Origin of the sequence: Aquibacillus sediminis, from assembly GCF_005870085.1 — a bacterium.
GTDB classification, from domain to species: Bacteria; Bacillota; Bacilli; order Bacillales; family Amphibacillaceae; genus Aquibacillus_E; species Aquibacillus_E sediminis.
Genome location: NZ_SZNM01000001.1, coordinates 288358 through 346028, shown reverse-complemented (window position 1 = coordinate 346028; position 57671 = coordinate 288358). Strand labels below are relative to the sequence as shown.

The window sequence follows — 57671 nt, the reverse complement described above, 5'->3', positions numbered from 1 at the left end:
TTGGCTGCGTACGTACCATGCATTCCTGCCATGCCTAGTGATAGTTTATGGTTACCAGGAAAACTGCCTAATCCGAGTAACGTTGTTGTAACAGGTAATTGATAGTGTTCAACAAGTGAGCGTAGTTCCTCAGATGCCTTTCCCATTAGAACACCAGCACCAGCAAGAACAACAGGCTTTTTCGCCTTCGCTAGGGCTTCAGCAAGTTTTTTTAACTGTAATGGATTCGGTTTGGTTGTTGGTTGATATCCTGGCAAATGGAAATCTGTATCAAACGTTCCTTCAACAGGATTAGCTGAGATATCTTTAGGAATATCAACCACAACAGGACCAGGTCTGCCAGTTGACGCAATGTGAAAAGCTTCTTTAACCGTTCGTGGTAGGTCACGAACATCTTGAACCTGATAATTGTGTTTAGTGATCGGCGTGGTAATTCCCATCACATCTGATTCCTGGAAAGCATCCGTTCCGATCACACCTCTTGCAACTTGGCCTGTAAAAATTACTAATGGTAAAGAATCCATCATGGCATCCGCAATACCTGTCACTAAATTGGTTGCACCAGGGCCTGAAGTCGCAATGACAACACCTGGCTTTCCTGAAACTCGTGCATATCCTTCTGCTGCATGGATAGCACCTTGTTCATGGCGGTTCAGTATATGATCAAATGACCCCTTTGCACGATACAATGCATCATAAATTGGTAATACAGCTCCACCTGGATATCCAAAAATTGTTGTTACATTCTCGTTAATCAATGACTCAACAAGGAGATCGGCTCCTGTTTTTGTTTTATTACCGGTTGAGGTATCCGGTTTTGCTTCTGTCTTTACCATTGGTAATCCCTCCTAAATAAGTTCAGTTTGATTAATGTTAAGCTTCTGAATATTTTGATATAAAAGTATAAAAAAAGGCCCTTTCTTCCCAATAAAACTGCAAGATTGCAGAAAAATCGGGGAGAAAAGGCCTTCACTTTTCACGGTACCACCCTGATTCACGATATTCTCGCAAATATCGCCTCATGAAGCTATAATACATTCGTTAGCTTCTTTTGATAACAGGTGCTCAAGTCACACCTGGCCGTGCCTACTAGGAATAATCCGTTCAACCCAGCACTCAGGGACGATGTCAGAATAAGGTGTATTTCCGGGCTTCCAGCAACCCCGGCTCTCTGTAAATACAGGTTCTTATTCCTTTGTTCCCGTCAACGCTTTTATTAATTATGTCTTTCTTACAACATGAATAAATGGATTATCAACATGTTTTCTAATAAAATAAAAATCCTTTGATTGACGACAATCATACAACCATTTTAAGGCAAGGTCAACAGGTAAATTGAAAATTTTCTGATATTTGAAGAAAACGACCATATTAGTTAACGCTTACATCACTGAAAATTCAATGATTTTAGATAAAAAATAAATTTTAAAAGATTTTTTGGATCATTCACATAAATGTCGTTTTTTGTAATAAATCATAAAATATAAGGGGAGATATCCGAATGTTGTATGTTAAAATATTTAGGTCATTACAGATTTATTTTAAGTAAATAATGAAAAATAGGTGTGAAAGAAAAATATGAAACAATTGTGTATTATACCTTGTGGAACGAAAAAAATTTGGGATAAATATGGTGATGTGGGACCAACGCCCGCAAAAGAAGCTTATATAGGAACTTTCCATAATTTATGTGAGCAATATGCAACCCGATTTTGTGATGAATGGGTCATATTATCTGCAAAACACGGTTTTTTGTTGCCTAGTGATATGGTGGAAGAAAATTATGATGTGACATTTAATACGAAAAGTGATCAGATTATATCAATGGAACAACTACAGAAACAAGTTGATCAAAAGAAATTAAACCAATATGATACTGTTGTCGTATTAACTGGTAAAAAATATGTGCCAATTGTTAAAGGGAGTTTTGAAATAGAAAAAAATATTCAATTTCCATTACTACGGTATAGTGGTATAGGATACATGCAGCAAGCGTTGAAAAGGGCGGTTACAACTCAACAACCATTACATTAATATTAAACCATTTTGATCCTCTCCTCACGTCATTAGGCTTTCGTGCATAAGAAATATATGTGAATACAATTTATGTTTTAAGTGAGGAGTGGGTTTAATGTTTTATCATGTGAAAGAATTGCAATATAGAGCAAAACCAGAGAAACCAGATCCAGTTTATGCTAAAAAATTACAAGAAATATTAGGTGGGCAATTTGGTGAAATCTCAGTTGCTTTACAGTATTTATTCCAAGGTTGGAATACACGTGGGGACGGTAAATATAAAGATTTATTAATGGATACGGGGGCAGAAGAATTAGCACATGTTGAAATGCTAGCTACTATGATAGCTAGATTATTAGATGGTGCACCTGTTGGGGATCAAGAAGTTGCCGCACAAGACCCAGTAATCGGATCAATTCTTGGTGGAATGAATCCACAACATGCAATCGTGTCGGGGTTAGGTGCAATGCCTGCAGATAGTGTTGGTGTACCTTGGTCTGCAAGTTATATTAATGCAAGTGGTAATTTACTAGCTGACATGCGGATGAATTTAACCTATGAATCACATGGTAGATTACAAGCAGTTCGTTTATATGAATCAACCACAGATCGCGGTGTAAAAGATATGCTTTCATGGTTGATCGCACGTGATACCATGCACCAAAATCAGTGGCTCGCTGCAATTGCTGAATTAGAAGCAAAAGAAAATGTAGTGGTTCCAAGTACATTCCCACGTGAACTCGAAAAACAAGAGGTTTCTTATACACTATTTAACTATTCAGCCGGAAATGAAAGTGCGAAAGGCAGATGGGCTTATGGCACAAGCATGGACGGCTGTGGTGTGTTTAATTATGTAGATAATCCAATCCCATTTGGTAAAAAGCCTAAGCTAAAGCCTGCCCCTAAATATATACATGACACACCACTAAATGTGTTGCGCACATCCGATATTCACCCCGATCCAGATACAAAATAATAGCGAGACTGAGAAAAGGGCGGTTCTTGAGCCGTCCTTTTCTTAATTAACTAAAGACTGGTAATAGTGCGTTTTGGCAGTTAGTCTTCCACCGATTGAAATTTACTTTAATGTGCTACTGTCCGTTTAATAGGCATAATCCATAAAGTTAAAATAAGTTACATAAAAAAGAGGCAGAGGAAAAATGGTGTTGCGAACGCCTTAGAATCGAAAAAATAGGAAGAGATGTTTAACACTTTTATGTCGGCAAACGTGTGTGATCAAATAATGTTCAATATAATTCACTGTGCTAAATTCAAGAAAAGAGGGGAGTGACAACTCTACTCAATAGTGACGTCGGAGCTGATCGTCGTTATTGTGGCAAAACAACATGTTTATGAAACCGTAAGATGTGCTTGGATGAATGATAGCATTTGATGCACTGTCCGAGCCAGCAATTACTAGCAGCACATCGGTTAAAGTATTTGAGATTTCAAAACTGAAAAATGACTTATAAACTTCTGTGGGGAGGTCTTCACGTAATAGGAAAACATGCCTTTATTCGTATGTAAGTATAGTAAACCGTGTTGATTAGAGAACGGTTTAAAAGATAGATCCAAAACGTCGTTAAGGTGAAAGTGCTGTTGTGGAGTAATTATTTTATCGCTATGGAGTTCAATTGTTTCTACTGTTTCTGAGTATGTTAATCGATTATTGACAATTTCTTTTTTTACAGTGATGAAAGGTTGTGAATAGATGGTATATCACCTCCATGTTTGTTTGTGGATCTACTTCCTATGTAGTATGACATAAGTGTTTTAGTTGTACAACAATCATCTTATTTTAGGCGCAATTCCTGCTTTTATGAATAGAGTAATAGTAGAGGTGATTTCATGAGAGATGTACTGTTAGTTGCAATTGATGGTTCAGATCCTTCGTTTCATGCAATTGATTATGCAGTGAAATTAGCAGAGGCTGCTAATTTTTCTCTTGGATTATTACATGTTCAGCCAAAAGTAAACACTTATTATGCAAATAAAAAAGTTGGTAAAAAGAAATTACATGAATATAAAAAAGAGCGGGCGATAAAAATTTTAGAGCAGGGAAAGCAACGGATTGATAAGGAAGTTCCTGTCACGGTGAGGTGGAGGCTTGGCATCACCTCACAAGAAATTTGTGATGAAGCGAAAACTATTCAGGCAGTAGGTATTGTGATGGGAACGAAAAACATGAAAACCATAAAAGGGAAGATGTTAGGTAGTACGTGTTTGAAGGTTATTCAGTTTGCTCCATGTCCAGTAACTGTTGTTTCATGACAACAATATGCAAAATTACTATTTTCATCGTTATTGCTTTAGTACTAAAATTTGCGTATAATTTCAACTAGCAAAAAAAGCATGATAGCAAAGCCTACAGGGGGAGCCGTTAAAGGCTGAGAGTGGACATTTTGTTCAGACCCTTTGAACCTGTTAGTTAATACTAGCGTAGGGATGGTGGCTTTTTTGATGGCGTAGTATATGCAATGTGAGCGGGTCCTCCATCAGGAGGTTCCCCTTGGCATTGCTTTTTTTGTTGCCAAAATTTAAGGGGAGGGGATTCAATGAATTCAAACACACGTATTTTATTTTTAGTGGAGGTGGCAATATTTTTCAGCTTTCGCCTATGTATTGGACATTATCCCATTTTTGTCTATGGGCACAGGGCGGTTCCGTTTCATTTGCGATGATTCCCGTATTTATTGTTGCATTCAGATGGGGACTTAAAGGTGGACTTCTGTCTGGTTTATTATTTGGAACTTTTCAATTTTTCTTAGGAAGTCCATTTATCGTTCACATTGCTCAAGTGATTTTTGCTTATTTTATAGCATTTGTTGTTTTAGGGTTTGCGGGTGTGTTTGCTGGAAACGTAAAGCAAAACCTTAAACAAGGAAACATTAAGCGATTTGTTTGGTATATTAGCTTAGGGGTGTTATTAGGGTATGCATTGCGATTTGTCGCTCATTTTTATGCAGGTATAGCTTTTTTTGAATCGATGGTAGACGGTATGAGTGTATGGATGTACTCATTAGTCTATAATGCGTCCTATTTAGTACCTGGATTTATCTTAAATGCATTATTAATAGGGCTATTATTTTATAAACAGCCCAGGTTAGTGGTGGCAGCCAAGTAGTTTTAGTAACTTTATTGCGGTTATCTTTTTTTGTTGAAAAGAGATAATCCATTTGTAGCGAATAGTAGCGATTACCTTGTCACTCTTTAACCGCGCTTTTCATAGGCTATAGCACAGTTAGTTATAGCTGAGAAAAGGAGGGCATACAGAGTGGAGTTAGCTCTTTCTCATTGGATATATGGATTTTTCACTTTGTTAATCATTATAACCATGGTGTTTCGTAAAGGCGTTGTACTACCAACATTGTTAGGTACATTTGTGGTTGCCTGGGTGTACCAAGGGAGTGTGATTGACGGGTTTACTGCTATTTTTAATGCGAATTTAGTAGCAGCACAAGAATTATTCAATATCTTCCTTATCATTACATTCATGGTTGCATTGTTACACTCGTTAAAAGATTTAGGCGCAGATCGAAGGATGATTCAACCGATACAGAAAATTATGGTTAATGGCCATATCGCGTTTTTAGTTTTGGTTGTCGTCACGTATTTTATATCTTTATTCTTTTGGCCAACGCCTGCTGTTCCGTTAATTTGTGCTTTACTAGTTCCCGCTGCGATCAGGGCTGGTTTACCAGCAATGGTGGCTGCGATGGCTGTAGCATTAGCGGGCCAAGGAATGGCTTTATCGTCTGATTATATCATTCAAGTGGCACCAGATTTATCGGCAAAAGCGGCAGGTGTCGAAACGTCCGTATTAGTCGATCAAGCTTTAATTCTGTCCGTTATAACTGGTGTTATTGCAATCGGCATTGCGTATCTATTTAATAAAAAATCTTTTCGGTTAAAAAATGATCCAAAAATTGAACAAGAATTAGCAGTTATGCAAGGAAGAGAAGAGGAAACACCTAAACGTACAAATAATAAGAATTTACCATTATGGAGTAAGATCTTTGCTGTCCTTGTCCCTGTTTCCATGTTAACTGTTATGGTATATATGGTTTCTACCAAATTATCAGAGGGACGCATGGGTGGTTTTGAAGGTGGGGATGGTGCTGCCTTCATTGGTGGTGTAGCTGTTATATTATTACTACTATCAACAGTAGTCTTCGGGCGGCACCGTGCGCTTGATTATATAAGCGAGCATATAATTAACGGTTTTGTGTTTGCTTTTAAGGCAATGGGACCAGTTATTCCAATTGCAGGTTTTTTCTTTTTAGGAAGTTCCGATTTTTCTGGTAGTATTCTTTCCATTGGTGATGAAGAAGGCCCTGCATTGTTGTTTGATTTGGTCCAATCGACACAATCAGTTTTACCCCAAAGTGCATTTTTAGCTGCTTTTAGTATCTTGATTATTGGAATCATCACTGGTCTTGATGGTTCAGGTTTTTCAGGATTACCCATCACTGGTTCCTTGTCGAATGCGTTAGCAAATGGAACAATTGAGCCTGAAACATTGGCAGCAATTGGCCAAATGGGAACGATCTGGACTGGTGGAGGAACGATTATTGCATGGTCCTCCTTGGTTGCTGTAGCGGGTTTTTGTGGTGTGCCGGTATTAGACTTAGTTCGAAAAAATTTCGGACCAGTTATCATCGGTCTTGTGATATCGACCTTAATAGCTGTGTTTTTGTTCTAATAAAGCTAAGGAAAGGCTGAGTCACATATAATGACTCAGTTTTTCGTTTAAAGTATATTAACCATGTCGGCGAAGCGCAAAAATAGCTCTTGCGCTTCCCTCTTGGTCTAATTCATATTAGTTGCCAGTTTTAATTACATATTGTACATTTAGAGCAATTTCAGATTAAGGAAGGGGAGGAAAAGGGATGAAAGCATTTGTACATAAAGGAACAGATACATTCTATACGACAGTTGCTGAACCTAAAGTAGCAAAAGGAGAAGTGAAAATTGCATTAAAATCGGCAGGGCTAAACCATCGAGATTTAAAGATCCCAGATAGAAGAGGTAATATCAATACGGAACTTATTTTAGGATCAGATGGTGCAGGAACGATTGAAGTAGTAGGGGAAGGGGTTACAGGTTTCGAGGTTGGTGATGAAGTGATTGTAAATCCAAGTATTGGATGGTATCAGAATAGTGATGCCCCACCAGAAGGGTTTGGGATTGTTGGTATGCCTAATCATGGCACATTTGCTGAAAAAATCGTGATTTCTGCCGAGCAGGTAGAGAAGAAACCAGAGTATATGAGCTGGGAAGAAGCAGGAGTGTTCGCATTATCTGCTTTAACTGGTTACCGTGCTCTATTTACAAAAGGAAAGTTAAAGACTACAGATACTGTCTTTATTCCTGGAGCAGGAGGTGGAGTTGCTACTTTCATGATTCAATTTGCAAAAGCTATTGGAGCGAGAGTGATCGTAACGTCAAGAGATCAAAAGAAACGAGAAAAAGCATTAGAAATTGGAGCAGATGTTGCGATTGATACAGCAAGTGACTGGGACGAACAATTACAACAAGAGACGATCGATTTGGTGATTGAAAGTGTAGGAGCTGCTACGTTTAACCGTTCCTTGTCCGTGTTGAAAAAAGGTGGAAAAATCGTGACATTTGGCTCATCGACAGAAGATAATGTTACGATCAATATCCGACAATTCTTTTACGGCCAGTATCAATTACTTGGTTCAACAATGGGCAGTCGTCAAGAATTTAGAGAAATGTTAGGTTTAATGAAGGATCATGACATTCATTCTGAAATTTCCACTAGTTTTAATCTAGATCGAGCAAAAGAAGCTTTTCACTATTTAGAACATGCCAATCAGTTTGGAAAAGTAGCCATTAAGATTGACTAGTATTTTAATCTGATAAAAAAGGCTTAACAAGATCAATCACTTGTTGTAGTTGTTGACTATCTTTTGTATACATTTGTTTGGCTGTTTTATTTTCTGTATTAAGGGCAAACAGTTCTAAATCTGCTTGCGTTTTTTTCATGGTTGCCAATAGTAGGGCTTTTTCTTGTGGTGAAGGTGTTTGTAATTGATCATCAAAAAGATCAATATTTAATTGTCCGTATCCGTCTACCTGCGCCAAATAGACATTTTCAATACTAACGCCAAGTTTATCAAGCTCCGTCTCTAACCAGTTTTTATTTAAACCAGCAGTTGCTAGCGGCTCATACATTACTTTCCCGTCCATTACTACTGTTTGGGGCTCTTTTATTGGTGCAACCGTTACTCCCATATCCTTTGGGGTTAGCGGTTGTTTTTGTTTTTTGGGTAACACACTAAGATCCCCATCAGCTTCTAATACAGCAAACTCTACATCGGCTACTTGAAATACATTTTTCTTTCGTAACTTTTGCAATAATTCATCCGAACTAAATTGTTCCTTCTTTAAATTGTCTTCCATTACTTTTCCATCTTTAATAAAAACAGTTCCTTTTCCACGTATAAAATCTCGGACAGGTTTGCTTTTAATGGCTAGAAAACTTAAAGCAAGAGGAATGAAAAACCATGTCATTAATCCAAGTAAGCCGTGGGCAACTGGAATGTTATAACCAATTGATAGGTTAGCCGCGATCATTGCAATAACAATTCCAACCATATATTCGAATACACTTAATTGTGCTAATTGTTTTTTTCCAAAAATCTTAGCTACAATAAAAACAATAACGACAAGGCTAATAGAACGAATTAAAATATTTCCCCATTCTGGCATATTAAAACTCCTTACTTGATATAGTTAGGCTACTTCTTTAATTTTGGTTCAGCTGTGTTGTGACGCTTCCCGCAATTAGCGGTTTTGCGTCACGACAGGCTATTAGGCTTAAACAACCCCAAGTTTCTTGAAATGCGCTTTCTTAGAAACCTTTATACTGTTCTTCTTCATGCTCTAGTTGCCCAACACGTTGCTGCAAATCATTCTTAATTTCATCCAATATTGGCAGTGCTTGTTGGAAAATTTCTATGGCTTGTTTATCTTGTGATCGAGCTGTAAGACTAGATATGCTAGATTGAATACTTTTAACACTTGCTAAGCTTTGTTTTACTTGAGAATCAACTGTCATATTATTACTCCTTACCCTTTTGGTTTAAATAATATCGCACCAAGTACACCAAAAATAATTGCGGAACTTATCCCTGAACTCGTAATTTCAAACATTCCCGTTACAACTCCAATTATCCCGTGTTTTTCTGCCTCTTGCATAGCCCCTTGTACTAACGAATTACCAAAACTTGTAATAGGAACGGAAGCACCTGCTCCAGCAAAATCAATTAATTTGTCATAAAGGCCAAATCCGCTTAAAATTGCCCCAGAAATAACAAGGGTAGTAAGGGTGTGACCAGGAGTGAGCTTGAATATGTCCAACATAATTTGTCCAATTACACATATAAGCCCACCAACTAAGAAGGACCAAACAAAGACCATTAGGAAACACCTCCGTTTTCAATTGATACGGCATGTGCGATGCATGGAATACTTTGGTTTTGTTGTGAAGATAACGGTGATAATAATGCCCCCGTGGCAACAACTAGGATGCGATTTATTTCACCTTTTTTCATGCGATTCAAGAAGTGGCCATAGGTTACGACTGCAGAGCATGCTGCACCACTAGCACCAGCTTGAACTGGTTGATCCTCTTTATAAATGGTCAAACCACAGTCCACAAATTGTTTTTCTGTTATAGTGATTTGGTGTTTCTTGAATAAATCGAGGGCAATTTCACGTCCAATATGCGCTAAATCACCAGTTATGATTAAGTCGTAGTAGGATGGATCTACGTTTCGTTCTTTTAAATGTGCTTCGATGGTATCGACGGCAGCTGGCGCCATTGCCCCGCCCATGTTAAACGGATCTGATAACCCCATATCAACAACTTTCCCGATTGTGGCAGAAGTAACTTTAGGACCTTCTCCCTTATCCGTTAATAAAGCGGCACCACCTCCAGTCACCGTCCATTGTGCTGTTGGTGGTTTTTGCCCACCATATTCCGTAGGGTAACGAAACTGTTTTTCAACAGCAGCATTGTGACTAGAAGCTCCTGTAAGTATATATTTTGCTCCACCTGCATTCACAATAAAGGCGCCTAAAGCTAAACCTTCCATAGAAGTTGAACAGGCACCGAATAATCCAAAATAGGGGGTGCCCAGTGTTTTTGCGGTAAAGCTAGTTGGGGTGATTTGATTAATTAAATCACCGGCTAAAAAAAACTGGACTTGTTCTTTTTGAATGCCAGCTTTTTCCATTGCTCGTTGACTTGCTTCTTCCATCAATAATTTATGAGCTTTTTCAAACGAATCTTGCCCAATCCACATATTAGAGTGGAGTAAATCAAAATCGTTTGGGATATTGCCATTTGCTTCGAATGGACCGCCAACAGTCCCTGTAGATACAATCACAGGTTGATTCTCAAATATCCATGTTCTGTGACCTGCTAACATCACAATACCCCCCATTGAATTAGTAATGTCTTAATTAAGGCGATTACAAAGGCAGAAAAGGTACCAAATGCAATGACAGAACCTGCCAATTTAAACATATTGCCTCCAACACCAAGAACAAACCCTTCTGTACGATGCTCGATTGCTGCTGAGATAACAGCATTACCAAACCCTGTAACAGGAACTGCAGTACCTGCTCCTGCAAATTGAGCAAAATGGTCATAGACGCCAAATCCAGTTAGTAACATCGTGATAAAAATCAAGGTTGCAACAGTTGGATTTGCGACATTTTGTTCCGTGAATTTGAAGAAATGCATGTAAAAAGTTGAGATGGCTTGACCGATCGTACATATGGACCCACCGACAATAAAAGCTCTAATGCAATTTTTTACTACAGGACGTTTTACTTCACGATCTTTAGCGAATGATTGATAGTCTTGTTGTGTTGGTGTTAAGTTTTTTTTCTTATTATTTGACATAAAATCGTCCCTCTCTTATTACGCTGGATCATCTAATAATTTTTTAATATTTTTGTACTTTTTTTCCAACTCTTTTTTATCCACTTTGTTGTTTTGTATTTTCTTTTCTAGGTCATCAAGTTCAATAAAAATTTTTTGATCTGATGATATTTTAAAATTTTTATTTGGATATTTTTTCTCTAATGTTTTTTTTATTTCCTTTTCTATATCTTGCTCATTAAATTGTTTAATTTCTTCGACCTCAATTGCTAACAGCAGTTCGTCTTTTGTGTTAACGCCACGAACGCCCTTAATATCTTCCCTATTTAAAACTTCCTCTTTAACTTTGTTAGTAAAAGACTGGTCGATCGGTGTATTACTACTTATTTTTGTGATATCTTGACTAGATTCGCTCGTTAAACGATTATCTTCTTCATTTGTTGCACAACTTACTAAAAACAAAACACTAATAAAGATCAGAAGGACTATTTTTTTCATATGCATCACCCTAAATGTTAACTAGTAGAAGGTTGGCCTAACCAACCTTCTACGCGTCTATTATTGTTGTTTATATTGTGGTTCTTCTTGTTCGATTTGTTGAACGCGTGGTTCAATCGTTTGTACAATGGATTGCGCTTGTTGAGCTGCATTCTGGTACATTTGTTTTGCTTGTTTGTTTTGCGTTTGAAGAGCAAATGTCTCTAAACTAGCTTGAGCACTTTTTAATCCTGCTACGGTTTGTTTTACTTGACTTGCAACAGTCATTAATGGTTCCTCCTTTTTTATGAGGTACACTTATAAATTGACGCAGTAGACGATGAAATATGCTTTCTAAATATTTCCGTTTTTTGATGAAAACTTAAAATGGAAGTATAGTAATAAGAATGGATTAAAGTGAAACGTTTTGGATCGTAAAATCGTCTATTCGATTGGATATGCTTTGGTTAAAGTGGAGGGGTAGGTTTGTTGAAGCGGATTATAATGATATCATTTATCTTATCTATTGGTTTAGCAATTGTCTATATATTACAAGAGAGGACAAATGCAAAATTGTCCGAACCAGTTATAATGAATACTGAACACGGTGACTTTATTCTACACTTGAGGGTGGAAAATACAGAGGAAGGATTTCAAGTATTACGTTCATTGGAATATACTGGATCAGACCCTGTGATGATCGAACACCGTACACCACTTATAGCTGTTTCAATCGATCATACTAGACACGCATATACCGGAAGTCCTGTACGTAGGGTGTTGGAACCTGGTGACATATACCTTTCAGAACAACCGCTAATTTTTACTTTCCGTGATAAAGGAAAATATGTTCTTTATGCGCAGTGTCAATTTAGAATGAATGAAGAAGAAATGAATATAAAGCTAGAAAAAGACCTACAATTTGAATAATTGCACATAATAAAAAGCGCTAACTTGATATTCCTACTTTCTTCATAACAGGTTAGTGCTTTTTTGTCTTCTAACAGTTATTATTGGTTATGGATGTTTAGTTTGATGGTTTTTGTTTCTTTGTTTGATTTAAACCATTGTTCTAATGTTTCGTTTGTTGGACCTTCTAATGCAGGTATATCTATAGAAATGGTTTGATTATCTAACCATTTTGAGTTTTGTATTGGCCACATATAGTCTCGAATGACTAGGTGGTTCGTTGTAGCAACTGGTGTTGACTCCCATTTTTTTAAATCCATGACAGCTATTTTAGATGTTACGATGTCATTGTTGTCTTTTTGAAATGGATTTCGGTTAAAAATAAATAAGAGTTTCTCTTGGTTTGGTGACACATGCATGTTTGCGAATTTAGCAAGATCTGCAATTAAAAATGATCTACCATCCTGTTCCCGATCTAATAATAAATAAGAACACTTGTTTTCGATGCAAGAAAATTCTAATAAATATAAATCATCTTTTTCAGGGACGTTGAGAGGGGTTAATGTCATTTTATCTGCTGCTTGTTGTCTGTTCTCAACTGATGATAAATATTGTTGTAAAATGGGGACACCATCTAAATGAATAGATACTACCTCATTCGGAAGTTTAAATTCTAGAACCGTTTTGACAGGTTTATCGGTCTCGTTTTGCTTTGGTTTTTCTACAATTGAAGGTTTGGGATCAGATTCTTCTGTCTGAACATCATCTTTTTCGATTGTGGGGGCTTGTTCATCATTTGAACATGCAATTAAGGTCAAGGGTAATATTAAAAAGATTATCCATCGCAATTTTATCACTCCAATTTAATACATAAATGCAAGAAAGGCATGTTTACCCCTAGTATACATGATTTGGTTTTAATAGAGGATATCAATTTAACAAAAAGTTTGTACATTATGTAAAATTAGAAATAATACGAGCCTATTGTTAAAATGGATGTGTGTGAGTAAGTAGTAAAAACAGGTTTAATGGAAATTGAACAGAGATAATAGGTGCATAGGTGGAGGTTCCGATGAAAACATTTAAATTAATCTCAATAGACCTTATTAAAACGCTGGAAAAAGAAGTTAGAGTATGTGCATTCCCAATACTTGATGGTTTGATCATTGATCGCGAGGATGAGGATAGTCAATGGGTGTTAGAATGTTTGTTAGATAAAAAGTATTTAACTTATTTTACTAGTTTGAAAGAAGCGAACAATGAATTAGTACTACAAGCAAAAATAACCAAAGAAACAAATCAACCAGCAACTTTTTTGTCTACATTGATTGCAATTAACGAAATGGATCAGCATATAAATGTATTATTTAAAGGAAAGTTAAGTGATCAAGATCTACGAATAGGAAAGAAGAAGCCTACTGTACACTCGATTATTGGTGGTGAGAATCAGTTAGAGAAGGATTAAGTTTGAGCAAAAGTTCGAGTGGATGTAGTCCCACATCGACGTATATGCTTTTGCATAGGGGATTGACATGAGACTAGATAGGCACTGAGATGGAGTAGATTCTTCCTAAACAAGAAAAGTTTATTTTTTAACAAAGCCGTACACCCTTAAAATAGGGTGTACGGCTTTATTCTATCGCTTTTCATCTGTTATTTATGCGTAAAATGCAGTCCCTACAATTATGAGTAGAATGAATAGAACAACAATTAAAGCAAATGAATTTCCATATCCTGTTCCAGCTCCATAGCCATATCCATATCCACCACAATGTGCTCCATAAACAGTACCGCCATATGGTGCTCCATAACCAAAGTGTGACATATACATACTCACCTCCTGAAAGATTACACTTATACTATATGGCTAAACAACCAAATATGTATAGACGTTTACCTAATTCCTTCATATTTGGGCTTGTACAAGGTCTATCCTGCATGGAACTGGTATTATCCTGCTTCAAATATGCGAGATGAAAAACTAAAGAAGAGCAGTGGGGAGGGCCAGCGGTATTTACTTGAGATAGTTACATCAGTGGGGGGGAGTCCCCACTGAGTGAAGTTTCACTTTATCCATCACTAGAATTTTCTTCAAGTGGTTCCGAATCAACAAGTGAACGATTGCCATCCAACATTTTTAGTTGGCCATTTTCTATTCCGACATAAAAGGTATATTCGTACACATTTCTTCTTGTTTTTTGACTAGATTCTTTCATGAGGCTATCCGTTTGTATGGTAACTTGGACTCTTTTTTCTTCTTCAAGATAAGTTGTTTGCATGTCAGACGGTTCATTTTCCATCATATGGACATAGTCCTCTCGGAAACTTTGATAATTTGTTTTCGTTTGCCAGTCACTGCCCAATAACGTATAAGCGGTAATATAATCTCTTATGCTTAAGTTGTCGAAGAAATAACTTACGATGTACGTAGCATCTTCTTTCAATTGCTCAGGGTTATCACTTTGTGCGGTATTCATCAGACTATCATAGTTTAATGTTTTGTTGTCTGCTTGTTCAGACCAGATACGGACATTATCCAATACAGTATGAATCGGAATACTAAAGCCTATGCCTTCCTCGTTGATTCCAGCAGAATTAATGCCAACTATCTTCCCGGTTTCTCGATTAATTAATGGACCACCACTGTTTCCATTAGTGATATTTGCTGAAATTTGATAAACGTTATTGTAGTCATAATCATCGATAGAAAAGGAGCGATCTGTCCCAGAGATAATACCAATGGTTACAGAGTTTTGGAAACCTAATGGACTTCCAACTGCTATAATTTCATCACCTAATTCAGCGTTATAATCCTCATCGACAACAGCAGGTGACTGGTTTGCTAGTTGTGGAACACGAATGACTGCGATATCTTCGTTTTCACCGATTCCAACTAATGCAGCTGTATAAGTCCTCGCGTTAGCAGTTTTAACATAAATTGACGATGCATCTTGCACTACATGGGCATTGGTAATAATATCGCCTTTTTCATTATAAATAAATCCTGAACCAAGATTGTCATTGGATGATTTTGTGGTAGCTTCAATTTGTACGACATTCTTCTGAGCCTCATGAATAATGGACTTTAGATCAAGTGTTTCTTGCTGTTCTGTTACTTGGGTAGCTAGTGTGTTTTTAATATCAATCGTTTGATTAGACCATTTATGATTCATCGCATAAATCGTACTGGCTCCGCTCAATAAGATGATGATCGATAACACAATTGGGAAGGTGCTATGTTTTTTATTCATTATCTCACTCCGTTATGTAAATGGATACATGATTTATTTAAAAGATAATTAGGTGTAAACTTCAGCGCTTACGTCTTTGTTTGTTAGTCGAGAAACCATTTGATTGTTTCTGTGTTCACTTCAAGTTCTTCAAGATCAAGCTCTAGATCGTAATGGGTATAGTCAAATTTCCCTTCTTCATCTGGATATAAAGTGTCTGGGTAAACATAGACTTCATTGGTTAATATTTCGTTTTCATCCTTGTCATAGATGACATATTCAATTGAAATGGAATTGATAGGCACTGTTGCAACACTTTTGATTTCACCTGATACAACGAGTTCTTGATTGTCATCTTCTTCTAGTTCAATTTCAACTAGTTCAACAGCATTGTTCTGATTTTGTTGGCGTTCCTGTTCTGCAGCATTTAAAGCTTGTTCAATTCGTTCTTGTTGTTTCGTTTCGAAAGCTGCTTTTTCTTTTTCAATGGTTGTTTTTAAACTTTGAAGTTTTTCTGAATCAGGTGCATATTTCAAGCCATCATTCACAATTGCTCGTGCATCTGTAAATTGATTAAGTTTTAATTGTTCACTCGCTGTACTAGATATAAATGCTATAATTTGATTTTTTAAATCATTCGCAATACTATTTGCTTCTTCTGTTTGAATGGCTTCCGCTTCCCATAATAAGTCTTTTATTTCATCAATGGTTGGTGATTGCTCTAACTTGGATGTTAACTGAGAAAGTTGTGTTTGTTTTCGTTTCGTCACAATTTTATTAATTAATTGTCGTACTGCTTCTCCATTATAGATTTTCACTTTATTTTCTGCTTCATCAATATGTGTTAAAGCTGATTGGAACTCTTTGTTTTGTATAAGAGACTCAACCTCTTGTAAATCAGCTTCTATTTCGATAGCTCTTTTAACAAAGTTTTTGTTAGTTGTTGCTGCCGGAAACTGAGATTTGTATTGTAACGCTTCTTCAAATACTGTCAATGCTTCTTGATAGTCTCCTTCTAAGGTTAATGCTTCTCCTTGTTTATATAATGATTGTGCCTTTTCTGTATTGTTTTCAAGATGAAAATCATACCAAATAATGGAGCAGAAGATGATTATAAATAATATCGACGGAAGTAACCATAATCGATAGTTATTGTTATTTTTAGAAGGAATACGATCTACTAAATCATCTGGTAATTTACGACCGCACTGGGTACAAAAGATTTCATCCTCCTTCACTTGGCATCCACAATAAGGACAATGTAACATGAATAACTCCTACTTTCTTTCAAAAAGGTAGTGACTTTCTTATTGTCTCTTCCATTACATTAGTTTACTAGATAAATAGGCAAGAATGAGTACATAACATAGTCTATTCTAAATGATTGTTGTTCCCAATATGTAACTAAATTTATAAATAAAGTCCAATTAATAAAAATACTAGAATCTTTATTCAGGTACAACCGTCCATAAGACTCCCGTTCAAAACATCAGATGAGACGGAAATGTTTAAGTGCGAATAAACTTTCACTTTCCCCTCAGATCGGTGTAGGCTAATACTCTGTGAGGGAAGTTTCCCTTTATTATAATATATAATCGGATACTTTTGTTATAACGATTTGAATTATATGATAAAATAAATGGTAGAAGAGTTAAGTGATCACACATTACATAGTTCAACAATAATCCAAAAACTGTTTAAACTAGAAGAGTGGGGAGGGGAGCTAATATGGAAACGATTTTTTCCGTTGTTTTGTTACTCGTTTTAGTTATGTTCATCGGATTTAACATCTTTGATCGAGGGTAATAAGGTTTTGCCTAATGGGTCATACGTGAGTAGTTGTTGTTTAGTATGTTAAAGAAAAGGGCTATTGCTTAGATTGAAGCAATAGCCCTTTTTCATTGTCTGGGAAGTTATAAAACTGTGCCGCTGTGGAGAACTAATTGCAGTGTAAGCCACGTCCGCGAAGCGCTAAATCTGTAGCGCAACTCCCCTCACCTCGGGCCTACAGGACAAGGAAAACTACGACAGCGAAACTTCGCACGAAGAAAAAGCGATTTTCTTTTTCGAGGATGTAGGTCAGTTCGATGTTGTCACAGGACGTGACGTTTTTAGTCGAACATTTTGAATAAGTCAACATCGATTCACTTAGAGGGAAGGCCGACTAAAAGCGGACTTTGCGTCCAGCGTCGGCATACCCCTTTTGCAGTGGCATGTCTTCCTTTATCTCCTGCGGAATGAATGTCCCGTTTAGTCCGCCGCTCCTGAGCGACAACACCAAACCACCTGTGATGCGCAGGCGCAGTTCGTTCGTCGCTAACCGGGCGCCCCGAGCCTTTGTTCTTTTCAATTCCCAATCATAGAATGAGCTGTCAGAAACGACTGGAGCTGATCCATTCCTTTTTTTAATGTTTCCATGTCGTAAGCATAAGAAATTCGTAGATATCCTTGTCCGTAAGATGAAAAAGCATCTCCAGGCACGAGTGCCAACTTTGCTTCACGAACTAATCGCAATGCTAAATCAAAAGATGTTCCTTCTTCAATTGAAAATTTTGGGAAAAAGTAAAAGGCGCCATCAGGTTTAACCACTTCTAATCCCATCTCCTGAAGTCGATCATAAACAAATTCTCTTCTTTCTAGGTAATGTTTTTTCATATATTGTGAATCTTCTTGCCCATTTGTCAAGGCTTCTAATGCAGCATATTGACTTATAGAAGTAGGGCAGGAAACGTTATATTGATGAACCTTAAGTATATGTTTCGCAAGCCATTCATGTGCTAGTAGATACCCAATGCGCCAACCTGTCATAGAATGAGATTTTGAGACACCATTAATTATAATGGTTTTCTCTTTTACTTGTTCAAATGTCCCAATAGATACGTGTTCCTGTTCATAAATCAACTCACTGTAGATTTCGTCAGCGAGAATGAAAATATCGCGGTTTTGTAATTCATTCGCTATTTCTTGTAATTCTTCTTTGGTCAATGTCACACCAGTCGGATTGGAAGGGTATGGTAAAATAATACATTTTGTTTTATCGGTGATGTTCTCTCTAATTAGATCTGCTGTGAACTTAAAGTTATTACCTCTAGTATCCACATGGATGGGAACACCACCAGCAAGCGTGATTAATGGTTGATACCCTGGATAAACAGGGCCAGGTAATAAAACTTCATCACCTGACTGCAAAATGGTTCGTAATGTGATATCGATTGCTTGTGAAGCACCTACCGTTACAATAACCTCTGATTCAGCTTGATATGTTAAATTATATTTTTTGTTTACAAAACTTGCTATTGCTTCTCGTAATGGTAGGATTCCCGCGTTATGTGTGTATGTGGTTCGGTTTTCATCAATTGCCTGTTTGGCAGCTTGTTTAACATGATCGGGTGTGTAGAAGTCTGGTTGTCCAATTGTTAACGACAATACATCGTTATGATCAGAAACCATGTTAAAAAATTTTCGAATACCTGATATTTCAATACTTTTTACGTTGTTATTAATAAGATGTTCCAAATGAATCCTCCGTTCAATAAAATTTAACAAAATGTTCAAACAATTCCGATATATTACCCCTTGTTATGTATTATAATGAAAGCGTATTACTAGTAAAGGAGTGAGCAGAAAATGAGACCTCGTAAGCTATCTTTTGAAGAATTAGTAAACCAAAATAAACAAGAGTTGCTAAGTGATCACCAAGCCATGACTAAAATTGAAGAGCAGTTAGAAAAGAGACACGAACAATTAACTAAAAAAATTAAATATGTAAATTGATCATATCACACCAGAAGCAAATGGAACAAAAAAATTTTCATTTAAAAAGGCTATCCCCGCGATTCCATTCCCTCTTCCTGAAGAGAAGGAGTAATGAAATAAGGGATAGCCTTTTACATGTTTTTTTAATTAAGCAAGTTTTTTAAATAAGATATTGTTCTCAAGATGGATATGATCAAATGTATTTGCCTCTAATTCTGCTAATCGTGCGTATGTGATTCGATAGGAGTTACAAGCATCTGCAGGAGGATTGAAGTCATTTGTTAATTCGTTCATTTGACTTAAGAGATCACCTGTTGCTTGGTGCTCACTCTCCATATCATCATTTAACTCATTGATTGTTTGAAGAAGTTCTGGATTTGGATTTTTTTCGTATTCACGGATTTTTGGAAATACTTCGGTTTCTTCTTCAGCTAAATGTGCTTCCATGTCTGCTTTAAAATGGTCATAAAGCATCTGTAACTCTAGTAGGTGAGGGTGGTTTCCACCATGTACACGAGCAATCTTAACAACAAATTGTTCAAGTGCAGGAAGCTCTTCATGTAAGTAGTTATGATGACGCTCGATAATATGGTCGATTAATTCAGAACTCGTAACAGTATCCCAGTCAGTTCCTACGTTCCCCTTATCTATCCATTCTGAATAAAAGGAATTAAGTTGTTCTAGTACTTGCTCACCATCTAGTTCTGTTTTCTTTTCAAATACTTGATGTAATGGCTTGTCTCCACCACAACAAAAGTCTATTTTAAACTGTTTAAATAAATCAGCTGCCTTTGGAAATGTTTTTACTATTTCAGCTGGAGTGTGTTCCTTTGTAAATGTAGTCATCTTGCATTACCTCCTTCATTTGATGACTTAATCTTACCGTAATTTGATTGAATAATTGGTGAGAAAAATCACAGTTTTACTGTGATTTTTCTCCATAAGTATAATTTGAACTGATAAATCTATTTAGTTATTTAATGAAAAGTGAACCGCCTATTGCTTTTGTATAAGTCAGAAAATTTTGATGAACGAGTATAATGGACTAAAAAAAGGACAAAAATGTAGAAAAAAGTGAAAGGTGAGAGTTGGTTATGGAACCTTTTATGAGTTTTTTCTATTTTAATGGACAGAGTTGGCTAATTAATAAGGCTCAGCTGCCACCTCTAGGTATAACGGAACAACATATTCATTTTTTAATGGGATTCATTGGCGTTTTTATATGCTATTATTTGTTAAGTCCTTTATTAAGATTGCTAGTTGCGCTTAAGTGGGATCGAGTCCTAACGTATATAATAGGAAGCCTTTTTTTTCTAGTTATCATTGCGCTGGTTCAATTAAAGCGGGGAAGTGCAAGTGAATATGGCACAATGGAGATGATAGCAACGATATCGTTAGGGATTATATTTTTCGGAATTGGTTTATTTGTTATTCACATCACAAGGAGTATCCTCACACATTTAAAACAACAAAAAACAAATTCTATGTAAGTTACCTTTTTAAATGAAAGGTTTGAAAGACGGTGAAACATTTCATAGCATAAACTCGTATATCTTATATATAAAGGAGGAGTTTATGTTGGAAATGGTTTTATTATTTTTATTTATTATTTTGACTGTATTTATTCTGGATATTATTACGAGTATATGGGCGTATAGAGATGCTAGAGCTAAAGGGAATAGTAAAGAATATGCAGTAATTGTATTAGTGGGAACATTGTTTTTTCCTGTGATTGGACTAATTGTCTATTTAATCATTCGAAATGATTAATGCTAAATATGAGAAGGAGTAATATTCCTAAAGAGAGACCGAATTTAACGGTCTCTCTTTAGTGGTTTTGATTTTCTATTTGGATAGCGTCTTTGATAAGGTGATCGGTCAATTCTTTGTCCAAGAGACGAAGGAGTAAAATAAGTGGAGTGAGTCCTTTTGTTTCTTGGTTTATTCATTTCAGATAAAGACCAATTTAAATAATTACTTAAAACTTTTTTCGCATGTGATAATGACATTTGTGGTTTAGGATTACGATAATTTTTATCCACGTTTCCTAAATGTTTCATTGTTTTAAAATCTTCTTTTGTAGGAGGTATATGGAAATAGTAATCACTTACTTTTACAAGCAATGTGGAGTGTTGGTGACTAAACTTGGGGTGATCAGAAAAGTGAAGACCAACCTTTGTAGCTCGATTTTCCTTGAGTAATTTTGTGATTGTATGTTTTTTTAAATGATATAATTGTTTTGGTTCAAGTGCTGTTTTGGCATGTCGATTCACAATAAACAGAGCCTGTGCAATGGATTCTAGGCTATCCTGTTGGGTTGTCATCTATTCCCCTCCTTTCAACTATATTTGATATAATCTTACACAATTTTTCTGAAAATGGCAACAGTATGGAATTGTGAGAATAATCCCTTCTGTTAGAAATCTTTAGAATCTACGTGTTCTAATTCAAACATGGTAATCTCAGGTTTGCATAGGAATCGGTACGGAAGTCGGGTGGTGCCAATCCCTCTACTTACATACAAATATAATGGATGCGGTCCAATTTTGTAATTGTGTTCAACATATTTTTGTGCATAAGTTGGAGTGTAAACATGACCAAAGAACGGAATTTGGACTTGACCCCCGTGACTATGACCTGACAATTGTACATCAACCGGATAGTTTTGCACAACGTCAGCATAGTCTGGTTCATGGACCAGTAGTAACGAAAAAAGGTCATTATTTGTTTGTTTTGTTGCTGCACGGACATCAGGTTTACCTAACATGACATCATCTAGACCAATAAGTAAAAAAGAAGCATTGTCCTTTTTTATGGTTGTATGACTGTTTTGTAGTAACGTAAAATCGCTTTTATCCATAACCTCTTTCACAATATCAGTCCCATAACCGCCATGATCATGATTGCCGTAAATCCAGAACTTTCCATAAGGCGCTTGGATCGTAGATAATATGCGAATTAACCTTTTATTCCATTTATATGTATCTGGAGCATCAACAAGATCACCAGTGAAAACGACAAGATCTGGTTTTTGTTCATTTAATTTAATGACAAGTTGTTCGAATTGATCCAAACTATAATGAAAACCAATATGGGTATCACTAAATTGAGCTATTTTGAATGCGTCAAATTCCTTTGGGATTTTTGGTGAAACAATCGTTTCAGTATGTACTGTTAGTAATCTTGGTTCAATTTCCTTGGCATAAAAGTAAGTGCCACCACTTAAACCAAATAAGGCAAGGGTGCTTGTTGCTATATGTTTTAAAAAAGATCTTCTATTCATAAATTTGTTAACCTTTCAATAATATAATAGACAGCAATTCTATTATAACATCTTATCAAGTTTATTTTGGATTCATTTTAAAATTAGTTAAAACTCGACATTGTTGTTAACCTATAACAATTTGGAAAATAAAAAAATACCCTTAACAGTAAGGGCATTTTTTACTCAGTTCTGTACAGGAAAATAATACGAAAGAAACTCTCTCACATAACATAACAGAAAATGGAGATAAAGTGACAGGCAGATCCGGCTAACACAAATATATGCCAAATCGCATGATGAAAGTGAAATTTACGCCAAACATAAAAAACTGCGCCAACTGTATACAATAATCCACCAATAACAAGATAGGTAAGGCCATTTTGTGGCATAGCGTTTGCTAATGGTTCCCAAACAATCGTAATTAGCCACCCCATCAAGATATAAAATAAAGTAGATAAAACAAGAAACCTCTTAACAAAAAAAATTTTGAAAATTATCCCCAAAACTGCAATTCCCCAAACAATAATAAATAATGTCCATCCGATGTCGCCGCGTAATGGAATCAACAAAATCGGTGTATATGTCCCAGCAATAAATAAGTAGATAGCAGAGTGGTCGATTATTTGAAAAAAATCCTTAAGTTTCCCCGCTGGTAAAGCGTGAGAAATAGTCGAAGCAAGGTACATGAATAACATGGTACTTCCGAATATAGTGGCAGAAAGCAAATGCCAAAAGTCACCATTGTACAAAGCAAAAATAAGCAATACGATAAAGGCGACTTTACTAAGGAATATGCCAACACCGTGGGTGATCGCATGAACTAATTCTTCTTTCCTTGTAAATGTATAAGTTGTCATCATCCATTCCCCTCTTTAAATCGAGTTTCTCAAACTTATTATTTGAAGTTTCTTTTGGTTGATGTATGTTTAATTTTTCCTTATTGGGCGTATAAAAGTACAGTTGGACGCTTTTATTGCATAATAATGTAATGGAAAGGGTTGGTGTCATTTTTTGTTTTATGATAAAATATGTGTAGTGCGTGTAAAACGTGAGTGGCTCCTTCAACTGCATGTAAAGGAGTGATACGATGACAAGTGTCGAAGGAAAAAGTTTAACCGAAATAACAGTGGAGGAATTGATCATATCCTCCGAAAAAGTGGCGCATGTCCAGTTGGGAAACCCATTAGAACATGCCTTGTTAGTTTTAGTGAAATCTGGTTATGCAGCTGTCCCTGTTCTCGACGCAACCTATAAATTTAAAGGAATAATAGGAAAAAATGCTATTTTAGACCGAGTACTAGGACTTGAACGATTTGAAATGGAAAGGCTATCAGACATAAAAGTGGATGAAGTAATGAATACTGATATTCCATGTTTAACCAAAGAAGATGATTTTCTTACCTGTCTTAAGACGGTTATTAATCATGCATTTGTCTGTGTTGTTGATCATGATGGTTATTTTGATGGTATTTTGACAAGAAGAGCAATCTTAAAGCAGTTGAATAAATATCTTCACGTGAACAAATATAGTACATTACTATAAGTTAACCCTTAGTCTCCTGCTATTTATTTATCAGGGGCTGAGGTTATTTTTTTATTGATTTGACTATCATTTTACTATATTTTGTTTTAGAATTCTGATAAAGTATAAAAAGAAAATGAAAAGTGGAGGGAATATTAGTGAAGATGATGGATGCACACGAGATTATTTCATTTATCTCTAACAGTAAAAAATCTACCCCAGTTAAGGTCTATATTAAAGGAAGCCAATTGAATGAAATCAAATTTGTTGATTCAATTAAGGCGTTTGTTGATGCTGAAACAGGTGTGTTATTTGGTGAATGGAAAGATATCAGTGAAGCCCTTACTACATATGAAAGTCAAATAGAAGATTATGTAATTGAAAATGATCGAAGAAATTCTGCTATCCCATTATTAGATTTAAAAGGGATCAATGCACGAATCGAACCAGGAGCTGTGATTCGAGATCAAGTATCTATTGGTGATGGTGCGGTCATTATGATGGGGGCAATGATTAATATTGGTTCTGTTATTGGTGAAGGTACTATGATTGATATGAATGCGAGTCTTGGTGGACGAGCAACTGTTGGTAAAAATTGCCATGTTGGTGCAGGTGCTGTACTAGCAGGTGTGATTGAGCCACCTTCTGCTAATCCAGTTGTAATTGAAGATGGAGTTGTAATTGGTGCAAATGCAGTTGTACTTGAAGGAGTACGAGTGGGTGAAGGAGCCGTTATAGCTGCAGGTGCAATCGTAACAAAAGATGTCCCAGCTAATACAGTGGTAGCCGGCACACCTGCTAAAGTAATCAAAGAAATCGACGATCAGACGAAAACTAAAACAGAAATTATGACAGCTTTAAGAAAATTAGATGAGTAGAGTGAAAAAGCAGGGGATTTAATACTCTCCTGCTTTTTCATTTAGCAAATAGATTAACTAAGCAATCTATCGTATTTGAAAGAAAAGGAGAAGTTATCAATGAATGGTGATCAATTAGTAAAGATAAGGCAGCAGTTACACCAGATCCCTGAGTTGGGATTTCGAGAATATAAAACGCAAAGTTACCTATTAGATATAATAAAAAAATTTCCGCAAGAACATTTATCGTTGAAAACGTGGAAAACAGGAATTCTTGTAAGAGTAGAAGGAACGAATCCGTCCAAGACAATTGCGTATCGTGCGGATATTGATGCATTGCCAATCACGGAAGAAACAGGTTACGAATTTAAATCAACCCATATTGGAAACATGCATGCATGTGGTCATGATTTTCACATGACCATTGCGTTAGGTGCATTAGAAAGATTAGCCAATCAACCTGCTAAAGATCATGTTGTGTTTATTTTCCAACCAGCTGAAGAAGGTCCTGGTGGAGCGTTACCCATGATTCAGTCGGATGAATTTCAAGCTTGGAAACCAGATGTTATCTTTGCATTACATATTGCCCCAGAACTTCCAGTTGCTACCGTATCTTCAAAACCAGGATTGTTATTCGCAAATACGAGTGAATTATTTCTCGATTTTAAAGGTAAAGGCGGGCATGCTGCATACCCACATCTAACAAATGATATGGTGGTGGCAGCAAGCAATTTTGTCACCCAATTGCAGCAAATAGTGGCTAGACGGATAGATCCATTGGATAGTGCTGTGATTACGATAGGTAAAATTACTGGTGGAACTGTGCAGAATATTATCGCTGAACATGCCCGGCTTGAGGGGACGATTCGCACATTAAATCCCGATACTATGTTTGATGTGAAAGCAGAGATTGAAAAATTAATAAAAGGTTTTGAAATAAGTCATGACTGTACGATCTCAATCGATTATGGTGCGAATTATTATCAAGTAACAAATCAAGAAGCATATACAGAAAAGTTTAAACAAATAATCGAAAATAGCGACTTTGTTTGGAAGCAAGCAAAGGAAGCGATGACTGGTGAAGATTTTGGTTATATGTTAAAAGAGATACCAGGGTTTATGTTTTGGTTAGGGGTTGATTCAGAATATGGTTTACATCATAGTAAACTTAACCCTAAAGAGGAAGCTTTAACAGTTGGAGTAGAAACTGTAGAGAAGACAATTAGAGAACTGTTAGATTAATCATTACAATTGGTATGCAACGAACGATAAGATTGAAGCGACAATCTTAAGTGTAAATACCTTCTCCAAAAATTTACGAGGCATGCATAGGAGCTTCAGCGGTTGGGAAATCTATAAAAGCAAAAAAAGATTGCTTAGGAGGTACTATCCAAATGGCTCGTATTGGAATTGAAGGCACATTAGCCGATGTAAAAGGAGCATTACAAGCGAAGGGACATGACGTTGTTGACCTAAGACAAGAACAAGATGCACAAAATTGTGATTGCTGCGTTATTTCTGGTCAGGATAAAGATGTTATGGGAATTCAAAATGCAGCAACACAAGCATCTGTGATTAATGCTGATGGTATGACTGCTGATGAAGTTTGTCAACAAGTGGAACAACGTATTCAATAACCAAAAAAACGAAGTCCCTCATACATGAAGGGACTTCGTTTTTTCTGAAAAGAAAAGAAATAGTACTAGTTACCAGCGCATTCCATTTAAGCTCTTCAAGGAGCAGCCATTTAAGTACTTTTCAATGCATCTATTTGGCTTATCATTTTGGTTCTTTCATAATATGAACTTGGTGTGGAAATGGGATCTCTATTCCTTCGTGGTCGAAGGCTTCTTTAATTCGTTTTCGCATATCACGTTCGACAGCCCATTGCTCCATGTTTTTCGTTTTCCCAAGCACTCTTAATATAACTTCTGAGTTTCCGAAGCTCTGTACCCCTAACACATCTGGTCCTTCTTCGAATCGGTCATCTTGTTGGAATTCATCGCAGACAGTTTGCAGAACTCTCATGGCATGATCAATATCATCTCCATAACTTATACCAATATCTACTAAAGCCCGCATGATTCCGCGTGAGTGGTTACTAACTCCTTGAATATCACGATTAGGTACAAAATTAAGTGTTCCATCGAAGCTCCTAATCTTTGTCGTTCGTAAACCAACTTCTTCGACAATACCATCATAACCAGCAGTAGTAACATAATCATCAACTTCAATTTGACGCTCTAACAAGATGAAGAAACCAGTTACAATATCACTAACTAATCCTTGCGCACCAAAGCCGATGGCAAGACCTAATACCCCAGCACCGGCTAACAGAGGTCCTAACGGCAGGCCGACAATCCCAAATAAGGTGACAATGAAGACGAAAATAATCGTATAGGAGTAGACGTTTAATAGTAACTTTTCTAATGTTTTGATACGCCCTTCTGACACATTTTCTCTTCGACTTGCTTTTGTTATAGATGCTTTGATAATTTTTTTTCCTATAGGTTTAACGATTAAGTAAGCAATAATTAGTAAGGCGATTTTTATTACTATTTCAAGTATATCACCAAGGTTTAGATCTAGGTGCAAATTTTCAATGATGTCCATTCAATAACTCCTTTCCAAATTCTATTTTTGATCATACCTTTTTTATGTAATCTATTCAAGTTATACCCTTTAATAAAAAAATAATAACATGTAAGAGAATATCTGACAAGATGAAGAAAGTTATTTAGATAGGAGGACAGCCACCTGTAAAGAAACAGCTACCTTTAATAACAAGAAGTCTAATTTAACATATTTTTATAAAAATTTGCACTTTTGAGTCGAAACGGTGGAAATTCAGTTCAGAACTCGATATATTATTAGTTACGTTAAAAAACATAAACCATCTAGGGAGGGGAAGCTAGTTGGAAACCTTTAAAAAACTTAAGTCTTTTTATTGGCCGTTTAAAAAGTACTTTTTTATGTCGCTATTTTTTGTTTTATTAGTAACGGGTATAACGGTTATTTATCCAATGCTCTTACAAATTACAATTGATCATGTTGTAACAGATGGACAATACCAACTTATACCATACTTATCGATAGGTTTTATTTTGATCATGATCGTGAAAGGGGTTGCAAATTTTTCGCAACAATACCTCGGCGATTTATTCGGTGTGAAGACCGTGTATACATTAAGAGATGGACTGTATAAAAAATTACAAAGACTTTCTTTTACGTATTATGATAATGCTAGAACAGGTGACTTGATGTCTCGCTTGACAATGGATGTCGAGGGATTGAAGTTTTTTTTAGCAGCAGGATTAAAAGAATTAATTAAAATCGTCTTATTAATTCTCATCAGTTTAAGTGTCATGTTTTATTATTCGGTGCCACTAGCTTTGGTTACGATGGCAGCTATGCCCTTTTTAGCAGTTGTTGTTTATCGTTTTGACCGTCGAGTACATCCTGCTTTTCGAAAAGTTCGTAAATCACTGGGTCGCTTAAATACTAGAATCCAAGAAAATGTTAGTGGGATGAACACTGTAAAATCCTTATCAAAAGAAGACTTTGAAATTGATCGATTTACTACTAATAACTCGAATTATCGAGAGGTTAATATTCATACATCAAATATTTGGGCTAAATATTTTCCATTTATGGAATTTATTGGAAATATCTGTATGGTTGCCTTGCTAATCTATGGTGGACACTTAGTGATTACGGAACAACTATCTTTAGGTAAATTGGTTGCCTTTTTTAGTTTGGTTACCTATATCTTAGGACCATTGATGCACCTTGGGTTTATTGTTAACCAATTTTCACAAGCGAAGGCAGCAGGGGAAAGACTACTGGAGATATTAGAAGCAAAGGAAGGTATTGTCGAGCGTCAACAAGCGCTACAACCTGAGAGAGTAGAAGGCCATATTACCTTTGAAAATGTGACCTTTTCATACACGGATGAAGATGACGCTGCTTTGAAAAATATTTCGTTTGATGCACCTCCAGGAAAGGTGGTTGGGTTAATCGGTGCTACTGGTGCAGGGAAAACAAGTATAACACAATTGATCACACGTTTTTATGAACCGGAGTGTGGAGAAATATTAGTGGATGGTATGTCGACAAAGGAACTAGATTTGAAAATGTTACGTAAAAATATTGGCTTTGTATTACAAGAATCCTTTCTATTTTCTACTACGATTAAAGAAAATATTGCCTACGGGAATCCTGGAGCAAGCATGGATGAGATTATCGATGCCGCTAAGCGCGCACAGGCCCATGACTTTATTATGCAAATGCCTAAAGGTTATGACACTATGCTTGGTGAGCGTGGTATGGGACTATCGGGAGGTCAAAAGCAACGAATTGCAATTGCACGAGCGATATTAATTGACCCGAGTGTATTAATATTAGATGACGCAACCTCAGCGGTTGATATGGAAACAGAGTTTAAGATTCAAAAAGCATTGAAAGAAGTCATGAACAATAGAACGACTTTTATTATTGCGCATCGAATTTCGTCTTTAAAACATGCAGATGAAATATTGGTCTTAGAAAATGGGCGAATAGTGGAACGTGGTCAACATGAACAGTTGCTTTATAATGGTGGACCTTATCAGCGTATTTACGATATTCAATACCAAGATAAGCAAGCAATTATGGGTGCTGTGAACTAAAGGAGGGGGAAATAACTGTGGCAAAGCAATTAACAACCAAAAAGAGTCCGCATTTAAATCGGTTTTACTATCCACTGGATCAAGCAGTTGAAAAGCCATTTAATTGGAAGCAAATGTTACGATTACTAACCTATGTAAAACCATATGCCAAAACCTTATTACCTGGTGCAATTATCGCAATGTTAATATCAACATTGATACGCTTAATTGTTCCGATTTTGATTGGTAAAGTAGTGATTGATGTTGCAATAGCTAACAAAGATATTGGTTTATTAACCATGTTAATAATAGGTATCTCCTTACTTTACTTAATAGCCTATGTTGGTAATGTATTTCGAATTAAATGGGTGAATATACTAGGGCAACGAATCATTTATGACCTCCGTCGTTCTTTGTTCTCGCATGTGCAACGACTATCCCATAATTTTTTTGATAAACGTTCAGCTGGATCGATTCTTGTTCGAATTTTAAATGATGTGAATTCGTTACAAGAATTATTTACAAATGGGATTATTAATTTATTGATGGATGTTGTTATGTTGGCGGGAATAATCATAATTTTATTCTCATTAAGTCCACAATTAGCCTTAGCAGTCTTAGTCATATTACCAATCATGTTCTACATCTCTACTAAGTTAAGAAGAAATATTAGAAGGTCATGGCAAGCAGTTCGGATACAAAAATCAAAATTGAATTCTCATTTAAATGAAAGTATGCAAGGAATTAGAATAACGCAATCATTTGCCCAAGAAAAAGAAAACACAGAATTTTTTGATGGGGTAAATACAGATAATTATGAAACAGAACGAGTAGCCATGAAGAAGAGTGCCTATTTTGGTCCGTTTGTGGAGATGAGTAATGCAATTGGTACTGTTATTCTTGTTTCATATGGAGCGCATTTAATTATTGTTGGAGAACCAAATGGGGGTATTTCCGTTGGTACGTTTGTATCGTTTGCATTTTTCTTAGGAATGTTTTGGGAACCTATTTCACGGTTAGGTCAAATTTATAATCAATTATTAGTGGCAATGGCTTCGTCTGAACGCATTTTTGAATTCTTGGATGAACAACCGAACGTGAAGGAAAAAGAAGATGCCGAAGAATTCAAAGATATGAAAGGGCATATTGAGTTTGACCGTGTTCAGTTTTCTTATGACAATGACCGTGTTGCCCTACATGAAATTTCATTGGAGATGAAACAAGGTCAGACAGTTGCTTTGGTAGGTCATACTGGATCAGGGAAATCAACAATTGCTAATTTAATCAGTCGTTTTTATGACCCAACCAAAGGAAAGGTTAAAATTGATGGTTACGATATTAAGGATATGAAAATTGATAGTCTAAGAAAAAATATTAGTGTTGTGCTACAAGACACCTTTATTTTTTCAGGAACGATCATGGAAAATATTCGGTTTGGACGTCCTGAGGCAACCGATCAAGAGGTGATTGAAGCGGCAAAAGTGGTTGGTGCTGATGGATTTATTAGCAGGTTGGCTGATGGTTATCAAACAGAGGTTGAGGAAAGAGGTAACATATTGTCTGCTGGAGAAAGGCAACTTTTATCCTTTGCTCGAGCATTACTTGCGGATCCTAGGATCATTATCCTTGATGAGGCCACTGCTAGTATAGATACAGAGACAGAAGTGAAAATCCAGCGAGCACTGCAACGATTACTCAAAGGAAGAACCGCGATTATGATTGCCCATCGTTTATCAACGATCCGTGAAGCGGACAATATAATTGTGTTAGAAAACGGAAAAATTTTAGAACAAGGAAACCATGATAAATTGATGGAGCAACAAGGGGAGTATTTTGACTTAGTTAAATCACAATTCCAAATGTTAGATGCATTGTAATGAACAAAACCTTTACCGATTGTATTCGGTAAAGGTTTTGTTGTTTATCGACTTCGCATTTGATAGAAACTCCGACGTAATTGATGTTTTCTCGCTCACTCTTATAAAATGAGTGCTAATATAGAGCTTCAGAAATACACTACGCGCATCCTAAGGCGGCTGATGAGCCTCCTTGAAAATAAAGACCAATTTTCTGCGTGCGATGTAACGCTGCCGTAGCCTTCCTTGTCCTCGCCCGTCCACAGCACGAGGGGTCTCACCTAGGCCTTTCATCCCGTAGGACAAGGGAAGCTACAGTGAATTCACATCGCACGCAGAAAAAGTGTTTTCTTTTTTCAAGGAGTCTCCGTGTATTTCCTCCGCTCTTGTTGTGTGCATCGTGCATTTATAGCTTCTTGCTAGATTATACGCAGAAAAAAACTCTTTTCTCGTAGATAACACTGCACTCAGATTCAGCTATTGGTTTAGGCATTTTATCTGACGTTAATCAGAACACCACTAATAGCGTAGGTAGAATACGTAGACTCCTCGAAAATAAAGTTCAATTTTCTTCGTGCGATGTAACGCTGCTGAAGCCTTCCTTGTCCTTATGCGAACAGCACGAGCTGAAGATCCACTTGGTAAAAGTGGGGTTTCTTTACCAAGTTAGCTGAGGCCGTGCCTATTGAAAGCGGAGTATTCTACCGAAGCGATGGTATAATACTTATTTTAATAAATTAGGAAAAGGATAACTGTCATAAAAGTTACGTCGGAGTTTATAGTTTTGGTGACGCAACAACAAATTACTTATAAAACAAACTCATAAAAAAGCAACATAACTATACTACATTGTCATAATGAGATGTGATAAACTAAAGAAAGCAATATAGATGGAGGAAGAGACATGAAAAGAGATTTTGCGGTAATTGGTTTAGGGCGGTTTGGTGGTAGTATATGTCGTGAGTTAAGTGAAGAAGGAATGAATGTGCTGGCAATTGATTTGTATGAAGAAAAAGTAAATGAATATAAAAATATAGCGACACATGCAGTAATAGCGGACACAACAGATGAAAAAGTATTAAAAGAATTAGGAGTAAGAAATATAGATCATGTGATTGTTGCGATTGGTGATAATATTCAAGCTAGTATTTTAACAACTTTAATGTTAAAAGAAATAGGTGTTAAAAAAATAACAGTAAAGGCACAAAATGATTATCATGAGAAAGTTTTGAACAAAATAGGTGCTGACCAAATAGTACATCCGGAACGAGATATGGGGAAAAGAATCGCTCATAGTATTATTTCAAATAATATCTTAGATCATCTAGAATTATCAGATGAACATAGTATTGTAGAAGTGAAAGCTGGACCGAAAATGAGTGGCAAAACATTGGTTGAATTAGATATACGTGCCAACTTTGGGTGTAACGTGGTAGCAATAAAACAGCACGGTGGAAAGGAAATTAATGTTTCCCCGATGCCGACTGAAATGATTCACCAAAATGATATATTGATCGTAATTGGTGCAGATAAAGATATTTCACGCTTCGAAAAACAATTAGTTGTTGAGGATGATTGATTAAAACACCCCCTACTTTTTTAAGAGATAGGGGGTGTTTTTATTTAAACTTCCATAATAATAGGTAAAATCATAGGTCTTCTTTTCGTTTTATCATATAAAAATGGTGCAATGGTGTCCGTGATTTCGTTTTTAATTTCAGACCATTGTGTTGTTTTTCTTTCCATCACTTTATCTAAGTGAGAAGAAACTAACTTCTGTGCTTCTTTTATAAGGTCTTCTGATTCTCTCATATAGACAAAACCTCGAGATATGATGTCAGGCCCTGAAGCAATCTTAAATTCTTTCATATTAATGCTAACAACGACAATCACTAATCCTTCTTCAGAAAGAATGCGACGATCTCGAAGTACGATGTTTCCAATGTCACCAATTCCGCTACCATCTACATACACAGAGCCAGATGGTATTTTACCAGCAATGGCAGCATTATCTTTACTTAGTGCTAACACATCTCCATTATCCATAATAAAGCAATTACCAGGGTCGATATCACATAATTGGGCTAATTTAGTATGTTCCTTCAGCATACGGTATTCCCCATGTATCGGCATAAAGAATTTAGGTTTAATTAATCGAAGCATTAGTTTCTGTTCTTGTTGTCCACCGTGCCCAGATGTATGAATATCATTTAGCGGTCCGTGTATCACATCAGCACCAGCTCGATAAAGCATATTTATTGTTCTGCTTACACTTACGGTGTTTCCAGGGATTGGTGATGAAGAGAATACAACTGTATCACCAGGGATAATTTGAATCTGTCTATGCGTGCCATTTGCAACTCTCGAAAGAGCAGCCATTGGCTCTCCTTGTGAGCCTGTACATAAAATCGTGACCTCGTGAGCTGGAAGACGATTTAATTGTTGAGCATCAATAAATGTGTCTTTTGGAGCTTGTATATAACCGAGTTCTTGACCAAGGGTAATCGCATTATCCATACTTCGACCAAATACGGCAATTTTACGATCGTGTTTGACCGCAGCTTCTACTACTTGTTGCAAACGATAAATATTTGATGCAAATGTAGCAAAAATTAACCTACCACTAACTCTGTTAAAGATGTCATTAATGCTTTCCCCAACAACTCGTTCTGACATAGTAAAGTCTGGAACCTCACTATTGGTACTATCTGATAATAAGCATAGAACTCCTTCTTTACCTATTTCTGCCATTTTGGCTAGATCCGCTGGCTCCCCAACAGGAGTAAAGTCGAATTTAAAATCTCCTGTATGAACAACATTACCAGGAGGTGTTCTGACAACGATCCCATAGGAATCAGGAATGCTATGTGTGGTTCTGAAAAAAGTTACAGATGTTTTACGAAATTTAATCACATCGTCTTCTTGAAATATATTAAGATTTGCATTTCGCAAAAGTCCATGTTCATCTAATTTGTTTTTAATTAATCCGATCGCAAGTTTTCCAGCATAAATTGGCACATTAATTTCACGAAGAAGATAAGGAATTCCTCCAATATGGTCTTCGTGTCCATGTGTAATGAATAGACCTTTAATTTTGTCTTGATTTTGTATTAAATAGGTATAATCTGGGATCACGTAATCAATGCCTAATAGTTCATCTTCAGGGAACTTTATTCCTGAATCAATGAGGATAATTTCATCTTGAAACTGAACCCCATACATATTTTTTCCGATTTCTCCCATACCACCTAGAGCAAACACTGCTGTTTGATCATTTTTCACAAACTTCATTTGTTAAGCGTTCTCCACTACAAAGTCTTCAGACTGTTTTTCATAATTTAAATGGGCCTCATTTAATAACTGGATGTGTTCGATATTAATATTGCGATCGGAGAGTTGTTCACGTACGTCACGCTCAGATTTTGCTTCAAAATAGAGTGAACAGGTACGTTCCCTTACAGGAACTTCATTAGGAAGTTCTTGGTATAATACTTTATAGATCATAAACAATCTCTCCTTCTTTTTGTATCTTTTTAGTATTTTTTCATAGCATTATCTATCAAATAGTAGTTCATTATCATAGCTCACTTGTAATTCTCTTCTTTAAAAGTAGATGGCACACGTTTTTGACGTAACAAATCTTTCCAACGTTTTTTAAGCTTTTCTCTTAATCGTTTTAACATTATTGCATCCTGCTCCTTTCGATATACTTAAGAAAAGCAATAAAAAACACTTACACTATCAAGATAATACGTTGGATGATAGCATAGGTTCAACTAAGACTAACACCTGCCTTATCTGGCGGCTTGGAGCTAGTCAAGTTTTCATTACCGACCAATCCCTCTAATATATAGTATAGTATTATTTGGAAAAATTTGAAACAGAAATGTTCTAATACTTTACGAATTTTAGCAATCCCCTGTGAAATTACCGTCTTTATGCATTTATATTTTGATAGGTTATGATACATTTTATGCATCAATGAAAGTTATCTCATTTTTTGAAATTTTATGTTGGGGTGATTGACATGATTATAAGAAGCTGTCTGTCATAATAAAAAAAGCTGCCCTTAAAGGACAGCTTTAATATGATTTACTCAATAGGTTTGGAGTTTTCCGGTTCATGAAAAGGGTTATTCGGATCAATGTGATCATAAAACATAATGCCGTTTAGATGGTCAATCTCATGTTGAAAGACAATAGCGGCAAAGCCTCGTAATCTAAGTTTTACATTGTTTCCATCTAAATCAGTCGCTTTCACCGTTATTCGCGCATAGCGTGGAACAAATCCAGGTACTTCGCGATCAACGGATAAACATCCCTCTCCTGTTGATAAGTATGTTTTTTCAACGGAATGGCTAACAATTTTAGGATTGAACAATCCATAACTATACAATTTTTCATCTTGATCCTCAAAATGGACTGCAATCATTCGTTTAGATATTCCAATTTGGGGTGCAGCAACTCCAACGCCTGGTCGCAAGTTATATTTTTTTGCCATTTCATCATCTTGACTATTGATTAAAAATTGTAGCATTTGTTCTAATGTTTCTTTCTCTTGTTCGCTCGGTGGAAGGGGTACCTCTTTAGCGGATTTCGTAAGAATTGGGTTACCTTCTCGTACGATATCATCCATCGTAAGCATAGCTTCACTCCTCGATCATTCATTAAATTATTGAAATAAGTGTAACATAGAACCTCTATCAATTGAATATAGCATAATCGATGTAAGGGCGACATACATATAAATTAGTCGTATACAATAATAATAATTTAGTATACAATTTTAAAGTAATAAACCTTGGATAAAAATGACATCTAGATGAGTGATAGGAGGAAAAGCAATGCAATTGAAAAAAACTATGTTCTTCGTATTGATCGGTATAGGTTTCAGTATTATGGCAGCTTGTAGTGGGGAAAGTACAGCAGAAAAGATGCATCAACACTTAGAAGAAGCAGTTGCATTAGAGGAAAACTTTGCAGAACAACAACAGCCACTTGTTGATTTAGAGGAAGAAGAAATGGAGTTATATGATCAGATGATTAACTTAAGTTTATCAGAATTTGATCAAGTCAAACAGCTATCAGAAGAAGCACTTTCCATTGTGGACGAACGGTTATCGATCGTAAATGAAGAAAAAGATAGTATTGAATCTGCCAAAGAAGAATTTGACAAAATAGAGCCGATGGTTGGGGATATAGAAGACCAAGAACTAAAGGATAAAGCACAAGAATTAGTAGATACAATGAATGAGAGATATGATACCTACATACAATTCAATCAAACATATATCGAATCCATTGATCAAGATAAAGTGTTATATCAAACCCTTCAAGATGAAGATGTAAGTGAAGAAGAATTAAAAGAACAAATTGAGAACGTAAACCAAAGTTATGAGAAAGTGATCGAGGCAAATAATAATTTTAACAATTTAACGGAAACTTATAATGATCTTAAACAGCAATTTTATGAATCTGCTCAAATGAATATTGAATATACAGAATAAGATTAGCTTATATTAAAAAAGAGCCTTCATTCATATGGAAGGCTCTTTTTTATGTTCAAAGAAGTAGTGAGTTTTACAAATTTTGCAAAAATAAAAGTAAGAAAAATGGCTTAATGGATTGTGGTACAGTATGCAGATAAAATTGAAACAGTTAAAATGAATGTAGAAAAAATATGTAAAAGCACCATCCCCTACCATACAGGTAGTTGGAAAAGAAAAAGAGGTTTTTAACAGTTAAAGTGTTTGACCGTAACAACAGAATGCGCTAAACTAATAACTGAATTAAAGTTGTACCACCTATTTTCGACCGTATCTATGTAACAGTTTCAAGCTATTACATATTAGATTAGAATTCAATAGATAAGGGAAGCGTAATACTAGTTAATTTTGGTACAGATTTATTTCAGTTTTTGGGAAAGATACAATTGAGAAATTATAAATGGAAAGGAAGAGGTGAATATTTTGAAACGTTCTTTAGAAAATGCAGAGAATCAATTTACCACGTTTCAAATCCTGGATGAAGATGGCAAGATTGTAAATGAAGATGCTATGCCAGATTTATCTGATGATCAATTAAAGGAATTAATGCACAGAATGGTCTACACTCGAATTTTAGACCAACGTTCTATTGCTCTTAACCGTCAAGGGAGATTAGGTTTCTATGCTCCAACAGCAGGACAGGAAGCTTCCCAATTGGGAACACAATATGCTCTTGAACAAGAAGATTATATTTTACCAGGTTATCGTGATGTACCACAATTAATTTGGCAAGGTCTTCCACTATACAAAGCATTTCTATTCTCTCGCGGACATTATGTTGGAAATCAGATGCCAGAAGGTGTAAATGCACTAAGTCCACAAATCATTATCGGCGCGCAATACATTCAAACTGCTGGTGTTGCACTAGGTATGAAAAAGCGTGGTAAGAAAAATGTTGCAATCACTTATACTGGTGATGGTGGTACTTCACAAGGTGACTTTTATGAAGGTATTAATTTTGCAGGTGCTTATCAAGCTCCAGCAATTTTTGTTGTCCAAAACAACCGCTTTGCGATCTCTGTACCAGTTGAAAAGCAGACTGCTGCTAAAACATTAGCTCAAAAAGCTGTTGCTGCTGGTATTGAAGGTATTCAAGTTGACGGTATGGACGTGCTTGCTGTTTATGCTGCGACGAAAGAAGCTCGCGAACGTGGAGTAAACGGTGAAGGCCCAACTCTAATCGAAACATTAACTTATCGTTATGGACCACACACAATGGCTGGTGATGACCCAACTCGTTATCGTACAGAAGAATTAGATAATGAATGGGAAAAGAAAGATCCTATTGTACGTTTCCGTAAGTTCTTGGAAGCAAAAGGATTATGGTCTGAAGAAGAAGAAAACAAAGTAATTGAACAAGCAAAAGAAGAAATTAAAGCTGCAATTAAAGATGCTGATCAACAACCTAAACAAAAGGTAACTGATCTAATTTCAAATATGTATGAGGAACTTCCAGCTCACTTAGAAGAACAAATGGAAGAATATAAAGCAAAGGAGTCGAAGTAAATCATGGCTCAAATGACAATGATCCAAGCAATTACTGATGCAATGCGCACAGAATTAAAAAATGACGAAAACGTACTAATTTTTGGCGAAGACGTTGGTCAAAACGGCGGGGTTTTCCGAGCAACTGAAGGTCTTCAAAAAGAATTTGGGGAAGATCGTGTGTTTGATACACCACTAGCTGAATCTGGTATTGGTGGTCTTTCCATTGGTCTTGCTTTACAAGGATATCGTCCAGTTCCAGAAATCCAGTTTTTCGGCTTCGTATATGAAGTAATGGATGCGATTAGTGGTCAAATGGCCAGAATGCGTTACCGTACTGGTAATACGAAAACTTCACCAATTACAGTTCGTTCACCATTTGGTGGAGGAGTTCACACGCCAGAATTACACGCGGATTCCTTAGAAGGTTTAATGATTCAACAACCTGGTTTGAAAGTTGTTATTCCTTCAACTCCTTATGAAGCAAAAGGTCTATTAATTTCAGCTATTCGTGATAATGACCCTGTAATCTTCTTAGAACATATGAAATTATATCGTTCTTTCCGTGAAGAAGTTCCAGAAGAAGAATATACTGTTGAAATTGGAAAGGCTGCTGTGAAGCGTGAAGGTACGGACGTTACACTAGTTTCTTATGGTGCGATGGTGCATTCTGCATTAAAAGCAGCTGACGAATTAGAAAAAGATGGTATCTCTGCTGAAGTCATTGACCTTCGTACGGTAATGCCTATCGATTATGAAACAGTTCTTAAATCAGTTGAAAAAACAAACCGTGTCGTTGTCGTTCAAGAAGCGCAACGTCAAGCAGGTGTAGCAAACCATGTTGCAGCTGAAATTCAAGAACGCGCAATCCTACATCTAGAAGCACCAGTTCTACGTGTTGCAGCACCAGATACGGTATATGCATTCACACAAGCAGAAGAAGTTTGGTTACCAAACTATAACGACATTATTGAAAAAGTAAACGCAGTAATTAATTTTTAATTGACCTATGACAGGAGGTAATATATATGGCTTTTAATTTTAAGCTACCAGACATCGGTGAAGGGATTCACGAAGGTGAAATCGTTAAATGGTTTGTAAAACCTGGAGATACAATTCAAGAAGATGACGTAATCTGTGAAGTACAAAACGATAAAGCAGTTGTAGAAATTCCTTCTCCAGTAGAAGGTCCAGTGTTAGAAGTTCATTTTGAAGAAGGTGCTGTTGCTACAGTTGGCGAAACCATCATTACGATTGATGCAGAAGGTTATGATGATGAACCAGCAGATGCCCCAGCTGCAGATGAAGCAAAAGATGAAAAACAAGATTCAGCTCAAGAAACCCCTGCAGCAGAGAAACAAGAAGAAGCTGAAGTTGACAGTAACAAACGTGTTATTGCGATGCCGTCTGTCCGTAAATATGCGCGAGACAATGACGTCAATATTGCTCAAGTTCAAGGAACTGGAAAAAATGGTCGTGTCTTAAAAGAAGATATTGATGCATTCTTAAATGGTGGACAACCAGCAGCTCAAGAGACAACTGAGGAACAACCAGCTGCAGCTGCATCAACACCACAAGCAGTACCAGAAGGTGAATATCCAGAAACTCGCGAAAAAATGAGCAATATCCGTAAGTCTATCGCCAAAGCTATGGTAAACTCTAAGACGAAGGCACCTCACGTTACATTGCATGATGAAATTGATGTAACAGAACTTGTAGCGCATCGTAAGAAGTTCAAAGCTGTAGCGGCTGAAAAAGATATTAAGTTGACTTACCTACCATATGTAGTAAAAGCACTTGTTTCAGCATTAAAAGAATACCCAATCTTAAATGCTTCCATTGATGATGCAACAGACGAGATTGTACAGAAACATTACTACAATATTGGTATTGCTGCTGATACAGATAAAGGTCTTCTAGTACCTGTTGTTAAAAATGCTGATAAGAAATCAATTTTTAGCATTTCAAATGAAATTAATGAGTTAGCAGTAAAAGCAAGAGATGGTAAGTTAGCTCCTAATGAAATGAAAGGTGCATCAAGCACAATTTCAAACATTGGTTCAGCTGGAGGACAATGGTTCACTCCGGTCATTAACTACCCAGAAGCGGCTATCCTAGGGATCGGACGAATTGCCGAGAAGCCAGTCGTACGTGACGGTGAGATTGTTGTAGCGCCAGTATTGGCTCTATCCTTGAGCTTTGACCACCGTATCGTTGATGGTGCAACAGCACAAATGGCAATGAATCAAATCAAGCGTTTATTGAATGATCCACAATTAATTATGATGGAGGCGTAAATTATGGTAGTTGGAGATTTTCCTATTGAATTAGACACACTTGTTGTAGGCGCAGGCCCTGGTGGCTATGTTGCTGCAATTCGTGCGGCTCAAGAAGGTCAAAATGTAACAATCGTTGATAAAGGAGCACTTGGTGGTGTTTGTTTAAACGTTGGTTGTATCCCTTCTAAAGCATTAATCCAAGCTGGTCACCGTTATGAACACGCTCAAGGTGCAGAATCTATGGGGATCACAACAGAAAATGTATCCATTGACTTTTCAAAAGTACAAGAATGGAAAGGAAGTGTAGTTAATAAACTTACTTCCGGTGTGGAAGGCTTGTTAAAAGGGAATAAAGTTGACATCGTAAAAGGTGAAGTTTACTTTGTAGATAAAAACACAGTTCGCGTAATGGATGAGAAGAATTCTCAAACGTATACGTTTAATAACTGTATTATCGCTACTGGATCTAGCCCAATCGAACTACCAACATTTAAATATAGCGATCGTGTACTTGACTCAACAGGTGCATTGAACCTTTCTGAAATTCCTAAGAAGATGGTCGTTATTGGTGGAGGTTATGTAGGTACTGAGTTAGGTACTGCATATGCGAACTTCGGTACAGAAGTTACTATTCTTGAGGGTGCCAAAGATATTATTAGTGGATTCGAAAAACAAATGACTTCTCTTGTAAAACGTAACCTTAAGAAAAAAGGCGTAAACGTTGTAACAGAAGCAATGGCTAAAGGCGTAGAAGAAACAAAAGATGGTGTAACTGTTTCATATGAAGTAAAAGGTAAAGAAGAAAAGATCGATGCTGATTACGTACTAGTAACAGTTGGTCGTCGTCCTAATACAGCAGAAATCGGCCTAGAACAAGTTGGAATTGACATGGATGATAAAGGCTTAATCAAAATTGACAAACAATGCCGTACAAATGTTGATAACATCTATGCAATTGGTGACATTGTAGCTGGACCTCCATTAGCACACAAAGCTTCTTATGAAGGTAAAATTGCTGCAGAAGCAATTAGTGGTGAAAAATCAGAAATTGATTACAACGGAATTCCAGCAGTTGTTTTCTCTGATCCTGAATTAGCTTCAGTTGGCTATACAGAAGATGAAGCAAAAGAAGCAGGATTCGAAGTACAAGCAGCTAAATTCCCATTTGCTGCAAATGGACGTGCACTTTCTCTTGATGCAAGTGATGGATTCCTTAAGCTTGTAACTCGAAAAGATGACGGACTTGTTATCGGTGCACAAGTTGCTGGGCCAAACGCAAGTGACATGATCTCTGAACTTGGATTAGCTATTGAAGCAGGTATGACTGCAGAAGATTTAGCACTTACAATTCATGCGCACCCAACACTTGGAGAAATTACAATGGAAGCTGCAGAAGTAGCAATGGGTAAACCAATCCACATTGTAAAATAAGTAAAATAAAAAAAGATCTATATCTGCCGTGCAGATATAGATCTTTTTTTATTAATTAAGTATTGATTAACTTGAAAACTGTAGTGTTTACGTATTGTAGTCATGAAGTTAAGTTCCAATGTCTAGCTTCTTCTTAATATTGGTTTTATGTGCCTTTTATTTGTATCATCAAACCTGTTCATTGGTCCGCTATTATGTTACTGAAAATTAGTTGCATGTGAGAGACTAGTAATTCATTTCGACCTACAAGGTGAATTTAAAAAGAAAATGTGGGGGGATGAAGAACCCCCACAGTATTGAAGTTTCACTTGATTGAGTTTATCGTTTCTTTCTTAAATTCACTAATTTTTCTTCCTGTTTAAATGATTTGATTAAGGAAAACACAATTAAAATCATAATCATTGTGAATGGAAATGCTGCAATAATCGATGCTGTCTGCAAGGCGTTCAGTCCACCTTGCCATAATAAAATTGCAGCAGCGGCAGATTGTACAATTCCCCAAGTAAATTTTACTTTATTTGGCGGATGAAGTCCTCCACCTGTTGTTTGCATACCTAATACAAATGTAGCGGAATCTGCTGAGGTAATAAAAAAGGTACTAATTAATAATATCCCAATGAACGACATAATGGTTCCTAATGGATAGTTCTCCAGTACAGCGAATAAAGCGACTTCTTCACCAGATTCATTAATATGGTGTATGATGTCGAAGTTCCCATAAAATTCTAGGTTGATTCCAGAACCACCGAATACGGAAAACCATAATGCACCAAATATGGTAGGAACTAATAATACGCCTAGTGTGAATTCACGAATAGTCCGGCCTTTTGATACACGGGCAATGAAAGTTCCAACAAACGGTGCCCATGCAATCCACCATGCCCAATAGAATATTGTCCACCCTTGAATCCAAGTATTTTCTTGATCAAAAGGAGTTAAACGGAAACTCATTTGTGTGATATTGGCGATATAGTTACCTAGTGATGTCGTGAAAAGGTCCATGATGAAGTTGGTTGGACCAGCAAATAGTAGAAATAACATCAATAAGCCAGCTAAAACAAGGTTCGTATTACTTAAATATTTGATCCCTTTGTTCAAACCAGTCATGGCTGACAACATGAATAATACGGTAACAATTGCTATAATCACTAATTGGGTTGTAGCTGTTTTTTCAATTCCTGGAAATAAAAAAGATAAACCCCCACTAATTTGGATGGCACCGAAACCTAAAGACGTTGCCACACCAAAAATAGTAGCAAAGACTACAATAAAATCAATGACTGTACCCCAAAACCCTTTAATTTTATCCCCAAACAAAGGTTCTAAGATAGAGCTTACTAGTCCCGGAGCCCCTTTTCGAAATTTGAAATATGCTAAGGCTAAAGCAATTACTGCGTAAATTCCCCAGGGGTGTAGTCCCCAATGAAAAAAACTATATCTCATAGCCACACGAGCAGCATCATCTGATCCAGGGGCGATAGAAGGATCTGGTGGTACATGAAAGTGCGAAAGGGGTTCTGCTGCCCCCCAAAAAACTAAACCTATTCCCATACCTGCACTAAATAACATCGCAAACCATGTTGCATAAGGATAGTCTGGTTTATCATCTGGTTTACCAAGTTTAATATTTCCGTACTTTGAGAAAATCAAAAAGATAGCAAAGATTAAAAAAGCCGTTGCTGATAGTAAGTAAAACCAACCAAATTTCTCTACGATAAAGCTCTGGGTGTTTGTGGTAACTGTATTTAAATTTGCATTGGGCAACATAGATTTTGGTATTACGCCCCAAATGATAAATAAGATTGCTACAACTAACGAGATATAAAAGACACGTGATATTTTATTCATAGTACAATCCTTTCTCTGTAGTGATAGTAACTGTCCTTAATTTATCCTTCAGGACAAAATTCATACTTGGGAAGAATTTAAAAAATAAGGAAAAAAGCAAGTCATATAGTAAATAATCGTCTATAATAGACGTATATATTAATCATCAGGAGGGTGTCTCAATTGAGAAAGAGAAAAATAATATTTATGTTTTTGGCAATTTTCGTAATACTGATTGGCTGCAATGATCAGGATAACCAGAAAGAAAACAATGAAACACAAACGAATCAAGAAAATCAAGGCTCTGATTCAGACAGTAAAACAACCAATAAAAATCAAGAAAATGAACCAGTAACAGAGGAAGAAGATGTAGACGATGCAAATGAGGAGAATGATGAATCAGATAAAACCGAAAATAACTCGGAACAAGAAGAAATAACAGAGCCACAATATGAGCTAACAGATAGTTGGAGTTTCCAACCACTAAATGAAGATATAAATGATAAAGTAGCATTATTAACCATTGATGATGCACCAGACCAACATGCTGTTGAAATGGCTGAAACGTTAAAAGAATTGGATGCACCCGCGATCTTTTTCGTGAATGGACATTTCTTAGATACAGAAGCAGAGCAAGAAAAGTTAAAGCAAATTTATGAGATGGGATTTGCTATTGGGAATCATACGTATAATCATCAACGACTTTCGGAAGTATCGGAAGAACAACAGAGGGAAGAGATCGTCAGTTTAAATGATTTAATTGAAGAAATTATTGGAGAAAAACCTAAATTTTTCCGTGCTCCTAATGGAGTTAATACGGATTACGTGAAGCAGGTTGTTGCAGACGAAGGAATGTTATTAATGAACTGGACCTATGGTTATGATTATTTTAGCCCGTATATGGATGCAGAAAAACTAGCAACTGCGATGGTGACAGGAGAAGCACCAGAAGTAGATGTTTCCTACTCACTACTAGATCCGGGAGCAAATTTACTAATGCATGATCGTGAATGGACATATCAGGCGTTGCCAGATATTGTTAACGGACTACGAGACAAAGGCTATGAAATGCTCGACCCAGCATTAATAAAAGTACCGGAATAAAACAAAGCGGAGGCACACTACTAAGACAGTAGTAGCCTCCGTTTTTATCGTTGATTGTAAGAAGTTAAGTTGCAGTGTATTTATAACTAATTGGAAAACAAATGTTGAGTTGTTAATGTTTTTTGTAGTTTTATTGCTCATTAAATTATTGCGCAATAGCTATTGTAATTCTGTTTTCTTCTATCCTAATGAAATAAGTGTTATACCATCGCTATGGCAGAATACTTACTAAATGGACTTAAATGGTTTAAATTCTTTTATTACTCGGATTGTTTGCAGTGTTTCATCCTCTAACCCTTGAACAGGTAATCCTGCTTTAACATTTCTTCTGATGTATGCCACATTGTCTTTTGTAATAATCTCCCCTGGGATAAAAATGGGGATACCAGGTGGGTAGACCATAATGGATTCAGCACTAATTCTCCCAATAGCAGTGTCTAAAGCAATTATCTCTGTTTCTGCGTAGAAAGCATCTCTAGGGCTGATAGCCAGCAAAGGAATATCAGGAATGTGTACTTGAATTTCTTGATCAGAAGTTGTAGTGGATACTTCACTTGATAATTGGCGTAATGCATCCACAAGCAGGTTTACCTCCTTTTTACGATCTCCTGGTGTAATTAGACAAAGGATATTATACATATCAGATAGCTCGACCTCGATATTAAAATGTTTTCGTAACCAAACCTCGACATCATAACCAGTCATTCCAAGTTTTTTAACGGAAATGATAAGTTTGGTGGGATCGTAATTATACGTCGCTTCACTGCCTAATAATTCGGAACCAGCACAATATAAATAAGGAATATTATTAATAGCATTTCTTGCTTCTTGTGCTAATTGTAATGTTCTATTAATTAGTTGCTCACCCTTGGTTGCTAGCTGTTTTCTAGCAACATCTAATGATGCTAATAAAAGGTAAGAAGTAGATGTTGTAGTTATCATCGATAATACGCTTTGTACTCGCTCATGTGTGATTAGTCCTTCGCGTAAATTAAGTACAGAACTTTGTGTTAAGGAGCCACCTAATTTATGAACACTTGTAGCAGCAATGTCTGCACCTGCCTGCATCGCAGATAGTGGAAGTTGACAATGGAAATGGATATGAACACCGTGTGCTTCATCGACTAGCACAGGTACATCAAACTGATGCGCGATTTGTACAATTTTTTTTAAATCACCAGCAATCCCAAAATAAGTAGGGTTGATCACTAATACACCTTTTGCATCGGGGTGTGTAGTTAGTGCTTTTTCAACGGCAGATGGCGTAATCCCATGCGATATACCGAGTGTTTCATCTACCTCTGGATGGATAAAGATAGGTGTTGCCCCTGAAAAAATAAGAGCTGTTGTTACAGATTTATGAATATTCCTAGGAACAATAATTTTATCACCTGGACCACAAACGCTTAAAACCATTGTCATAATTGCACCACTAGTACCTTGAACTGAAAAAAAAGTATAGTCGGCACTAAATGCTTGTGCCGCAAGATCTTGAGCCTGTTTAATGATTCCTTGAGGATGATGTAGGTCGTCTAACGGTTCGATATTAATAAGATCTAAGGATAGAGCATTGTCACCAAAGAAAGAACGAAAAGTTGGATCCATACCAACCCCTTTTTTGTGTCCAGGAATATGAAATTGAATCGGATTTTTATTAGTATGGTTAAGTAAACCAGTAAATAGCGGTGTTTCAGTTTGTGACTTCATGGAAACGACACCTCTTAGCTCAATAAATTCAACAAATATTATATAAAAGCCATTGATTGTTTTAGTTTAAACGAAAGATAAGGATTTATTATATATAGATTAAATGTACCTGAGCCATATATGTTAATATAAAAGATAGATGAAACGAAAGGAGCTTTTTATGAATTATAGTTACCCAATTGATGAAACTTGGACAAAACAAGAAATTATAGATGTTGTCAATTTCTTTTCAATGGTTGAGAAAGCATATGAAACGAATGTGAATCGCGATGATTTGTTGTTGGCATATACTAGGTTTAAACAGATTGTTCCATCGAAAAGTGAGGAAAAGCAGCTTTGTGGAAAATTTGAAAAGGGTTCAGGGTATTCTTGTTACCGAACAGTTAAAAAGGCAAGGGAAAAAAATCAAGGAGAAAAGCTTAGTATGTAACTCTATAAACACTAGGAGTCCGATTAGTGCGCAGACTGAGGTGAGCCGCAGCAGAAGAGCCATACTACTAATTGCGGGGTCTTCGTGAGTGCGGGTATTGTTATCTGGATCTAAAATAATAATCCGAAAGTTTGTCCCTTATCTAGCCCCAATGGAAGTTTCACTTTACTTAAGAACAGAAGCGTCTAGATATAATCTAGACGCTTCTGTTTAATCATTCATGGATAGTTTGTAAAGTGGAGTTAAGGTTTCAAACGTTTCTTTTATTTTACTTATTAGTGCATCTCCATCTGTTAAGATTGGGTCATCCACTTTAATATGTCTACCAATTAAAAATTCTGCTTTTTTGACATTTTCTAGTCGTTCAAGCGCTTTTGTTAAATCAACTTCCGCAATGGGAGCAGCATCTTTTTTGGTGTGGTCTAAGGAGACAACAAAATCGTTAGGGATGTTTCTCTCGATATCATCAATATTGTCTAAAAATGTTTTGGCTATTGCTTGTTTATTTGGCAACTCATAAATATATGCTAACCAAATAAATAGATGATCATCAAAAAGTCCAATTTGGAAATGTGGATGTTTTTTATAACCACGTTTATTATGACAGTAAGCAGACCAAGTATCCTGAGGGGGATTGACAGTTCGTCTTGCATGTTTTGCAATATGTAAATGCATGTCATAGTTTGTGATATCAGATAAATGATCTATTATTGCCTCAGAAATTTCTTTGAATTTAGGCTGAATTCGAGTTTGAATAGCTTCCATTCGTTCCTCTAATCCATCAATATAAAATGTTTCAAAATCTTGCTTAACAAATCCTTCAAAAGTCAAACTAACTACCTCCTGTATATTCAAATGATTATAACGATATTTTGGGTTTATTTTACCACAAACAGAACTTGTAACGAACTAACTAGCATACGTTCATTCCTATTATCCCGGTTCATAATTTGTTCGTCAATTGAAAAACTAAGCAATGAAAATGCAAGGAATGCTTATTTTTGTTAAGATAAACAAAATTAATATTCAAATGGAGGCAACTTATATGGACGCACAGGAACGTCAAAAATTGTTCGATCAGGCAAAAGAATGGGTATTACAAGCAGGTCGACATATTAGAGATGTCATTGATGAGCCATTGGAAATTGATACCAAATCAAACCCTAATGATCTGGTCACACATATGGACCGCAACACGGAGCAATTCTTCATAGAGAAAATTAAACAACATTATCCAACTCATAACATTATTAGCGAAGAAGGTTATGGTGATCAGCTAGATACGTTAAAGAATTCGACGGTTTGGATTATTGATCCAATTGACGGTACAATGAATTTTGTTCATCAGAAACGTAACTTCGCTATCTCAGTGGGGATTTTCGAGGATAGCGTTGGAGAGATAGGAATTATTTATGATGTGATGGAAGACGTATTATACACAGCCATAAGGGGAGAGGGAGCTTATAAAGATAATCAAGAACTTCCACCGTTAGATCCCAACCTATCGTTAGATGAATCGATTTGCATAATAAACAGTTTTTGGGCATGTGAAAATCCGAAGATAAATGGAAAAAAGATTCAAGAATTAATTAAGAAGGTAAGAGGGACAAGGTCATATGGATCGGCTGCCCTTGAATTTGCTTATGTTGCAGAAGGGATTGCGGATAGCTATATTACAATGAGATTAGCTCCGTGGGATATTGCGGCTGGTATTGTACTTATAAATGAAGTTGGTGGTAATATTACTAGGGCAGATGGAACGAAGCTTGATTTGCTTGTTAATAACACGATTCTTGTAGCAAATCAAGCTATCCATGAACAGATCCAGAATGACTACATAGAATTAAAGTAATGTGCATAAAAGACTGCCTTAGTAAACAAGGCAGTCTTTTTGGAAAGATAAGAGTGTTTAAAATTAATTCTTTTTACAAATCCAAGAACAGGTCAAGCGTCTGCCAAGTCTTAAAACAAACCTCTTTGACGCAAAAAACGCCATGCCGAGGCTTATTTTAAAACTTGTCGGGGGAAAGAAGCCCCCGAGCTGTTGTTAACTTTGAGTTCTTTTACGCTTCAATGTTAATCCACACCCCATAATGAAAAATCCTAAAATTAGGGATAAAACTGCAAGCCAGAAACTTCGATAGGCTATTGCTACTCCAACAAATGCAAAAGATAAAATAACTAACATTGCCAATATCAGCATGGAATATTGAATTGATTTCATCTAACCACCTCCTATTTAGTATTTACCATTTACTTCTAAATGTAAAGTTGTTTAACTGGAAGGTTATCTCGTTATATTTATATAAATTACTAGAACCATTATCAAAGTTCTAGTATGATATGAAAAAGGAAGGTGTTGTAGAAAATAGGGGGGGAGAAAGAATGGAAAAGCAAGTCACGATGGATGTGCCAGATGACCTGTGGCCGGTTGCTGATTTTTTTATGCAAGGCCTTGGTGGAGAAATTGACTTTAGTAATGATCACGATGTTGGTCTATTATTAAGAGGATTTTTTTTCTTATATGTAACAATTGTTATTTTAACAATTATCGCTTATAAATTTGGTTTCGCTAAGAAATTACCACCTATGAAGTCCGCGGTTGTCTACGTAATGTTAATTATTGGAATGTTTTTTATCACGTTAATTTTTGGATTAAATCTTCCAGTAGCAGAAAGTTTAATTGTTATTGCTGCAGTTCTAGGAATTTATCGTTTCAGATTATATCGCGAACGAAAAAGTTAAACCAAAACAAACCCTAATCCTATTGGTTTAGGGTTTGTTTAATCTACATGGTAAGAAAAGACTAAAGATTCGTCGATAGAAGTATTTTGACGTTTATGAAATATAATCTTCATTTTTTTTCTCACGGTATAAATTGAAATTTCCAGTTGCATGTCTTTTTTTAGTTTTCTCACCTATTCGGTGATCACAACTAGGACATAAATACATATGAATTCGTCTGTTTCTTAGACGTTTTGCTTCAAAAGAATTCGCATCAATCCGATTGATTGTATCGCATAACACACATTTTACTCTCATTATTTTCACCTCATACACCATATCATAACATCATTTTTATTAACTTACCATGACAATGAGGGTGTAATAAAGATGTAGTTTAGTCGCTTAAGGCAGTATGATTCCCCACTCTAAGGTATCGAAAAACATAAAATGTAAATGAGGGATAAACACATCTTGTTTATGCATTCGTTCAAGCAATTCACTTGTAGGGAATAAAGCAATCTCCCCTGTAGGAAATGTTATCTAATAAAAACCAGACCTTATGCGATAGGTCTGGTTTTTGTTTAGTTCTTATCTTTATGATTATTTGATTGATTGTCTTGGATTTCCTCTAATTGTTCTTTTTCATCTTCGGGAACAACTTCTTTATTTTGATCTGTTGTATTCGGTTGATCTTCATTAATAGGGAACTCTGGCATGTACCTGCCAACAATAGCTGCCACTTCATCAACAAATCCTTCAACGGGATGTCCTTGCCTAATTTTATCTGCCATTTTTTGTATACGCTCCGTACCGTCTGCATCCGCCACAACAACGGCAGTTTTCCCGTACGGATCATGATGTAATGCTTCTGCTACTGAATATTTGATTGTACTTACCCGTGATCGATCTAGTTCTTTATCGACATCGATACCAACAACAGCATAGGGGCCAGCCACTACTGCTTGTGCATTATTAACAGTTGGTACATCTGTGGCTAAGTTAGCGAGGTGTTGGGCGATTTCTTGGTTGGAGAGATCCTCATTTTGTTCAACAGGATCAGAATTTTTTACTTGAATAGGTGAATCTTGATTCCCTTGTTCAGGTAAGCTATTTTCTTCTTCCTGGTTGCAACCATATAACATTAATGAAATCATAAGCGTAATTACTGTAATGGTCAATTTTCTACCCATAGTGCACTCCTCCTTTGTTATCAGTATTTTTTGTGAAAAATTTTAGATTATACATATGTTAGCGAATAAGGAGAAATAATGAGTAGTAAGGATCTTCCTATCAGCTGTGTATGTTGTTTTAGTAAGATTGCTTTTTGTCACGCTACGAGCAACTGTAATGGAGGAGAATACAGATTGAAATAGGTGGGAGAAGTTAATAAAGAAAAAAAGACTAACACTGAGTGCTAGTCACGTTAATTATTCAAAAATAAGTTTTTTTACATTTTTAATAGGTTCATCGACATTGGAACCGTCACCAAAAAATAAATGTGCAGGACCATCTTCTTTTAGTGGTTTTCCCTCTTTAGCAAAAAGAAGCAAACTATTTGTTAATTGTTCAATCGAAATGAAAACAGGCTCATGACCAGTTTCAATTCGAACTTGCTTTGCATCTGCTTTCATGTCAGCTGTTTGTATAAAATCACGAATAGGCATTACATAAGAATTTTCCAATACCTTCTTACCTTCAAACCGTTTTATGGTTTGGTTTACTGGTGGTTTAATAAAGTATTCGCGCTCAAATCGTTCTGAAACCTTTTTAATTTCATCAACTTCCTCTGCATCTTGTTTATCTGAACTAAAAGCTTGTTCAAACAAAATTTTTCGATCATCAAAAATCCAAACTGTTGGATCTAGTGTAATTGGATATGTAACTTTTCCTTCTAATTGGATAATCACAGTATTTGCCACCTTTCTTATTTGCACTCTATTAACAGAATAGCAGAGATTAAATTAAATTTCAGTAAGGAGATATAAGATGAGTCAAAAAATTACAAAAAAACAATTAAATAACTGGTTGGAAGATGTTAAACCACTTGTCAATCAAGGCAAAATCGCAAGTTATATACCAGCATTAGAACGCCAAGATCCAAATGATTTAGCAGTAAGTATTTCATATGTGAATGGGGATACCGTTAGTTGTGGAGTAACAAAGAAAACATTCACATTGCAAAGTGTTTCAAAAGTTATTTCGCTTGCATTGGCGTTAATGGATCATGGAGAGGAGTATGTATTTTCTAAGGTGGGAATGGAACCTACGGGAGATCCGTTCTACTCGATAGCTAAGCTTGAGACATCGAACCCTTCTAAGCCGTTGAACCCTATGATTAATGCTGGAGCATTGGCTGTAACAGATATGATAAAAGGAAAAGATGTAAGTGAAAGAGTGGAACGTCTTTTGAACTTCTTTCGTAATTTAACTGGTGATTCCTCCATTCACTATAACACTGAAGTAGCCACATCTGAATTTGATACAGCATTTTTAAATCGCTCACTTAGTTATTTTATGAAGCAAACGAATATTATTAAGGGGGATGTCGAGGAATTACTAGAGGTTTATTGTAAACAGTGTGCGATAGAGGTAACGATTGAGCAATTATCAACACTAGGTGCAGTTCTTGCAAATAATGGAAAAGAACCTAGGACAGGGAGAGAACTTATCCCTGAACATTTCGCACGGATCTGCAAAACATTTATGGTTACATGTGGGATGTATGATGCATCAGGTTCATTTGCTATTGAAGTAGGGATACCGGCTAAAAGTGGTGTATCTGGTGCAATTTTAGGAAGTGTGAAAGGATTTGGGGGAATTGGTGTATATGGACCAAATCTAAATGAAAAAGGGAATAGTGTCGTAGGCTTGAAGTTACTGAAAAGGATTTCCGATCAAACACAACTGTCTATTTTTTAAACACAGCTATCACAATCATTCCTTGCATTTTTTTGCTATAAACGCTAATATAAATCTTAAGAATGTTTAGTTTATCGGAGGGGATTTTTGTGATACCAGAGGTGGCTGTAAGTGATTCTGAGAAAGCCTATGCCCTTCTTAAGGCTGATGCTGATAAAATTTTAAAGTTAATCAAAGTTCAAATGGACAATTTAACGATGCCTCAATGTCCACTATATGAAGAAGTATTGGATACACAAATGTTTGGCTTATCAAGAGAAATTGATTTTGCTGTTCGATTAAATCTTGTAAGCGAAGCAGATGGTAAACAACTTCTTGATAACTTGGAAAGGCAATTAAATGTTTTACATGAGGCTGCTCAAAAGTCTTGAATGTTTTTAGCTTAATAGAATTACAAAAGCTTTGCCAAAATGGCAAGGTTTTTTTATACAGTAAGAGGTATCTACATCATACAAAGGTGTATGGGCAGTATAACAAATCTTGTAAGGCAAATCAGTGCACATTCGTTTTAGTCGTGAACTATCAGTTAACAAGTTTTCATAAAATGCAAGCTCTTGTTCACCCAAAAAAATTTTTTAGACGAACACCGACGTGGCGTTTTTTGCCTTGGAGACGCTGAATCAGGACTGGGCTTTTCCTGAATGCAATTTCTTTCGATGATGAACAGGGATTCTAAATTAGTAGAGTCTAGTAATTTGAATTATTAGTACATATAGATGATGTTTACAGTAATATACTTGTGGTATATTTAAGTAGATTCAATTACCAAGGAATAATTAAGTAAGGAGTAAAAGCATGAAACATAAATGGAAAACTTTTGATTTTACACTAGTATTTACTCCGTTGGTTTTAGCTGCATTTGGAATTGTCATGATATATAGCGCTAGTATGGTTACTGCTGTAATCAATGGATTACCACCACATTATTTTATGCAGCGGCAATCAATTACATTTTTACTAGGACTTTGTGGTTTTGTTTTTGCATGTTTTTTTCAATACCGTTTCTATCAGAAGTTTATTAAAATCATAGTCGTAGGTTTAATTTTATTATTAGTTGCAGTTTTATTATTTGGGCAGGATATAAAAGGAAATCAAGCATGGCTTCGAATTGGTGGTTTTCAATTTCAACCGGCTGAATTTGTGAAGTTAGGTTTAGTTATGTATTTAGCATCTGTTTATTCCAAAAAACAACAATATATCAACGATTTTAAAACAGGAGTATTGCCACCGTTAGTATTAACGTGCCTCATGCTAGGATTAATAGTCCTTCAACCAGACCTAGGTACAGCTGCAATTGTTTTTTTAATTGCTTGTTCAGTTATATTTAGTTCAGGAATTAAATTGAAACATTTATTATTGTTAATTGTATCTGGTCTTGTTGTAATTGGTTTAGCCTTTGGTAATATGATAAATGAAGAACGTCTATCAAGATTTACAGGAGCTTACCAACCTTTTTCGGATCCTCAGGATAGTGGATATCAACTAATTCAATCCTATGTCGCAATTGGAACTGGTGGATGGACTGGAGAAGGATTAGGACAGGGAGTGCAAAAGCTTGGCTACTTAACAGAACCATACAATGATTTTATAATGGCTGTTATAGCAGAAGAATTAGGCTATATTGGTATTCTAATTGTTATCGGTTTATTGGCAACGATTGTCTTACGGGGGTTATACATATCTAAAATATGTGAAGATAGTTTTGGCTCTATGTTAGCAATTGGAATATCTTCCATGGTTGGGATCCAAACGTTTATTAATTTAGGTGCCATCAGTGGGGTATTACCAATTACAGGCGTTCCGCTTCCTTTTGTTAGTTATGGAGGATCCTCATTATTAATTATGATGTTTTCAATGGGAGTTTTAAACAATATCGCTAGAACAGTTAAAGCTAAGCAAATATACCATAATAAAACTAGTTTAAAAACAGAAAAAGGACATGTATCACATTCAAATTAAACTGAAAAAAAGTGGGCTCTCATATACGAGAGCCCACTTTTTTAAAAGGTAATAATTTTCTTGCACTTTTGTACTATTTCACGCTTCTAGTTGAAAGTAAGATAAAATAACAAAGTACCCCAAAATAAATGGTAATAACTAGTGCATGTAATAGTGCAAAAAATAGGTTACCTAAACTAAATATAACCATTGCACCTAGTAGTACTTGCATTATCATTAGTACGATCAATAGTGTAAATCCACCAGCTATTACTCTACTTTCTGAATACTGTTTTTTAATTCCTATCGCTAGATATACTGTCCATATAAATGCAATACCAGCAGCAAGTCGATGTCCCATTTGTACCCATTGCCCAAACTGAAAATTTGAAAAGTTTAAAGGGTTACCATTCATACAAAAAGGCCACCCCGTACATGCCAAGCTTGCTTCAACATGGCGGACTAATGCCCCGGTGTAGACCACTATTAAAATATAAATAGTTAATCCATAAATCTGTCTTCTCCATTTTTTATTAATCACCAGTGCATTTGCATCAAATTTTTGGTCAATCTCAAAAATGAGTAATGTTAATAGAAAGACCGCAGCAAAGGAAATAAGAGAAATTCCAAAATGCAATGCTAGGATAAAATCAGATTGAGACCATAATACGGCCGCAGCCCCAATTAATCCTTGTAAAATTAGAAAAAAGATAGAAATAAACGATAAAAATTTTGCTTCACGTATGTGCCCTATGTATTTCCAAGATAAAAGAGATAATAATAAAACAACAATTCCTGCAATTCCGGATACTAATCGGTGACTTAATTCGATAATTAGAGCAGATGACAATTCCCCTTCACAGAATGGCCAATTCGCTCCGCATCCCATACCAGAGTCCGTTTTCGTAACAAGCGCACCACCGATTAATACGAAAATCATTGATATGGTAGCGATAATAGATAGATTCTTAAGTGTTTTTACCATTGCACCACCTCTTATCCAAGTGGATATTTTGTTTGAAATAAATTTTACTAGCACAAAAAATATTATAATAAAAAAAGGCGCATTTGTCTTATGATTGATACGACAATTTTTGTAGACAATGCTGCAATAAGGAAAAAATCTTCTCCTAGTTTATAAAGAGGATTGTTAAAATATCGTATCATGATTTTAAACTATTTTCACTTAAAAGTATAAAAAGGTTGCATTGTAAGCCTTTGTTTGCTAGAAATAAATAAAGGAGTTTTGTTTTATTTTGGAAATAATTCTATGTGTGTTAATTAAAAATTTTTGTGAGAACCTTGATAACAAGCGATTTGCTTAGATTTCAGCTATAGAGGAAGTCTAATAGTGGGTTGCTCGATCACCTTTTTATTGTGGACATTTTATTACATTTTCGTTGGATGTATCGGGGGTTCACAAAATTGTCAAAATTAAGTGTGTTGAGTTGGTTAATAGATAGAATAATTATAACATGGTACAATATTTTCGACCTTGCAATATTTAATATAAAAAGAGAGAAATTGTAAGGGATATGTATATTGGGATAGAGGGGGGGCAATGAAATGAATAAGGTGGAAACATCAACATTGCATGTTGATCGTCCAAATGATCATCGTCCAGTAACTTTTTGGACTGATTTTAAAGCATTGATTAAAACAGGAATTATAAATTCTAATGTAATGACTGCTTTTGCAGGTTTTTGGCTTGCACTCTACTTTACGGAATCAGCATTTGCTGATCATTGGAAAACAATGTTTATTACGATGGTTGGTACTGGTTTTGTGATCGCTGGCGCAAGTGTACTTAATAATTACTATGATCGAGACATCGATACAGTCATGAAGAGAACGCAAAGTAGACCAACCGTAACAGGTACCATTCCACTACCTTATATCCTAGTTATTGGTGTAAGTTTTTCAGTTGTTGGTTTCATTTTATTGATGCTCACAACGATTCAAGCAGCAATATTTGGTGCCATTGGCTGGTTTTCCTATTTTATACTGTATACAATGTGGTCAAAAAGAAGATACACATTAAACACAGCAATTGGAAGTTTATCTGGCGCAGTACCGCCTTTAATTGGCTGGGCAGCGGTTGATCCAACACTACATATTGCTGCGGTTATTATGTTCTTAATGATTTTTATTTGGCAAACACCACATTTCTTAGCATTGGCTATGAAAAAATGTGAAGAATACAGATCTGTAGGGGTACCAATGCTTCCTGTTAAATACGGTTTTTCAATGACGAAACGACAAATGATTATTTATGTTATTTGTTTATTACCGTTACCATTTTATTTACATTCATTAGGAAACGTTTTTATGATTATTGCATCCATTCTAAATATAGGCTGGTTATTGTTAAGCCTAAGAGGATTGTCAAATAAAGATGATTTGAAATGGGCGAATTGGATGTTTATTTATTCACTATTATACTTAATGATTATGTTTCTAACTATGATTGTCATCACAATACCACCTGTTATTTATTAAATTAGGATATTCATTAATATTCTAATTAAAATAAAAAAGGATTTTAAAAGAAAGAGAGGTATTTTCATGAAAGGTTGGATGGGAAAAATTCGTGTTCTGTTTTTGTTAAGCTTACTTACATTCATACTATCAGGATGCGGAAAAGAAAACTTAACTGCCTTTTTACCTAAAGGCTATGGGGCTGAGGTATCATTAGATCTTATTATCCTTCCATTAGTCGTTATGGTATTTGTCTTTTTGGTCGTAATGGCTATTTTTGTGTTTGTCTTAGTCCGTTTCCGACAAAAGAAAGGGCAAGAAGATTTTATTCCGAAACAAACAGAGGGGAA

60 protein-coding genes and 1 riboswitch (2 of these 61 only partly in view) are annotated in these 57671 nt (G+C 36.1%); of the genes, 31 read left to right on the top strand and 29 right to left on the bottom strand.

What is annotated here, in order from left to right:
- Positions 1-836 carry the 5' end (the start) of a biosynthetic-type acetolactate synthase large subunit gene (ilvB, locus tag FCI53_RS01660; RefSeq protein WP_138415182.1) on the bottom strand. Its footprint begins 889 nt before the window's first position, so the window shows 836 of its 1725 coding nt (coding positions 1-836); it begins with the start codon at positions 834-836; its stop codon lies beyond the left edge, outside the window.
- A gap of 742 nt (positions 837-1578) precedes the next feature.
- Here ilvB and FCI53_RS01655 point away from each other — a divergent pair.
- From FCI53_RS01655 to FCI53_RS01630, 6 genes are all read left to right on the top strand, one after another.
- Positions 1579-2034 (top strand): DUF6884 domain-containing protein, encoded by a 456-nt coding sequence (locus tag FCI53_RS01655; protein WP_138415180.1) that lies wholly within the window; start codon positions 1579-1581, stop codon positions 2032-2034.
- A gap of 97 nt (positions 2035-2131) precedes the next feature.
- The gene (locus tag FCI53_RS01650; protein ID WP_138415178.1) at positions 2132-2992 is read left to right on the top strand and encodes a manganese catalase; all 861 of its coding nucleotides are present in this window, start codon (positions 2132-2134) and stop codon (positions 2990-2992) included.
- An 872-nt stretch (positions 2993-3864) separates the two neighbouring features.
- Positions 3865-4287, top strand: a complete 423-nt coding sequence (locus FCI53_RS01645; RefSeq protein ID WP_138415176.1) for a universal stress protein — start codon at positions 3865-3867, stop codon at positions 4285-4287.
- An 89-nt stretch (positions 4288-4376) separates the two neighbouring features.
- Positions 4377-4479: riboswitch (TPP riboswitch) on the top strand.
- 46 nt (positions 4480-4525) lie between these two features.
- Positions 4526-5140, top strand: coding sequence for an energy-coupled thiamine transporter ThiT (gene thiT, locus FCI53_RS01640; protein WP_246049981.1), 615 nt, complete (start codon positions 4526-4528; stop codon positions 5138-5140).
- Between the two features lie 150 nt (positions 5141-5290).
- Entirely contained in the window at positions 5291-6718 is a 1428-nt protein-coding gene (locus FCI53_RS01635; RefSeq protein WP_138415173.1) for a hypothetical protein, read from the top strand.
- Positions 6719-6905: 187 nt separating this feature from the next.
- Positions 6906-7886 (top strand): zinc-binding dehydrogenase, encoded by a 981-nt coding sequence (locus FCI53_RS01630; protein ID WP_138415170.1) that lies wholly within the window; start codon positions 6906-6908, stop codon positions 7884-7886.
- Positions 7887-7890: 4 nt separating this feature from the next.
- Here the strand turns inward: FCI53_RS01630 and FCI53_RS01625 are convergent, their stop codons facing one another.
- The 7 genes from FCI53_RS01625 to FCI53_RS01595 form a co-directional block, all read right to left on the bottom strand.
- Positions 7891-8751 (bottom strand): DUF421 domain-containing protein, encoded by an 861-nt coding sequence (locus FCI53_RS01625; RefSeq protein ID WP_138415168.1) that lies wholly within the window; start codon positions 8749-8751, stop codon positions 7891-7893.
- Positions 8752-8893: 142 nt separating this feature from the next.
- Complete coding sequence (locus FCI53_RS01620; protein ID WP_138415165.1) at positions 8894-9100, bottom strand: DUF1657 domain-containing protein; 207 nt, start codon at positions 9098-9100, stop codon at positions 8894-8896.
- Positions 9101-9111: 11 nt separating this feature from the next.
- The gene (gene spoVAE, locus FCI53_RS01615; RefSeq protein ID WP_138415160.1) at positions 9112-9462 is read right to left on the bottom strand and encodes a stage V sporulation protein AE; all 351 of its coding nucleotides are present in this window, start codon (positions 9460-9462) and stop codon (positions 9112-9114) included.
- The gene (gene spoVAD, locus FCI53_RS01610) at positions 9462-10475 is read right to left on the bottom strand and encodes a stage V sporulation protein AD (RefSeq protein WP_138415158.1); all 1014 of its coding nucleotides are present in this window, start codon (positions 10473-10475) and stop codon (positions 9462-9464) included. Before spoVAD ends, spoVAE begins: the two co-directional genes overlap by 1 nt.
- Positions 10475-10954, bottom strand: coding sequence for a stage V sporulation protein AC (gene spoVAC / locus FCI53_RS01605; protein ID WP_138415156.1), 480 nt, complete (start codon positions 10952-10954; stop codon positions 10475-10477). Before spoVAC ends, spoVAD begins: the two co-directional genes overlap by 1 nt.
- 18 nt (positions 10955-10972) lie before the next feature.
- A complete protein-coding gene (locus tag FCI53_RS01600; protein WP_171038026.1) occupies positions 10973-11431 on the bottom strand; it encodes a YhcN/YlaJ family sporulation lipoprotein in 459 nt (152 codons plus the stop codon).
- Between the two features lie 60 nt (positions 11432-11491).
- Positions 11492-11698, bottom strand: coding sequence for a DUF1657 domain-containing protein (locus FCI53_RS01595; protein WP_138415152.1), 207 nt, complete (start codon positions 11696-11698; stop codon positions 11492-11494).
- A 201-nt stretch (positions 11699-11899) separates the two neighbouring features.
- Between FCI53_RS01595 and FCI53_RS01590 the strand changes: the two genes are divergently transcribed.
- Positions 11900-12340 carry a hypothetical protein gene (locus FCI53_RS01590; protein WP_138415150.1) on the top strand — a complete coding sequence of 147 codons (441 nt, stop codon included), beginning with the start codon at positions 11900-11902 and terminating at the stop codon, positions 12338-12340.
- Positions 12341-12420: 80 nt separating this feature from the next.
- On the opposite strand, the gene FCI53_RS01585 is transcribed toward FCI53_RS01590, so the two are convergent.
- On the bottom strand, positions 12421-13167 hold the full coding sequence (locus FCI53_RS01585; RefSeq protein ID WP_138415148.1) for a hypothetical protein: 747 nt from the start codon (positions 13165-13167) through the stop codon (positions 12421-12423).
- Between the two features lie 224 nt (positions 13168-13391).
- Between FCI53_RS01585 and FCI53_RS01580 the strand changes: the two genes are divergently transcribed.
- Complete coding sequence (locus FCI53_RS01580; RefSeq protein WP_138415146.1) at positions 13392-13784, top strand: YwpF family protein; 393 nt, start codon at positions 13392-13394, stop codon at positions 13782-13784.
- A 192-nt stretch (positions 13785-13976) separates the two neighbouring features.
- Here the strand turns inward: FCI53_RS01580 and FCI53_RS21990 are convergent, their stop codons facing one another.
- The 4 genes from FCI53_RS21990 to FCI53_RS01560 all read right to left on the bottom strand — a co-directional run bounded on the left by FCI53_RS21990 (position 13977) and on the right by FCI53_RS01560 (position 19065).
- Positions 13977-14144 carry a YjcZ family sporulation protein gene (locus tag FCI53_RS21990; protein ID WP_138415255.1) on the bottom strand — a complete coding sequence of 56 codons (168 nt, stop codon included), beginning with the start codon at positions 14142-14144 and terminating at the stop codon, positions 13977-13979.
- Positions 14145-14388: 244 nt separating this feature from the next.
- Positions 14389-15570: a S1C family serine protease gene (locus FCI53_RS01570; protein ID WP_138415145.1), complete on the bottom strand. Its 1182-nt coding sequence runs from the start codon at positions 15568-15570 to the stop codon at positions 14389-14391.
- A gap of 83 nt (positions 15571-15653) precedes the next feature.
- Positions 15654-16817: a zinc-ribbon domain-containing protein gene (locus FCI53_RS01565; RefSeq protein WP_138415143.1), complete on the bottom strand. Its 1164-nt coding sequence runs from the start codon at positions 16815-16817 to the stop codon at positions 15654-15656.
- 1078 nt (positions 16818-17895) lie between these two features.
- Positions 17896-19065, bottom strand: coding sequence for an aminotransferase A (locus tag FCI53_RS01560; protein ID WP_138415141.1), 1170 nt, complete (start codon positions 19063-19065; stop codon positions 17896-17898).
- A gap of 111 nt (positions 19066-19176) precedes the next feature.
- Here FCI53_RS01560 and FCI53_RS01555 point away from each other — a divergent pair, with 111 nt between their 5' ends.
- Positions 19177-19323 carry an FbpB family small basic protein gene (locus FCI53_RS01555; protein ID WP_138415139.1) on the top strand — a complete coding sequence of 49 codons (147 nt, stop codon included), beginning with the start codon at positions 19177-19179 and terminating at the stop codon, positions 19321-19323.
- 129 nt (positions 19324-19452) lie between these two features.
- Here FCI53_RS01555 and ric read toward each other — a convergent pair whose 3' ends face one another.
- Positions 19453-20151, bottom strand: a complete 699-nt coding sequence (ric, locus tag FCI53_RS01550; RefSeq protein ID WP_138415137.1) for an iron-sulfur cluster repair di-iron protein — start codon at positions 20149-20151, stop codon at positions 19453-19455.
- A 729-nt stretch (positions 20152-20880) separates the two neighbouring features.
- Between ric and FCI53_RS01545 the strand changes: the two genes are divergently transcribed.
- On the top strand, positions 20881-21075 hold the full coding sequence (locus tag FCI53_RS01545) for a hypothetical protein (RefSeq protein ID WP_138415135.1): 195 nt from the start codon (positions 20881-20883) through the stop codon (positions 21073-21075).
- Between the two features lie 44 nt (positions 21076-21119).
- Here FCI53_RS01545 and FCI53_RS01540 read toward each other — a convergent pair whose 3' ends face one another.
- From FCI53_RS01540 to trhA, 3 genes are all read right to left on the bottom strand, one after another.
- Positions 21120-21629: a YkyB family protein gene (locus FCI53_RS01540; RefSeq protein ID WP_138415133.1), complete on the bottom strand. Its 510-nt coding sequence runs from the start codon at positions 21627-21629 to the stop codon at positions 21120-21122.
- 92 nt (positions 21630-21721) lie between these two features.
- Positions 21722-22588 carry a metallophosphoesterase gene (locus FCI53_RS01535; protein ID WP_138415131.1) on the bottom strand — a complete coding sequence of 289 codons (867 nt, stop codon included), beginning with the start codon at positions 22586-22588 and terminating at the stop codon, positions 21722-21724.
- A gap of 203 nt (positions 22589-22791) precedes the next feature.
- Entirely contained in the window at positions 22792-23430 is a 639-nt protein-coding gene (gene trhA, locus FCI53_RS01530) for a PAQR family membrane homeostasis protein TrhA (protein WP_138415129.1), read from the bottom strand.
- A 227-nt stretch (positions 23431-23657) separates the two neighbouring features.
- Here trhA and cbpB point away from each other — a divergent pair, with 227 nt between their 5' ends.
- The 4 genes from cbpB (at position 23658) to FCI53_RS01510 (ending at position 26586) form a co-directional block, all read left to right on the top strand.
- Positions 23658-24113 (top strand): cyclic-di-AMP-binding protein CbpB, encoded by a 456-nt coding sequence (cbpB, locus tag FCI53_RS01525; RefSeq protein ID WP_138415127.1) that lies wholly within the window; start codon positions 23658-23660, stop codon positions 24111-24113.
- A gap of 137 nt (positions 24114-24250) precedes the next feature.
- A complete protein-coding gene (dapD, locus tag FCI53_RS01520) occupies positions 24251-24970 on the top strand; it encodes a 2,3,4,5-tetrahydropyridine-2,6-dicarboxylate N-acetyltransferase (RefSeq protein ID WP_171038025.1) in 720 nt (239 codons plus the stop codon).
- A 99-nt stretch (positions 24971-25069) separates the two neighbouring features.
- Positions 25070-26191, top strand: a complete 1122-nt coding sequence (locus FCI53_RS01515; RefSeq protein ID WP_138415125.1) for an N-acetyldiaminopimelate deacetylase — start codon at positions 25070-25072, stop codon at positions 26189-26191.
- A gap of 152 nt (positions 26192-26343) precedes the next feature.
- The gene (locus FCI53_RS01510; RefSeq protein ID WP_138415123.1) at positions 26344-26586 is read left to right on the top strand and encodes a YkuS family protein; all 243 of its coding nucleotides are present in this window, start codon (positions 26344-26346) and stop codon (positions 26584-26586) included.
- 142 nt (positions 26587-26728) lie between these two features.
- Here FCI53_RS01510 and FCI53_RS01505 read toward each other — a convergent pair whose 3' ends face one another.
- Positions 26729-27562, bottom strand: a complete 834-nt coding sequence (locus FCI53_RS01505) for a mechanosensitive ion channel family protein (RefSeq protein WP_138415121.1) — start codon at positions 27560-27562, stop codon at positions 26729-26731.
- Between the two features lie 302 nt (positions 27563-27864).
- On the opposite strand from FCI53_RS01505, the gene FCI53_RS01500 reads away from it, so the two are divergent.
- The 3 genes from FCI53_RS01500 to FCI53_RS01490 all read left to right on the top strand — a co-directional run bounded on the left by FCI53_RS01500 (position 27865) and on the right by FCI53_RS01490 (position 33030).
- Positions 27865-29616: an ABC transporter ATP-binding protein gene (locus FCI53_RS01500; protein WP_138415119.1), complete on the top strand. Its 1752-nt coding sequence runs from the start codon at positions 27865-27867 to the stop codon at positions 29614-29616.
- A gap of 17 nt (positions 29617-29633) precedes the next feature.
- The gene (locus FCI53_RS01495; RefSeq protein ID WP_138415117.1) at positions 29634-31472 is read left to right on the top strand and encodes an ABC transporter ATP-binding protein; all 1839 of its coding nucleotides are present in this window, start codon (positions 29634-29636) and stop codon (positions 31470-31472) included.
- Positions 31473-32355: 883 nt separating this feature from the next.
- A complete protein-coding gene (locus tag FCI53_RS01490) occupies positions 32356-33030 on the top strand; it encodes a potassium channel family protein (RefSeq protein WP_138415115.1) in 675 nt (224 codons plus the stop codon).
- Between the two features lie 44 nt (positions 33031-33074).
- Here FCI53_RS01490 and rnjA read toward each other — a convergent pair whose 3' ends face one another.
- The 3 genes from rnjA to def all read right to left on the bottom strand — a co-directional run bounded on the left by rnjA (position 33075) and on the right by def (position 36095).
- Entirely contained in the window at positions 33075-34742 is a 1668-nt protein-coding gene (gene rnjA, locus FCI53_RS01485; RefSeq protein WP_138415113.1) for a ribonuclease J1, read from the bottom strand.
- A gap of 3 nt (positions 34743-34745) precedes the next feature.
- Entirely contained in the window at positions 34746-34955 is a 210-nt protein-coding gene (locus FCI53_RS01480; protein ID WP_138415111.1) for a DNA-dependent RNA polymerase subunit epsilon, read from the bottom strand.
- Between the two features lie 588 nt (positions 34956-35543).
- Positions 35544-36095, bottom strand: coding sequence for a peptide deformylase (gene def / locus FCI53_RS01475; protein ID WP_138415109.1), 552 nt, complete (start codon positions 36093-36095; stop codon positions 35544-35546).
- Between the two features lie 199 nt (positions 36096-36294).
- On the opposite strand from def, the gene FCI53_RS01470 reads away from it, so the two are divergent.
- The 5 genes from FCI53_RS01470 to lpdA all read left to right on the top strand — a co-directional run bounded on the left by FCI53_RS01470 (position 36295) and on the right by lpdA (position 42191).
- A complete protein-coding gene (locus FCI53_RS01470; RefSeq protein WP_138415107.1) occupies positions 36295-36957 on the top strand; it encodes a YkyA family protein in 663 nt (220 codons plus the stop codon).
- Between the two features lie 462 nt (positions 36958-37419).
- A complete protein-coding gene (gene pdhA, locus FCI53_RS01465) occupies positions 37420-38502 on the top strand; it encodes a pyruvate dehydrogenase (acetyl-transferring) E1 component subunit alpha (protein WP_138415105.1) in 1083 nt (360 codons plus the stop codon).
- A gap of 3 nt (positions 38503-38505) precedes the next feature.
- The gene (locus FCI53_RS01460; protein ID WP_138415103.1) at positions 38506-39483 is read left to right on the top strand and encodes an alpha-ketoacid dehydrogenase subunit beta; all 978 of its coding nucleotides are present in this window, start codon (positions 38506-38508) and stop codon (positions 39481-39483) included.
- Positions 39484-39509: 26 nt separating this feature from the next.
- A complete protein-coding gene (locus FCI53_RS01455; RefSeq protein ID WP_138415101.1) occupies positions 39510-40778 on the top strand; it encodes a dihydrolipoamide acetyltransferase family protein in 1269 nt (422 codons plus the stop codon).
- Positions 40779-40781: 3 nt separating this feature from the next.
- Entirely contained in the window at positions 40782-42191 is a 1410-nt protein-coding gene (gene lpdA / locus FCI53_RS01450; protein ID WP_138415099.1) for a dihydrolipoyl dehydrogenase, read from the top strand.
- A 318-nt stretch (positions 42192-42509) separates the two neighbouring features.
- On the opposite strand, the gene FCI53_RS01445 is transcribed toward lpdA, so the two are convergent.
- Entirely contained in the window at positions 42510-44039 is a 1530-nt protein-coding gene (locus tag FCI53_RS01445) for a glycine betaine uptake BCCT transporter (protein WP_138415097.1), read from the bottom strand.
- Between the two features lie 162 nt (positions 44040-44201).
- On the opposite strand from FCI53_RS01445, the gene FCI53_RS01440 reads away from it, so the two are divergent.
- Positions 44202-45122, top strand: coding sequence for a polysaccharide deacetylase family protein (locus FCI53_RS01440; protein ID WP_246049980.1), 921 nt, complete (start codon positions 44202-44204; stop codon positions 45120-45122).
- Between the two features lie 228 nt (positions 45123-45350).
- Here FCI53_RS01440 and FCI53_RS01435 read toward each other — a convergent pair whose 3' ends face one another.
- Positions 45351-46829, bottom strand: coding sequence for an aminotransferase class I/II-fold pyridoxal phosphate-dependent enzyme (locus FCI53_RS01435; RefSeq protein ID WP_138415095.1), 1479 nt, complete (start codon positions 46827-46829; stop codon positions 45351-45353).
- A gap of 160 nt (positions 46830-46989) precedes the next feature.
- Here FCI53_RS01435 and FCI53_RS01430 point away from each other — a divergent pair, with 160 nt between their 5' ends.
- Positions 46990-47259, top strand: a complete 270-nt coding sequence (locus FCI53_RS01430; protein WP_138415093.1) for a UPF0223 family protein — start codon at positions 46990-46992, stop codon at positions 47257-47259.
- A 210-nt stretch (positions 47260-47469) separates the two neighbouring features.
- Here FCI53_RS01430 and FCI53_RS01420 read toward each other — a convergent pair whose 3' ends face one another.
- Positions 47470-48090 (bottom strand): YktB family protein, encoded by a 621-nt coding sequence (locus tag FCI53_RS01420; RefSeq protein WP_138415091.1) that lies wholly within the window; start codon positions 48088-48090, stop codon positions 47470-47472.
- A 214-nt stretch (positions 48091-48304) separates the two neighbouring features.
- Here FCI53_RS01420 and FCI53_RS01415 point away from each other — a divergent pair, with 214 nt between their 5' ends.
- On the top strand, positions 48305-49111 hold the full coding sequence (locus FCI53_RS01415; RefSeq protein ID WP_138415089.1) for an inositol monophosphatase family protein: 807 nt from the start codon (positions 48305-48307) through the stop codon (positions 49109-49111).
- 195 nt (positions 49112-49306) lie between these two features.
- Here the strand turns inward: FCI53_RS01415 and FCI53_RS21285 are convergent, their stop codons facing one another.
- The gene (locus FCI53_RS21285) at positions 49307-49483 is read right to left on the bottom strand and encodes a DUF5325 family protein (RefSeq protein ID WP_171038024.1); all 177 of its coding nucleotides are present in this window, start codon (positions 49481-49483) and stop codon (positions 49307-49309) included.
- Between the two features lie 161 nt (positions 49484-49644).
- Here FCI53_RS21285 and FCI53_RS01410 point away from each other — a divergent pair, with 161 nt between their 5' ends.
- The gene (locus FCI53_RS01410; RefSeq protein ID WP_138415088.1) at positions 49645-50004 is read left to right on the top strand and encodes a YlaH-like family protein; all 360 of its coding nucleotides are present in this window, start codon (positions 49645-49647) and stop codon (positions 50002-50004) included.
- Between the two features lie 93 nt (positions 50005-50097).
- Here the strand turns inward: FCI53_RS01410 and FCI53_RS01405 are convergent, their stop codons facing one another.
- From FCI53_RS01405 to FCI53_RS01395, 3 genes are all read right to left on the bottom strand, one after another.
- Positions 50098-50301 carry a YlaI family protein gene (locus tag FCI53_RS01405; RefSeq protein ID WP_138415086.1) on the bottom strand — a complete coding sequence of 68 codons (204 nt, stop codon included), beginning with the start codon at positions 50299-50301 and terminating at the stop codon, positions 50098-50100.
- Positions 50302-50567: 266 nt separating this feature from the next.
- Positions 50568-51176, bottom strand: a complete 609-nt coding sequence (locus FCI53_RS01400) for a YhcN/YlaJ family sporulation lipoprotein (protein WP_138415084.1) — start codon at positions 51174-51176, stop codon at positions 50568-50570.
- A 237-nt stretch (positions 51177-51413) separates the two neighbouring features.
- Positions 51414-51893 carry a hypothetical protein gene (locus FCI53_RS01395; protein ID WP_138415083.1) on the bottom strand — a complete coding sequence of 160 codons (480 nt, stop codon included), beginning with the start codon at positions 51891-51893 and terminating at the stop codon, positions 51414-51416.
- Between the two features lie 79 nt (positions 51894-51972).
- On the opposite strand from FCI53_RS01395, the gene glsA reads away from it, so the two are divergent.
- From glsA to ftsW, 3 genes are all read left to right on the top strand, one after another.
- Entirely contained in the window at positions 51973-52905 is a 933-nt protein-coding gene (glsA, locus tag FCI53_RS01390; RefSeq protein WP_138415081.1) for a glutaminase A, read from the top strand.
- An 89-nt stretch (positions 52906-52994) separates the two neighbouring features.
- Positions 52995-53276 (top strand): Fpa/YlaN family protein, encoded by a 282-nt coding sequence (locus tag FCI53_RS01385; RefSeq protein ID WP_138415079.1) that lies wholly within the window; start codon positions 52995-52997, stop codon positions 53274-53276.
- Positions 53277-53700: 424 nt separating this feature from the next.
- On the top strand, positions 53701-54864 hold the full coding sequence (gene ftsW, locus FCI53_RS01380; protein WP_138415077.1) for a putative lipid II flippase FtsW: 1164 nt from the start codon (positions 53701-53703) through the stop codon (positions 54862-54864).
- Between the two features lie 73 nt (positions 54865-54937).
- On the opposite strand, the gene FCI53_RS01375 is transcribed toward ftsW, so the two are convergent.
- Positions 54938-55828: a COX15/CtaA family protein gene (locus FCI53_RS01375; RefSeq protein WP_138415075.1), complete on the bottom strand. Its 891-nt coding sequence runs from the start codon at positions 55826-55828 to the stop codon at positions 54938-54940.
- A 581-nt stretch (positions 55829-56409) separates the two neighbouring features.
- Between FCI53_RS01375 and cyoE the strand changes: the two genes are divergently transcribed.
- Both cyoE and coxB read left to right on the top strand, forming a co-directional pair.
- The gene (gene cyoE / locus FCI53_RS01370; protein WP_138415073.1) at positions 56410-57342 is read left to right on the top strand and encodes a heme o synthase; all 933 of its coding nucleotides are present in this window, start codon (positions 56410-56412) and stop codon (positions 57340-57342) included.
- A 66-nt stretch (positions 57343-57408) separates the two neighbouring features.
- Positions 57409-57671 carry the 5' end (the start) of a cytochrome c oxidase subunit II gene (gene coxB / locus FCI53_RS01365; RefSeq protein WP_138415071.1) on the top strand. The gene runs 847 nt beyond the window's last position, so the window shows 263 of its 1110 coding nt (coding positions 1-263); its start codon is at positions 57409-57411; the stop codon falls past the right edge of the window.

What these genes read in the sequence shown, in the direction of transcription:
- FCI53_RS01655 (WP_138415180.1), top strand. Translation starts at nt 1,579, where the DNA reads ATGAAACAATTGTGTATTATACCTTGTGGAACGAAAAAAATTTGGGAT.
- FCI53_RS01650 (WP_138415178.1), top strand. Translation starts at nt 2,132, where the DNA reads ATGTTTTATCATGTGAAAGAATTGCAATATAGAGCAAAACCAGAGAAA.
- FCI53_RS01645 (WP_138415176.1), top strand. Translation starts at nt 3,865, where the DNA reads ATGAGAGATGTACTGTTAGTTGCAATTGATGGTTCAGATCCTTCGTTT.
- FCI53_RS01630 (WP_138415170.1), top strand. Translation starts at nt 6,906, where the DNA reads ATGAAAGCATTTGTACATAAAGGAACAGATACATTCTATACGACAGTT.
- FCI53_RS01625 (WP_138415168.1), bottom strand. Translation starts at nt 8,751, where the DNA reads ATGCCAGAATGGGGAAATATTTTAATTCGTTCTATTAGCCTTGTCGTT.
- FCI53_RS01620 (WP_138415165.1), bottom strand. Translation starts at nt 9,100, where the DNA reads ATGACAGTTGATTCTCAAGTAAAACAAAGCTTAGCAAGTGTTAAAAGT.
- spoVAE (WP_138415160.1), bottom strand. Translation starts at nt 9,462, where the DNA reads ATGGTCTTTGTTTGGTCCTTCTTAGTTGGTGGGCTTATATGTGTAATT.
- spoVAD (WP_138415158.1), bottom strand. Translation starts at nt 10,475, where the DNA reads ATGTTAGCAGGTCACAGAACATGGATATTTGAGAATCAACCTGTGATT.
- spoVAC (WP_138415156.1), bottom strand. Translation starts at nt 10,954, where the DNA reads ATGTCAAATAATAAGAAAAAAAACTTAACACCAACACAACAAGACTAT.
- FCI53_RS01600 (WP_171038026.1), bottom strand. Translation starts at nt 11,431, where the DNA reads ATGAAAAAAATAGTCCTTCTGATCTTTATTAGTGTTTTGTTTTTAGTA.
- FCI53_RS01595 (WP_138415152.1), bottom strand. Translation starts at nt 11,698, where the DNA reads ATGACTGTTGCAAGTCAAGTAAAACAAACCGTAGCAGGATTAAAAAGT.
- FCI53_RS01580 (WP_138415146.1), top strand. Translation starts at nt 13,392, where the DNA reads ATGAAAACATTTAAATTAATCTCAATAGACCTTATTAAAACGCTGGAA.
- FCI53_RS21990 (WP_138415255.1), bottom strand. Translation starts at nt 14,144, where the DNA reads ATGTCACACTTTGGTTATGGAGCACCATATGGCGGTACTGTTTATGGA.
- FCI53_RS01570 (WP_138415145.1), bottom strand. Translation starts at nt 15,570, where the DNA reads ATGAATAAAAAACATAGCACCTTCCCAATTGTGTTATCGATCATCATC.
- FCI53_RS01565 (WP_138415143.1), bottom strand. Translation starts at nt 16,817, where the DNA reads ATGTTACATTGTCCTTATTGTGGATGCCAAGTGAAGGAGGATGAAATC.
- FCI53_RS01555 (WP_138415139.1), top strand. Translation starts at nt 19,177, where the DNA reads ATGAGACCTCGTAAGCTATCTTTTGAAGAATTAGTAAACCAAAATAAA.
- ric (WP_138415137.1), bottom strand. Translation starts at nt 20,151, where the DNA reads ATGACTACATTTACAAAGGAACACACTCCAGCTGAAATAGTAAAAACA.
- FCI53_RS01545 (WP_138415135.1), top strand. Translation starts at nt 20,881, where the DNA reads ATGTTGGAAATGGTTTTATTATTTTTATTTATTATTTTGACTGTATTT.
- FCI53_RS01540 (WP_138415133.1), bottom strand. Translation starts at nt 21,629, where the DNA reads ATGACAACCCAACAGGATAGCCTAGAATCCATTGCACAGGCTCTGTTT.
- FCI53_RS01535 (WP_138415131.1), bottom strand. Translation starts at nt 22,588, where the DNA reads ATGAATAGAAGATCTTTTTTAAAACATATAGCAACAAGCACCCTTGCC.
- trhA (WP_138415129.1), bottom strand. Translation starts at nt 23,430, where the DNA reads ATGATGACAACTTATACATTTACAAGGAAAGAAGAATTAGTTCATGCG.
- cbpB (WP_138415127.1), top strand. Translation starts at nt 23,658, where the DNA reads ATGACAAGTGTCGAAGGAAAAAGTTTAACCGAAATAACAGTGGAGGAA.
- FCI53_RS01515 (WP_138415125.1), top strand. Translation starts at nt 25,070, where the DNA reads ATGAATGGTGATCAATTAGTAAAGATAAGGCAGCAGTTACACCAGATC.
- FCI53_RS01510 (WP_138415123.1), top strand. Translation starts at nt 26,344, where the DNA reads ATGGCTCGTATTGGAATTGAAGGCACATTAGCCGATGTAAAAGGAGCA.
- FCI53_RS01505 (WP_138415121.1), bottom strand. Translation starts at nt 27,562, where the DNA reads ATGGACATCATTGAAAATTTGCACCTAGATCTAAACCTTGGTGATATA.
- FCI53_RS01490 (WP_138415115.1), top strand. Translation starts at nt 32,356, where the DNA reads ATGAAAAGAGATTTTGCGGTAATTGGTTTAGGGCGGTTTGGTGGTAGT.
- rnjA (WP_138415113.1), bottom strand. Translation starts at nt 34,742, where the DNA reads ATGAAGTTTGTGAAAAATGATCAAACAGCAGTGTTTGCTCTAGGTGGT.
- FCI53_RS01480 (WP_138415111.1), bottom strand. Translation starts at nt 34,955, where the DNA reads ATGATCTATAAAGTATTATACCAAGAACTTCCTAATGAAGTTCCTGTA.
- def (WP_138415109.1), bottom strand. Translation starts at nt 36,095, where the DNA reads ATGCTTACGATGGATGATATCGTACGAGAAGGTAACCCAATTCTTACG.
- FCI53_RS01470 (WP_138415107.1), top strand. Translation starts at nt 36,295, where the DNA reads ATGCAATTGAAAAAAACTATGTTCTTCGTATTGATCGGTATAGGTTTC.
- FCI53_RS01460 (WP_138415103.1), top strand. Translation starts at nt 38,506, where the DNA reads ATGGCTCAAATGACAATGATCCAAGCAATTACTGATGCAATGCGCACA.
- FCI53_RS01455 (WP_138415101.1), top strand. Translation starts at nt 39,510, where the DNA reads ATGGCTTTTAATTTTAAGCTACCAGACATCGGTGAAGGGATTCACGAA.
- lpdA (WP_138415099.1), top strand. Translation starts at nt 40,782, where the DNA reads ATGGTAGTTGGAGATTTTCCTATTGAATTAGACACACTTGTTGTAGGC.
- FCI53_RS01445 (WP_138415097.1), bottom strand. Translation starts at nt 44,039, where the DNA reads ATGAATAAAATATCACGTGTCTTTTATATCTCGTTAGTTGTAGCAATC.
- FCI53_RS01435 (WP_138415095.1), bottom strand. Translation starts at nt 46,829, where the DNA reads ATGAAGTCACAAACTGAAACACCGCTATTTACTGGTTTACTTAACCAT.
- FCI53_RS01430 (WP_138415093.1), top strand. Translation starts at nt 46,990, where the DNA reads ATGAATTATAGTTACCCAATTGATGAAACTTGGACAAAACAAGAAATT.
- FCI53_RS01415 (WP_138415089.1), top strand. Translation starts at nt 48,305, where the DNA reads ATGGACGCACAGGAACGTCAAAAATTGTTCGATCAGGCAAAAGAATGG.
- FCI53_RS21285 (WP_171038024.1), bottom strand. Translation starts at nt 49,483, where the DNA reads ATGAAATCAATTCAATATTCCATGCTGATATTGGCAATGTTAGTTATT.
- FCI53_RS01410 (WP_138415088.1), top strand. Translation starts at nt 49,645, where the DNA reads ATGGAAAAGCAAGTCACGATGGATGTGCCAGATGACCTGTGGCCGGTT.
- FCI53_RS01405 (WP_138415086.1), bottom strand. Translation starts at nt 50,301, where the DNA reads ATGAGAGTAAAATGTGTGTTATGCGATACAATCAATCGGATTGATGCG.
- FCI53_RS01400 (WP_138415084.1), bottom strand. Translation starts at nt 51,176, where the DNA reads ATGGGTAGAAAATTGACCATTACAGTAATTACGCTTATGATTTCATTA.
- glsA (WP_138415081.1), top strand. Translation starts at nt 51,973, where the DNA reads ATGAGTCAAAAAATTACAAAAAAACAATTAAATAACTGGTTGGAAGAT.
- ftsW (WP_138415077.1), top strand. Translation starts at nt 53,701, where the DNA reads ATGAAACATAAATGGAAAACTTTTGATTTTACACTAGTATTTACTCCG.
- FCI53_RS01375 (WP_138415075.1), bottom strand. Translation starts at nt 55,828, where the DNA reads ATGGTAAAAACACTTAAGAATCTATCTATTATCGCTACCATATCAATG.
- cyoE (WP_138415073.1), top strand. Translation starts at nt 56,410, where the DNA reads ATGAATAAGGTGGAAACATCAACATTGCATGTTGATCGTCCAAATGAT.